Source organism: Flavobacterium sp. FG139 (assembly GCF_057809695.1).
The window spans coordinates 1-57671 of sequence record NZ_JBMDKL010000002.1; the positions used below are offsets into that span (position 1 = coordinate 1).

General features: G+C 34.5%; 42 protein-coding genes and 1 other RNA gene (1 of these 43 running past the window's edge). 23 read left to right on the forward strand and 20 right to left on the reverse strand.

What is annotated here, in order from left to right:
• A partial coding sequence (locus ACODSI_RS01485) for a T9SS type B sorting domain-containing protein (protein WP_488915070.1) occupies nt 1–4190 on the forward strand: 4190 nt, incomplete at its 5' end.
• Between the two features lie 308 nt (nt 4191–4498).
• Here ACODSI_RS01485 and ACODSI_RS01490 read toward each other — a convergent pair.
• Nucleotides 4499–5866 (reverse strand): M28 family peptidase, encoded by a 1368-nt coding sequence (locus ACODSI_RS01490; RefSeq protein WP_488915071.1) that lies wholly within the window; start codon nt 5864–5866, stop codon nt 4499–4501.
• Nucleotides 5867–5953: 87 nt separating this feature from the next.
• Here ACODSI_RS01490 and ACODSI_RS01495 point away from each other — a divergent pair, with 87 nt between their 5' ends.
• From ACODSI_RS01495 to creD, 6 genes are read left to right on the forward strand one after another with little or no spacing between them, the layout of a single operon-like run.
• Nucleotides 5954–6586: a hypothetical protein gene (locus tag ACODSI_RS01495; RefSeq protein WP_488915072.1), complete on the forward strand. Its 633-nt coding sequence runs from the start codon at nt 5954–5956 to the stop codon at nt 6584–6586.
• A 30-nt stretch (nt 6587–6616) separates the two neighbouring features.
• Entirely contained in the window at nt 6617–6913 is a 297-nt protein-coding gene (locus tag ACODSI_RS01500) for a winged helix-turn-helix domain-containing protein (protein ID WP_488915073.1), read from the forward strand.
• Between the two features lie 54 nt (nt 6914–6967).
• The gene (locus tag ACODSI_RS01505; protein ID WP_488915074.1) at nt 6968–7423 is read left to right on the forward strand and encodes a hypothetical protein; all 456 of its coding nucleotides are present in this window, start codon (nt 6968–6970) and stop codon (nt 7421–7423) included.
• A 2-nt stretch (nt 7424–7425) separates the two neighbouring features.
• Nucleotides 7426–8073 carry a DUF1361 domain-containing protein gene (locus ACODSI_RS01510; protein ID WP_488915075.1) on the forward strand — a complete coding sequence of 216 codons (648 nt, stop codon included), beginning with the start codon at nt 7426–7428 and terminating at the stop codon, nt 8071–8073.
• Between the two features lie 12 nt (nt 8074–8085).
• Nucleotides 8086–8391: a hypothetical protein gene (locus tag ACODSI_RS01515; RefSeq protein WP_488915076.1), complete on the forward strand. Its 306-nt coding sequence runs from the start codon at nt 8086–8088 to the stop codon at nt 8389–8391.
• Between the two features lie 26 nt (nt 8392–8417).
• Nucleotides 8418–9710 (forward strand): cell envelope integrity protein CreD, encoded by a 1293-nt coding sequence (gene creD / locus ACODSI_RS01520; RefSeq protein WP_488915077.1) that lies wholly within the window; start codon nt 8418–8420, stop codon nt 9708–9710.
• 160 nt (nt 9711–9870) lie between these two features.
• On the opposite strand, the gene ACODSI_RS01525 is transcribed toward creD, so the two are convergent.
• The 11 genes from ACODSI_RS01525 to ACODSI_RS01575 form a co-directional block, all read right to left on the reverse strand.
• On the reverse strand, nt 9871–11544 hold the full coding sequence (locus ACODSI_RS01525) for an MFS transporter (protein ID WP_488915078.1): 1674 nt from the start codon (nt 11542–11544) through the stop codon (nt 9871–9873).
• A 235-nt stretch (nt 11545–11779) separates the two neighbouring features.
• Nucleotides 11780–13537: a family 43 glycosylhydrolase gene (locus ACODSI_RS01530; RefSeq protein ID WP_488915079.1), complete on the reverse strand. Its 1758-nt coding sequence runs from the start codon at nt 13535–13537 to the stop codon at nt 11780–11782.
• A gap of 120 nt (nt 13538–13657) precedes the next feature.
• Nucleotides 13658–15751, reverse strand: a complete 2094-nt coding sequence (locus ACODSI_RS01535) for a glycoside hydrolase family 97 protein (protein WP_488915080.1) — start codon at nt 15749–15751, stop codon at nt 13658–13660.
• A gap of 99 nt (nt 15752–15850) precedes the next feature.
• Nucleotides 15851–18148 carry a beta-glucosidase BglX gene (gene bglX, locus ACODSI_RS01540; protein ID WP_488915081.1) on the reverse strand — a complete coding sequence of 766 codons (2298 nt, stop codon included), beginning with the start codon at nt 18146–18148 and terminating at the stop codon, nt 15851–15853.
• A gap of 15 nt (nt 18149–18163) precedes the next feature.
• Complete coding sequence (locus tag ACODSI_RS01545; protein WP_488915082.1) at nt 18164–18862, reverse strand: carboxylesterase family protein; 699 nt, start codon at nt 18860–18862, stop codon at nt 18164–18166.
• Between the two features lie 9 nt (nt 18863–18871).
• Nucleotides 18872–20257: a glucoamylase family protein gene (locus tag ACODSI_RS01550; RefSeq protein WP_488915083.1), complete on the reverse strand. Its 1386-nt coding sequence runs from the start codon at nt 20255–20257 to the stop codon at nt 18872–18874.
• Nucleotides 20258–20338: 81 nt separating this feature from the next.
• Nucleotides 20339–21244 carry a LamG-like jellyroll fold domain-containing protein gene (locus tag ACODSI_RS01555; protein ID WP_488915084.1) on the reverse strand — a complete coding sequence of 302 codons (906 nt, stop codon included), beginning with the start codon at nt 21242–21244 and terminating at the stop codon, nt 20339–20341.
• 18 nt (nt 21245–21262) lie between these two features.
• On the reverse strand, nt 21263–22717 hold the full coding sequence (locus tag ACODSI_RS01560) for a RagB/SusD family nutrient uptake outer membrane protein (protein ID WP_488915085.1): 1455 nt from the start codon (nt 22715–22717) through the stop codon (nt 21263–21265).
• 4 nt (nt 22718–22721) lie between these two features.
• Nucleotides 22722–25712 (reverse strand): SusC/RagA family TonB-linked outer membrane protein, encoded by a 2991-nt coding sequence (locus tag ACODSI_RS01565; protein WP_488915086.1) that lies wholly within the window; start codon nt 25710–25712, stop codon nt 22722–22724.
• Nucleotides 25713–25977: 265 nt separating this feature from the next.
• A complete protein-coding gene (locus ACODSI_RS01570) occupies nt 25978–28722 on the reverse strand; it encodes a helix-turn-helix and ligand-binding sensor domain-containing protein (protein ID WP_488915087.1) in 2745 nt (914 codons plus the stop codon).
• Nucleotides 28723–28793: 71 nt separating this feature from the next.
• Complete coding sequence (locus tag ACODSI_RS01575) at nt 28794–29996, reverse strand: NAD(P)-dependent oxidoreductase (protein WP_488915088.1); 1203 nt, start codon at nt 29994–29996, stop codon at nt 28794–28796.
• Between the two features lie 226 nt (nt 29997–30222).
• On the opposite strand from ACODSI_RS01575, the gene ACODSI_RS01580 reads away from it, so the two are divergent.
• From ACODSI_RS01580 to ACODSI_RS01610, 7 genes are all read left to right on the forward strand, one after another.
• Complete coding sequence (locus tag ACODSI_RS01580) at nt 30223–31422, forward strand: serine hydrolase domain-containing protein (protein WP_488915089.1); 1200 nt, start codon at nt 30223–30225, stop codon at nt 31420–31422.
• Between the two features lie 76 nt (nt 31423–31498).
• Nucleotides 31499–31897, forward strand: a transfer-messenger RNA (tmRNA) gene (gene ssrA, locus ACODSI_RS01585).
• Between the two features lie 244 nt (nt 31898–32141).
• A complete protein-coding gene (locus ACODSI_RS01590; protein ID WP_488915090.1) occupies nt 32142–33377 on the forward strand; it encodes a site-specific integrase in 1236 nt (411 codons plus the stop codon).
• 183 nt (nt 33378–33560) lie between these two features.
• The gene (locus ACODSI_RS01595) at nt 33561–34112 is read left to right on the forward strand and encodes a helix-turn-helix domain-containing protein (RefSeq protein WP_488915091.1); all 552 of its coding nucleotides are present in this window, start codon (nt 33561–33563) and stop codon (nt 34110–34112) included.
• Nucleotides 34113–34209: 97 nt separating this feature from the next.
• On the forward strand, nt 34210–34665 hold the full coding sequence (locus ACODSI_RS01600; RefSeq protein ID WP_488915092.1) for a MauE/DoxX family redox-associated membrane protein: 456 nt from the start codon (nt 34210–34212) through the stop codon (nt 34663–34665).
• A complete protein-coding gene (locus ACODSI_RS01605) occupies nt 34662–35762 on the forward strand; it encodes a tellurium resistance protein TerC (RefSeq protein ID WP_488915093.1) in 1101 nt (366 codons plus the stop codon). Before ACODSI_RS01600 ends, ACODSI_RS01605 begins: the two co-directional genes overlap by 4 nt.
• Before the next feature lie 80 nt (nt 35763–35842).
• Nucleotides 35843–36121 (forward strand): hypothetical protein, encoded by a 279-nt coding sequence (locus ACODSI_RS01610; protein ID WP_488915094.1) that lies wholly within the window; start codon nt 35843–35845, stop codon nt 36119–36121.
• 68 nt (nt 36122–36189) lie between these two features.
• Here ACODSI_RS01610 and ACODSI_RS01615 read toward each other — a convergent pair whose 3' ends face one another.
• The 3 genes from ACODSI_RS01615 to ACODSI_RS01625 all read right to left on the reverse strand — a co-directional run bounded on the left by ACODSI_RS01615 (nt 36190) and on the right by ACODSI_RS01625 (nt 43230).
• On the reverse strand, nt 36190–38652 hold the full coding sequence (locus ACODSI_RS01615; protein WP_488915095.1) for an alpha/beta hydrolase family protein: 2463 nt from the start codon (nt 38650–38652) through the stop codon (nt 36190–36192).
• Between the two features lie 89 nt (nt 38653–38741).
• A complete protein-coding gene (locus ACODSI_RS01620; protein WP_488915096.1) occupies nt 38742–40166 on the reverse strand; it encodes a RagB/SusD family nutrient uptake outer membrane protein in 1425 nt (474 codons plus the stop codon).
• Nucleotides 40167–40182: 16 nt separating this feature from the next.
• Complete coding sequence (locus ACODSI_RS01625) at nt 40183–43230, reverse strand: SusC/RagA family TonB-linked outer membrane protein (RefSeq protein ID WP_488915097.1); 3048 nt, start codon at nt 43228–43230, stop codon at nt 40183–40185.
• A gap of 574 nt (nt 43231–43804) precedes the next feature.
• Between ACODSI_RS01625 and ACODSI_RS01630 the strand changes: the two genes are divergently transcribed.
• The 4 genes from ACODSI_RS01630 (at nt 43805) to ACODSI_RS01645 (ending at nt 48216) form a co-directional block, all read left to right on the forward strand.
• Entirely contained in the window at nt 43805–44047 is a 243-nt protein-coding gene (locus ACODSI_RS01630) for a helix-turn-helix domain-containing protein (RefSeq protein WP_488915098.1), read from the forward strand.
• 516 nt (nt 44048–44563) lie between these two features.
• A complete protein-coding gene (locus tag ACODSI_RS01635; protein ID WP_488915099.1) occupies nt 44564–45769 on the forward strand; it encodes a hypothetical protein in 1206 nt (401 codons plus the stop codon).
• 1 nt (nt 45770) lies between these two features.
• Nucleotides 45771–46316 carry a hypothetical protein gene (locus ACODSI_RS01640; RefSeq protein ID WP_488915100.1) on the forward strand — a complete coding sequence of 182 codons (546 nt, stop codon included), beginning with the start codon at nt 45771–45773 and terminating at the stop codon, nt 46314–46316.
• Nucleotides 46297–48216, forward strand: a complete 1920-nt coding sequence (locus ACODSI_RS01645; protein ID WP_488915101.1) for an AAA family ATPase — start codon at nt 46297–46299, stop codon at nt 48214–48216. Before ACODSI_RS01640 ends, ACODSI_RS01645 begins: the two co-directional genes overlap by 20 nt.
• A 259-nt stretch (nt 48217–48475) precedes the next feature.
• On the opposite strand, the gene ACODSI_RS01650 is transcribed toward ACODSI_RS01645, so the two are convergent.
• Together ACODSI_RS01650 and ACODSI_RS01655 are read right to left on the reverse strand one after the other, a co-directional pair.
• A complete protein-coding gene (locus ACODSI_RS01650) occupies nt 48476–48907 on the reverse strand; it encodes a hypothetical protein (RefSeq protein WP_488915102.1) in 432 nt (143 codons plus the stop codon).
• A 29-nt stretch (nt 48908–48936) separates the two neighbouring features.
• Nucleotides 48937–49653: a DUF3800 domain-containing protein gene (locus tag ACODSI_RS01655; protein ID WP_488915103.1), complete on the reverse strand. Its 717-nt coding sequence runs from the start codon at nt 49651–49653 to the stop codon at nt 48937–48939.
• A 142-nt stretch (nt 49654–49795) separates the two neighbouring features.
• On the opposite strand from ACODSI_RS01655, the gene ACODSI_RS01660 reads away from it, so the two are divergent.
• The 3 genes from ACODSI_RS01660 to ACODSI_RS01670 are packed head-to-tail and all read left to right on the forward strand — an operon-like array spanning nt 49796 to nt 53855.
• Nucleotides 49796–50776, forward strand: a complete 981-nt coding sequence (locus ACODSI_RS01660) for a hypothetical protein (protein ID WP_488915104.1) — start codon at nt 49796–49798, stop codon at nt 50774–50776.
• Entirely contained in the window at nt 50773–52839 is a 2067-nt protein-coding gene (locus ACODSI_RS01665; RefSeq protein WP_488915105.1) for an AAA family ATPase, read from the forward strand. The genes ACODSI_RS01660 and ACODSI_RS01665 overlap by 4 nt, the downstream gene beginning before the upstream one ends.
• Before the next feature lie 8 nt (nt 52840–52847).
• Nucleotides 52848–53855, forward strand: a complete 1008-nt coding sequence (locus ACODSI_RS01670; RefSeq protein WP_488915106.1) for a hypothetical protein — start codon at nt 52848–52850, stop codon at nt 53853–53855.
• Here the strand turns inward: ACODSI_RS01670 and ACODSI_RS01675 are convergent.
• Both ACODSI_RS01675 and ACODSI_RS01680 read right to left on the reverse strand, forming a co-directional pair.
• Nucleotides 53838–54242 carry an HNH endonuclease domain-containing protein gene (locus ACODSI_RS01675; RefSeq protein ID WP_488915107.1) on the reverse strand — a complete coding sequence of 135 codons (405 nt, stop codon included), beginning with the start codon at nt 54240–54242 and terminating at the stop codon, nt 53838–53840. The two genes, ACODSI_RS01670 and ACODSI_RS01675, sit on opposite strands and share 18 nt — an antisense overlap.
• Complete coding sequence (locus ACODSI_RS01680) at nt 54209–54907, reverse strand: hypothetical protein (protein WP_488915108.1); 699 nt, start codon at nt 54905–54907, stop codon at nt 54209–54211. Before ACODSI_RS01680 ends, ACODSI_RS01675 begins: the two co-directional genes overlap by 34 nt.
• A 175-nt stretch (nt 54908–55082) precedes the next feature.
• On the opposite strand from ACODSI_RS01680, the gene ACODSI_RS01685 reads away from it, so the two are divergent.
• Entirely contained in the window at nt 55083–55274 is a 192-nt protein-coding gene (locus tag ACODSI_RS01685; protein WP_488915109.1) for a cold-shock protein, read from the forward strand.
• Between the two features lie 137 nt (nt 55275–55411).
• Here ACODSI_RS01685 and ACODSI_RS01690 read toward each other — a convergent pair whose 3' ends face one another.
• Nucleotides 55412–56890 (reverse strand): Fic family protein, encoded by a 1479-nt coding sequence (locus ACODSI_RS01690; protein ID WP_488915110.1) that lies wholly within the window; start codon nt 56888–56890, stop codon nt 55412–55414.
• 574 nt (nt 56891–57464) lie between these two features.
• On the opposite strand from ACODSI_RS01690, the gene ACODSI_RS01695 reads away from it, so the two are divergent.
• Nucleotides 57465–57671 carry the beginning of an RteC domain-containing protein gene (locus tag ACODSI_RS01695; protein ID WP_488915111.1) on the forward strand. Its footprint extends 639 nt past the window's final position, so 207 of the gene's 846 nt are visible here — the first part of the coding sequence; it begins with the start codon at nt 57465–57467; its stop codon lies off the right edge, out of view.

Genomic DNA, 57671 nt, shown 5'->3' on the forward strand with positions numbered 1-57671 from the left:
ATACCTGTTATACTTTATATGTAAGAGCAGTGTGTTCTCCAACAGACAGCAGTACTTGGACAGTTGGTGTTAACATACAAACACAAATTGCACCACCTGTTTGTGGAGGAACTTTCACAGATCCAGGAGGCGCTACAGGAAATTATGCTAATAGTACGGATTATACTGTAACTATATGCCCAACAAACGCTACAGATATTTTAACAGTAACATTTACAGATTTTAATACTGAAACTAACTGGGATGCCTTATATGTATTTGACGGTAACTCTATTGCATCTCCGCAAATTGCGAGTGCAAACGGTGCAGGAAATGTACCAGGTGGACTAGCAGGTGGATATTGGGGCACAACAATACCTGGGCCATTTACATCATCATTGCCAGGAGGTTGTTTGACTTTCAGATTTAGAAGTGATGGTTCAGTGAACAATCCTGGTTGGATTGCAAACGTTACATGTGAGCCACTTCCAACTTGTCCAAAACCAGTTCTTTTAACAGCTACAAACGTTACACAAACCTCTGCTACATTGAGTTGGACAGAAGTTGGAACTGCAACTGCATGGGAAATTTTAGTACTACCAATTGGGTCTCCTGTACCAACAGCAACTTCATTGGGTATTGCAACTACAAACCCATATATAGTTACTAATTTACCTCCAGGAACAGCTTATACTTTTTATGTTAGATCAATTTGTTCCCCAACGGATATTGGTCCATGGTCTGCAGGTGCTACTTTTGGAACATTGCCAGTAAATGATGAATGTTCAAATGCAACATTTGCTATTGTAAATCAAAATTTAAATTGTGTTCAAACAACACCAGGAACTTTAGTTGGTGCTACACAATCTTTACCTAACGTAAACTGCCCTCCAGGAGTAGCAAACGATGATGTTTGGTATACCTTTACGGCAACGGCTGCTACTCATATTATATCATTTAACAATGTTGTGCCAGCTAATACAGGTTTAAACTATGCCATTTTCCAAGGAACGAACTGTGGTAGTTTAACACAGGTTGCTTGTAATTCAGGTGCAGGTTTAACCGCAGGTGTAACTTATTATTTAAGAGTATATTCAACTTCAGCATTACCTCAATTTGCTACATTTAGTCTTTGTATAGGAACACTACCATGTACAGAAGCTCCAGCTTTTTGTACAGGTCAAACCGTAACCTATGCTAACTCAACGAATGTACCTAGTTTAGGGCAAATCGGATGTTTATTTACCTCTCCTAACCCTGCTTTCTTCTTCTTACAAGTAAACCAAGCAGGTCCATTAAGTTATTTGATTTCTCAAGTTGACAACAATGGTGTTCCAAGAGATGTAGATTATGTTGCTTGGGGTCCTTTTACAGACTTAAATACAGCATGTTCAGGTGTTCCTCAAAATCCATTAACTGGTGCTACTCCAATTCCAACACCTGCTACTGGTTGTCCTGGTACGCTTCACGCTTGTAGTTATTCTGCAGCTCCACAGGAAATTATGTGTATACCAAATGCACAACTGTGTGAGGTGTATGTAATTATGATTACAAACTTCTCGAATCAGGCTGGAACTGTAACATTTACTCAAACTAATGCTGGTGGAGGAACAACTGCTTGTTTCCCAATCAATACATTTAATTATCCATTAACAACATATTGTCAAGATGGAAGTGATCCAACTCCAATTCTTGCTCCAGGAGCATCGGCCGGTACTTACACCTCAACTCCAGGATTAGTAATTGATCCAGCAACTGGAACCGTAGATTTATCTGCAAGTTTACCAGGAGCTTATGTTGTAACAAGTAGTACAGCAACTACTGTTGGAGGAACTTGTAATACCATTCCTTTCATAACGACAACCAGAACTATCATTATTACAGCACCTGCAAATGCTACAATTGCATATCCAAGTGCTACTTATTGTAACAATATCAATACTATACAAACTGTAACAGTTACAGGAACACCAGGTGGAAGCTACTCTGCAACGCCTGCCGGTCTTTCTATAGATCCAAATACTGGAAATATGGCTCCTAGCGCTAGTATTCCTGGTGTTTACACAGTGAACTATTCTATTGCTGCATCTGGAGGTTGTCCTGCTTTCAATACTACCACTACAGTAACTATTATTCAATCTTCAGTAGCTAATACCAGCTTTACTTATCCTACACCAGTTTGTGTTGGAGGAATGTCGGGACCAACTGCATCACCAATTATCTCTGGAGGATTTACATTTAGTTCTGGGTCTGGTGCTAATCAAGTTAATGGTGTATTCACAGCAACTCCTGCTGGAGCTGTAATTGACCCTGCAACTGGTGTTATTGATTTACTGTTAAGTTTACCTGGTACTTATACTATTACCTATTCTATTGGAAACAATCCAAGTATTTGTGCTGTTGGTGGTTCTTCAACTGCTCAAATTACTATAAATCCAATACAAAATCCTATTTTTAATCCTATTTCAAGTGTTTGTCAAAATGCTACGGCTCCAGTTTTACCGAATACCGATTTAAATGGTATCACAGGAAACTGGTCACCAGCAACTGTTGATACAACTACATTAGGGACTACCACTTATACGTTTACACCAGATAATCCAACACAATGTGCTACATCTGCAACTATGGATATTTTGATAACTACACCTATCACTCCAACATTTGTTCCGATAGCTAATATTTGTCAAGGTTTAGCTGCACCAACATTACCTTTAACTTCTCAAGAGGGTGTTAATGGTACTTGGAGTCCTGCAACAATTGATACTTCTGTAATTGGAACAGCAACCTATACGTTTACTCCAAATTCAGGTCAATGTGCTGTAAATGGAAGTTTAAGTGTTACAATTGATGCACCTTCAATTGTACCTACGTTTAGCGCCATTCCAAATATTTGTCAAGATTTAACTGCACCTGCCCTTCCTACTACATCTAGTGAAGGTATAACAGGTTCATGGAGTCCATCTACAATTGACACTTCTGTAGTTGGAACAGCAACCTATACGTTTACTCCAGATCCAAATCAATGTGCTGTAAATGGAGCTTTAAGTGTTACTATTGATGCACCTTCAATTGTACCTACGTTTAGTGCCATTCCAAATATCTGTCAAAATGATACGCCTCCTACATTACCTAGTACTTCTACAAATAGTATCAATGGTTCTTGGAGTCCAGCCACTATTGATACAAGTGTAGCAGGAACTGTTACTTATACATTTACTCCTAATAGTGCGCAATGTGCAGTAAGTACAACATTAAATGTAACTATTACTCCATTAGTTCAAGCTACTTTTGTACAAATACCTGCTATTTGTCAAGGCAACACAGCTCCTGCACTTCCAAGTAATTCAACAAATGCTATTGTTGGTTCATGGAGTCCATCTACAATTGATACATCAGTTGCTGGAACAACAGTATATACATTTACCCCGAATAGTGGTCAATGTGCTACAGGAACAACAATGAGTATTACCATCAATCCTACTCCAAATGTTACTCCTCTAACACCTGTTGATGCTTGTAATAACTATACCTTACCATCATTAACTATTGGTAATTATTTTACAGGTCAAAATGGAACTGGAACTCAAATCGCAGCTGGCACAGTAATCACAACAACGACTACATTATATGTTTATGCTGAAAGTGGCACGGTACCAAATTGTACTGATCAAGAAGCATTAACTATTACAATAACTCCTTCTCCAACATTTACAATAGAAGGTGGTTGTCAAGGAAGTGTGTATGTACTTGAAGTTGTTGCTGGTAATTACAATCCAAATACAGCTAGTTATTCATGGTCTGGTCCATCGGGAAGTATTGGTTCAAATAGCCCAACGCTACAAATCCCAACAAATTTAGCAGGACAATATACTTGTACTGTTACTATACCGAGTGGAAGTGGTGGAACTTGTTCAGAGAACCTATCGTTCAATGCTAATGATGTTACTTGTACAATTCAAAGAGGAATTTCTCCAAATGGTGATGGATTGAATGATACCTTCGATTTAACCGGATTTAATGTAACTGAATTAAGCATTTATAACAGATACGGAACGAAAGTTTATTCTAAATCCAATTACATTAATGAATGGGGTGGTCTTTCTGATAATGGAAATGAGTTACCTGACGGAACCTATTATTTTGTAATTGAAAGAAGTGGCGCTGATAATAAATCAGGTTGGATTTATATCAATAGACAAAATAAATAATCTTATAATTTTATTACTAAAAAAGAGACTGAAATTCAGTCTCTTTTTTTATTTAATCCATTTTATATGATTTATGTAGAACAGAAATTAGAATTAAAACTTTAATTTCTTTAATCTTAAAATATGATACTAATGGTATTTATAATCTTTACTATAAATTAACTTTTGATTTTCTAAAATTACTTTTCAATTCTAAAACAAATACCTCAACTCTATTCTTTTATACTTCTGAACTAATTAATTTACAGGTTTTTTCTAGATAAAAAAGTAAGGTATTTTAATCCTAAAAAAAGAATTTATCTAGTACTTTATTGTAAACCGTATTTATCAAACAAATACATTAATGAAGCCATAGTAGCTGCTCCTAATTCTAATTCGCGCTTATTAACAGCCTCAAAATTGTCATTGGCTGCATGATGGTAGTCGAAATAACGTTGTGAATCGGGTTGTAACCCAACTTTAACGATTTGCTCCGATTTTAAAGGTCCGATGTCTGTACCAGAATGGCCTTTGTGAAATATATGAATCAAATAAGGTTCAAATAACTCTTTCCAACTTACAATTTTATCAAAATTTTTATCATCCGATTCAATTGAAAAACCTCTTGGTGTAAATCCACCTGAATCACTCTCTAAGGCAAAAATGTGATTTTCATTATTCTTTGTTGCTTCTTCACCATATTTGGTTCCGCCTTTCACCCCATTTTCTTCATTCATAAATAGAACAACACGAATTGTATTTTTAGGTTTATAATTGAGTTTTTTAAACAATTCCAATACTTCCATACTTTGCACACATCCTGCGCCATCGTCTTGAGAACCATCTCCTAAATCCCACGAATCTAAATGACCTCCAACAATCATAATACGTTCTGGATGTTCAGAACCTCTAATTTCACCAATTACATTATACGATAAAACATCATCAAATTGCTGACACGATTGTTTGAAATACAATTTAGCATTCGGATTTTCCTTTAATAATTTACTCAATGCTTCTGCACCATTTGTAGAAATAGCAGCCGCTGGAATTCGATTTTCTTTGGGAGTATCTCCATAATTCGTCATACCCGTATGTGGTAAATCATCCAATCTTAAATTCATAGAACGTACAATAACGCCTACTGCACCCAACTTACCTGCCTCTCTAGCACCCGAAGAACGCTGATCTACACAACTGCCATACGCATTAAAAGTCTCAATAAATTCAGGATTCATCGGACGATTAAAAAAGACTATTTTGCCTTTTACTTTATCACCTAATACCTTCAACTCGTCTAAGCTTTTTACTTCAATTACATCAGTAGTGATTCCGATCTTCGGTGTTGCAACTGACAAACCTAAAGCACAAATTGAGAATGACACTTTCTTTTTTCCTAGTTGCAGATAAGCTACTTCTTTTTCACCTCTAACCCATTTCGGAACCATCACTTCTTGCAAATAAACACGATCCAATCCTAAAGTTTCTAATTGTTGTTTGGTATACAAAACGCCTTGCTCTGCTCCTTTTGAACCAGACAAACGTTGTCCAACTTTGTTGGATAAATCGTCTAACCACGAATAACAATGACTCTCGGTCAAAGCGGTTCTGTATATCTCCTTCAACATCGTTTCATCACTGTTTTGAGACAATAATACTGTAGATTGTAATAGCAGTAAAAAGGCAACTTTCTTCATGGTAATTAATTTCTTTCAAAAATAAATTAAAAAACATTTGGTTTTACAAATATTATTTATTTACTTTGTATTTCAAAGTACTTTTATATGGAGACAAAAGATTATTTAAAAGACATTCAAGACATCAAGCAAATGATGTCTAAATCATCCCAATTTTTATCCTTAAGTGGTTTATCTGGAATATTGGCTGGAATTTATGCATTGATAGGCGCTTACATCGCAAATACCATTCTGCCTTCGTATAATAAATTAGGAGGCAGATTAGAACAAGGCGCTCTAACTTTAAACGAACAAGAAATAACAATAAAACTACTTCTAATTGCCATAGCAGTTATTGTACTATCAATAATTACGGGTTTTGTTTTAAGTTCATCGAAAGCTAAAAAACAAGGAGAGCGCCTGTGGAACGATTCATCCAAACGCCTTTTAATCAATTTTGGCATTCCATTGAATACCGGCGGAATCTTTGCTTTAATCCTTTTGCAAAAAGAATATTACGGTCTCATAGCGCCAATAACGTTACTTTTCTACGGATTGGGATGTGTGAATGCCAGTAAGCATACTTTTAGAGATGTACGGTATTTAGGATTAACGCTAATTGTAATTGGATTGTTTGCTACTTATTACACTGGTTACGGGCTCTTATTTTGGGCATTAGGTTTTGGGGTGTGTCACATTTTATATGGAAGTATTATGTATTTTAAATACGAAAGAAATTAGAGTAAATTTGTACCCAACAACAACGGCAAAATGAAAACCATCATACAAAACATCAATAAAGCTTTTGATCACCGAATTCGTTTGGGAATCATGTCGGTATTGATGGTAAATGAAAGTGCCGATTTTAATATGCTGAAGGAACTACTCGGAGTTACCGACGGCAACCTTGCCTCTCATACCAAAGCATTGGAAGCTGAAAATTACATTCAAATTGAAAAACAATTTATTGGTAAAAAACCTAATACACGCTATATCGCCACACAAGATGGAAAAAAAGCCTTTAAAGATCATATTGATGCGCTTGAAAAATTAATCTCAAAAAGTTAAACTATTTTTTTATCTATTTACTTTGAAAAACAAAGTACTTTTAAAATAATTATTATGAAAGAACTACTCATCGAAACACTCTACCGAATCATTAAAGTTCCCTATCAAATGCTATTCAAAAACAGTAAAGCTTGGAACGTATCCATTCAAGATTTACTTAAATACCCACAAGACAGTCTCGGATTTCACTACGGTTGTTTCTTGCTGAAATACAATTTCAACATTCAAGAAAGTTTGGAAGAACACGACGCCTATCATGTACTCATTGATGTCGGCATAACCGTAAAAGATGAAATAGACATGCAATTCTATTTGTTAGGCAACGGAAAAAAAAGTCCGTTTGTATTCATTGTCATCGCCACAGGCTTACTCTTCTACCCTTTTGAACTTAACAGTTTTATCAAATCTTATCAAAGAGGCAAACTAGCACATGCGTTTCATTATTTAGACTTTCAAAAAATGTTACCAATTCCACTAAAAACAATACAATCCACTTTTAATATCAAATAACTATGGAACTATTCGTCAAACTTTTCGAAAATCATAAAAAAATAAATAAAGTACTGCTACTTTTCACTGGATATTGCTTTTCATTATTACTTTTCAGAGCTAAAATAACAAATTCTATATACCTCTTTTTCTTAATTTGGAATCTGTTTTTAGCTTTAATTCCTTATGCAATAATATCCTATTTGAAAATCAATTTCATTCAAATACATTCCAAATTTAAAATTGGTATTCTGCAGTTTTGTTGGCTTTTATTCTTACCCAATTCGTTTTATATCATCACCGACTTAGTTCATGTTGTACGATCTACTGGAACTATCTTTTATTTAGATTTAATCATCATTTCTTCCTTTGCTATTGGTGGATTTGTATTGGGAATCCTCTCCATTATTGACTTTGAAAGTACATTCGAGTCCAATATTCCAAATAAAATAAAACCCTTTTTAATTCCTACTATTTGCCTTTTATGTGGCTTCGGAATCTATCTTGGAAGAATATTACGCTTCAATAGTTGGGATATAATCAGCAATCCGTTTCAATTATCTGAATCGATTTTCATCGAATTGCTAAACTGGAAAACATTAGCTTTTTCAGTTCATTTTGGAATATTCATTTATTTTTCATTGTTGTTCAAAAAATCTATTTCTAAATAAATATTCTGAATTATGACCAAAAAACAATATCAAAACGCTACCGGTATCTTCTCTACACAATTGGCTGTTGGTTCTTTTACCATTGGAACGCTTTTACTGATTTTACAAGTCTTATTACACAATGAAACAATCATTGAAATCGGAGTATACTATGTAGTTATTGCTTTCATAGTTAATCTTATCATGCTCCTTTATCTTTCCTTTCTACTGTTTACACAACTGAATCATCAAGAATATTACATCATCAAAATACTCATTCTTCTAGCGAACATTCCTATTGCCTTTGTGTATGTGAGAATCGTAGCGGAAACCTTATAACAAATTAACACTTAAATCAATACATCATGGAACATCCAGAATTCGAAACTAGACCTAGTTTCTTTCAATCAACAACTGCCAAAATGATCATGGTCGGAATGCTATCGTTATTCTTACTCATCCCATTAAGCTTCGTGCAAGACTTAATTGTAGAACGCAATCTTCGTCAGAAAGAAGTCGTTGCCGAAACGACTTCCAAATGGGGCGAAAGTGTCTACTTTTACGGACCAATCTTAAAAATTCCCTACAAAGACCCCATCACATTACAAATAGAACATGCCTATTTTTTTCCAGAAACACTCAATAATACTACAAGCACCGACATCAAAACGCCCTTACAACGAAGTATTTACAAATCGAATGTGTTTACCACCAAAATGCAATTCGACGGTACGTATGCACAACCCAATTTCAGCAAAAAAAACGTACCCAACGAAAACATATTTTGGACTAAAGCTTCTATCGTCATTCGTACCACCAATTTAAAAAGTGTCAAAGACGAAGTCAAAATCAAAATTGGCGCAACCAGCTATACGTTTGAACCCATTCGCACCAATCAAGCCAACGATACCATCGAATCGTTAGAAACAGGTTATATCGATTTTAACGCCATAAAAAACACGAACTTCAAGGTCAATATTACCTACAACGGAAGCAAACGCATTAGCATTGCTCCTATCGGAAAAGCAACCAACGCCAAAATGACTTCCAACTGGGCATCACCCAATTTTAACGGAAATTTCATCCCAAACGACAAACAAATTACCGATAAAGGGTTTGAAGCCAATTGGAAAATTTCGCACTTCAACCGACCATTTGCTCAAGAAAATTTTGAATCACTTCCCAATTTGTCTAAATACGCCTTTGCCGTCGATTTTATAACGCCAGTCGACGAATACCAACAAAACGAACGCGCTTCTAAATACGGTTTTTTAGTCATCGGACTTACCTTTCTCATCTTTTTCCTGATTCAATCCATCAGCAAAATCAGCATCCATATTTTTCAATATGTCATGATCGGAATTGCACTTATCATGTTCTACACGTTACTCATTTCGATCACCGAACACAGTAGTTTTAGCTTCGCCTACGCTATTGCAGGAACGGCTGTTGTCGTACTCATTTCGCTCTATTCCATCTCTATTTTAAAGGATAAAAAATTCCCAGCCTTTATCGGTATCGCACTTTCTGTACTCTACACCTTCATCTACGTCATCATCCAATTGGAAGATTATGCACTTTTAGTCGGTTCAATCGGTCTGTTCCTGATCCTAGCCGCCGTAATGTATTTTTCTCGCAAAATAGAATGGAATAAATAGTAGAAGCGAAAGGCTCGGGCGTTCTTGTAATCGGTATTCCCGCTATCCGCGCTGCACGGCAGCTAGCTCCTATCGGGGCTAAACAGCAAACGCTAAACACTAAAAAAAACTCCGAAAGAGACATGTCTTTCGGAGTTTTTTTTAAGGATATATACTTCAATTAGTGTCCGCCAGAAGCTTCAATCGAATCGACATCTATATTTTGTTTCTTCAAAATTCCTTTGACTACAAAGCCATAATACGCTAAGTAAGCAAAACAAATCACGGGAATAAAATACGACTGGTGAATTCCGATAATATCCGAGATTTTACCTTGTAACGGCGGAATAATGCCACCACCCAAAATCATCATCACTAAAAAAGCCGACCCTTGAGACGTATATTTTCCTAAACCTGTGATGGCTAACGAGAAAATAGCGGGCCACATGATACTACAAAACAAACCTCCACTCATAAAAGCATAAATGGCTAATGTGCCTGTTGAAAACAAACCAATAGTCATGGCAATCATTCCCATCAAACCAAAAATCAGTAACGTTCTGGACGGTTTGTCTTGTCCTAAGAAAAATCCAGCTACTTGAAAAGCAACCACTGCTGCATAGGCATACAATGGTCCAACATCTTGTCCTGAAATATGATTTACAAAAAGTACTACTCCAAATGCAACATAAGGAACAACCACCAATAATATTTTGCGAACTGAATTCGATGGATTAAAAACCGAAATCGCTCCTGCCCAACGACCAATCATCAAACTTCCCCAATACATCGAAATATAAGGTGCTAATGCAGAACCTGTAATCTTACCAAACACATCAGTTTTTAATAATTCGCCCAAATTACTCTGAATAGTAACTTCAACACCTACATAGGTAAAGATACCTAACATTCCCAAAACCAATTGCGGATACTTCATAGCTCCCCAACCTTCTGGACTTTTTTGTGCTCTAGAATTGGCAAATAACAATCCAAATACAATAACCAATAAAGTAGTTATTGTTAGTCCCAATCCCAAAAAGTCTTTTTCTTTATTATCAATAAAATGTTTGATGAAATCTGCATCCGAATAACGAGAAAAAATATAGCCAAAAATGACCACTAATATGGCTGTAATTGCAATCAGTGTTTTCATTGCTTTGCTTGCTGGCTCAAATGTAGCATCACTTTTTCCAGCAGGTAACTTTTTAGAAAAATAAAATAATGCCGCAGCTAATAAAAATAATCCACCTACAAACACATATAAAACTTCCATTTTATCTAATGAATTGGCCTTCTGAGCAAACTCTTTAATATAATCTTCATTCACACCTGCAATAACCCCAAATAATGCTGCTGAAACCACCAAAGGCCCAATGGTTGTTCCAAAAGAATTGATTCCTCCAGCCAAGTTCAATCGGTTGGAAGCAGTATGTACTTCTCCCAAAGATGCTGCAAAAGGTTGTGCCGAGGTTTGTTGCAATGAAAAACCTAAAGCCACAACAAACAAAGCCGCCAATATCAATAAATAACTTCCTTGAGTTACTGCAAAAATCATAAAAGCAGCCCCAAAAGTACTGATCAACAAACCATTGATAATTCCTTTTTTAAAACCCCATCCGTTTAAAATATCGCGATTTACCATACTACTAAAAACAAATAGTAACAAGGCTCCAATATAATAAGCGCCGTAAAAAGCAAAATCAATTAACTGACTTTGAAATTGGTCTAGGTTAAATTTGGCTTTACAAAAAGGAATAAAAACTCCATTTGAGGCGCCAATAAATCCCCAAAAGAAGAAAACAGTAATCAGCGTATACAAAGCTGAATTGTTTGATTTAGTTTGTTCTGAACTCATAATTAAATAGTTTGGTTTAAAGTTGGTTAAAAATGATATTAGCAATATCCTATTTTATCATCTAAATAGTGAGAAAGTGATAAAATTACACGGCTAAATTTTTGTTAAATATACATTTATATCATTTTGCTAGTTGTAATAACCCCATATAGTTATCAACGAAAACGTTTTCTTTGTAGCGTTTTTGTGAAATTTTCATAAAAATACAACGTTTGCGGTTGTTGATAAACAGCACTTATTCGGCTTTTATAATTTCACTACGAACGCTAATTCCATTGGAATTGAATGCTTCAATTTGAAAATAATAAGCATCCGTTCGGTCCATTCCTGTAAAGAAATATTCGTTTTTACCGTACACCATAATACTTCCATACAACTTGTTTGGCGATTTTCCGAAGTAAATCACATAGCCATCAGCATCTTGATTTTGAGACCATTTAAGCCAAGCACTTCTGCGTTCTCCGAATTTGTTTGGATCAGCTCTCAACGGAATAAAATTTTCAACCGCTTTTGGTTGTGCTCCAGCTCCTTTTCCAAACACTCTGAATCCACTTAAAGCAAATTTACCTGAAGGCATTTTAACATTTTCAATTTTTAAAAACCTTGCTTTTGCTGCTGTCGTTAACTCGATATAATCATGTGGAACATCTTTTTTGTTCTTACTTTTATCAATCAAAAGTGTCCATTTTTTTCCATCATTAGAAGCCCAAATCTTATATTGATGAAATTTATCGAATGTTTTTCCCATAAATTCGGCCTCTTGATCGGCATAATTAATTTGAATAGCATTGATAGTTGAAATCTCTCCTAAATCGGTTTGAAACCATTCACCAGTTGCTCCAGTTTTGGCCGACCAATATGTTTTAATATCTTCATCAACACCTAAATTAGCCTGATAACCTCCTAAAGTAGAAGAAACTTGAACCGGTTTGTTGTAATTCAGTAACATCCAACCCGAAAATAAACTTTCTAAATGATTGGCATCTTTTTGAGGCAACAAGGTAGGGTAATCACCATAAGCTGTGTTGCAATACAGTATGTCTTCTTTATCAAAACCTGCAGGCCAAATTCCGATACGACGTTCAAAATTATTTTTCACACCAATCGCTATTGTAGAAACATGCCAATAATTATTAAAATTATCTGTAAATGTGGCACCATGACCAGCACCTCTCGCAAATCCACCGGGTTTATAGGAAAACGGATTGTGTTTTTGATATCCAAAACCATCTAAAGGTTCGTTACTTACAAAAACGCCATCAGCATACCCACTAAATTCGGTGGCTGGCGCGCCATATTGCAAATAATATTTTCCGTTGTGTTTGGTCATCCAAGCACCTTCCATAAAAGGTTGCAAAAAAGTATTGTCGTTGTATTCGCCAAAGCGTTCCCAACCATGATCTTCGGGATGTAAGGAAATTAAAGGTTTTACATTACCATCCGATTGCATGGTTTTTAAGTCAATTTCGGTTCCCATAATTGGAAATTCATTACTCGAACCCCAATACAAAAACAACTTATTTTTTTCTTCGTCATACAAAAAACCAGGATCCCAAGCGCCTACTTTAAAATTATCTATGGCAATTTCCCATTCATCTTTAGTGGGGTTTTTACTTTTCCACAACGCAAAATTTGGTCCGTGCGTAGAACCAATGACATACATTTCATCTTTCATAACAAATACGGCTGGCGCACACAATTCGTCATAAACATCAGCATCAGGTTTTAGAAACTTTCTGGAAACAAAATTCCAATTGCTCATATCATCGCTCCACCAATAACCCCATTGATTGGTTGAAAAGAGAAAGTATTTTCCTTTAAAATTTACAATTACTGGATCGGCTGTAGCACGGTGTTTTCCTTGGGTTACAAAATTTGGAATTGGGCAATATCCATAATCAATATTGATGGGATTGCAATAAGTTTTTTGTTGGGCATTACCTTCAATTGAAAAAATCAACAACAACGAAAAGATAGAAAAATATTTTTTCATGATAGGAACGTGTTATTTTAAATAGCTACATTCAAGTTCACATTTTACCAACTCACAAAATGATGGTTAAATCATCTGTGAGTCTAGTAAAATGCTCCAAACTAAATTATATTTATACGCTTAAATTGGTTGAAAACTAATGGCCGTTCCTCCTCCATTGGCTAAAACCAATTTGATTTTAGATTTAGAAGTCACTTCCATTGTTTTTATGTCATAATTGATTGGATTATTTTTCCAATCGGCCGTTTTACCATCTTGATAAATAATGGCTTTGTATTTTTTGTTTGGCGATAAGAAATCCAATTTGATTTCGGTAGTTCTAGCATTTTCATCCGTGATTGCTCCCAAAAACCAACGTTCTCCGTTTTTCTCTTTACGAGCAACCGTTAAATAATCACCTGGTTCAGCTTCTAAATACTTCGATTCCTGCCAATCTACTGCAACATCTTTAATAAACTGAAAAGCATCTGGGTATTTCTCATAATTTTCAGGTAAATCGGCGGCCATTTGCAACGGCGAATACATAGTTAAGTACAAAGCCAATTGTTTGGCTAAAGTAGTATGAACTTGTTCCGTTTTGGATTTGTCGTAATAGCTCATTTTTATTTCAAAAATACCAGGCGTGTAATCCATAGGACCACCTAACAATCTAGTGAATGGCAATATCGTTTCGTGCATTGGTGGGTTTCCAACACTCCAAGCGTTAAACTCATTACCACGTGCAGCTTCCGCAGCGATATAATTTGGATACGTTCTTCCGTAACCTGTTGGTCGTGAACTTTCGTGTGAATTTACCATCAAGTTATAATCGGCAGCACGTTGCGCTACATAATTAAAATGATTGACCATTGCTTGTCCGTCATGAAACTCACCACGTGGGATAATTCTGCCCACATAACCTGTTTTAACAGCAGGATAACCATATTCTTTCATCAATTCAAACGAACGGTCTAAATGTCTTTCAAAATTGGCTACAGAACCTGAAGTTTCATTGTGCATAATCATTTTTATGCCTTTTGATTTGGCATAGTCATTCACTTGTTTCAAATCAAAATCGGGATAAGGCGTTGTAAAATCGAATACATTTTCTTTCCAATTTCCAAACCAATCTTCCCAACCTACATTCCAACCTTCCACTAAAACGCCATCAAAACCATTTTTGGCAGCAAAATCGATGTATCTTTTAGTGTTTTCTGTTGTAGCCCCGTGTTTGCCAGTCGGGATTAAATTCCCAGCAGCATTTTGAGCATTCTGACTACCCGCATAATCCCAAGTTGATTTTCCTACATGCATTTCCCACCAAATTCCAACGTATTTCATCGGTTTGATATACGAAACGTCTTTAATTTTACAAGGTTCATTTAGATTTAAAATCATTTTGGAGCCCACAATATCTCGAGCATCATCACTAATCATGATGGTTCTCCATGGCGAAACACATGGGGTTTGCAAATAGGCTTTATCACCAATTGCATTCGGAACTAAATTAGACGTCAATTTGAACTCACTTGGCTTAACATTCAAATGCATCACTGGATAATTTACTACTGCAGCTTCGAAGATATTAATGTAAATGCCGTCTGCCGATTTCATCATTAAAGGCGATTGTACACGAAAATTATCTTGAATGGATTTTAAAGCTATACCGTTATTTCGGTCTATTTTAGAATTGTTGATTTCAGATAATTTAGTTTCAGTATAAGGATATTCTTGACTGTCGTAATCTCCAGGAAGCCAAAATGTTTTGTGATCTCCTGTTAAGTTAAACTGCGATTTTTCATCCGAAATAATAAAATAATTGAGTTTGTCTTGCTTAGGAAAATCAAAGCGAAATGCTACACCTTCGTCAAAAACCCTGAAAACAAGATTGATCTTTCTGTTGGTTGACGTTTGCGAAAGAGCGACAGTCATTTCGTTATAATTATTTTTGATATTGGACTGTTCGCCCAAAACTGGTTGCCAAGTTTCATTAACTTTTCTCTGACCAATACTATCTATTCGGAAATTACTAGCTAGACTGGGTGCATCTTTTAACTCTATTCCCAAGCTACTTTCGTTTACAATAGGTTTGTTTTTATAACTTACTGCATACGTTGGAATTCCATCACTAGTAACTTTAAAGGTTATAGTTATATTCTTGGATGGAGATTGAACACTTTGAGCATGAACTATTGATAAGACCAATAGAAATGCAAGAGACATGATTTTCTTCATTTTTTTAAATTTTTGATAAAGATAAAATATCTAAATCAGTTTTTTAGAAAAAACCCTTTAGCAAAATCACTAAAGGGCTTCTCAAGATGCATAACCAATTTATTTAACTAACTCAAATTCTATTTTATTATCGGTATCCGAATTAGCTCCGATAAACGCTTGAAATCTACCTGGTTCAGCAACAAACTTTAAATCAGAATTGTAGAATTTTAAATCTTCTACCCCAATTGTAAAAATTACCGTTTTGGTTTCTCCTTTTTTTAATTCAATTTTTTGGAATCCCTTTAATTCTTTAACAGGACGTGTAACTGAACCAACTAAATCTCTTGTATATAATTGAACCACTTCTTTTCCATCAAACTTCCCTGTATTGGTAACCTCAACAGCAACTTTTAATGTGCCGTTTGCCGTTAATTTATCTGATGAAGCAGTTACTTTTCCATAAGTAAATGTGGTATAACTCAATCCGAATCCGAATGGAAACAAAGGTTCGTTGCGTTCGTCAATATAATTAGAACGGAATTTTTCAAACTTTCCTTCTTTGTTAGATAAAGGTCTTCCGGTATTTTTATGACTGTAGAAAATTGGAATTTGCCCTACACTTCTTGGGAATGTTGTTGTCAATTTACCCGAAGGATTTACATCGCCAAACAACACGTCGGCTATAGCGAGACCGGCTTCTGAACCTGCAAACCACACATTTAGTATAGCTGGAACCGTTTTATTTTCATCAACAATCACTAACGGACGTCCATCAAACAAGACTAAAACAACTGGTTTTCCGGTTTTCAATAATTCGTTTAGCAAATCTTTTTGTGCTTGCGGAATGTCGAGATTGGTTCTGCTCGTACATTCGCCACTCATTTCTGAAGATTCTCCAAGTGCCGCTACAATCACGTCTGATTGATTGGCAATTTTTAAGGCTTCTGCAATTAATTCTTCTTTAGTTCTGTTGTCCCGGTGCAATGTTTTACCAAACATAGTAGCATTTTCTTCAAAAGTAGCATCGTAATCTAGATTAGAACCTTTAGCATACAGCACTTTAGTATTAGTTCCAGCAACTTCTTGAATTCCAGCTAAAAGTGAAATTGAATTTTCTTGTTTGGTTGCGACACTCCACGTCCCTGCCATATTTTCTTTTGCATCTGCTAAAGGTCCGATTACTGCTATAGTACCTGACTTTTTCAAAGGCAACATTTGATTTTCATTTTTTAACAAAACCAAAGATTGAGAAGCTATATTTCGGGCAATTGCTCTATTTTCTTTATTGAATATATCAACTTTTTGACGGTTTTCATCCAAGTATTTATAGGGATTATCAAACAATCCTAAATCGTATTTGGCATTTAAAATCAATCGGCATGCGTTGTCAATCTCTCTTTGAGTGACTTTACCTTCTGCTAATGATTTTTTAAGTGTTGTTAAGAAACCCTCTCCCACCATATCCATTTCAACACCAGCGTTCAATGCCAATTGCGAACAATTTTGCAAATCCCCCATACCGTGTTCTATCATTTCATTGATACCTGTAAAATCGGTCACTACAAAACCTTTGAAACCCCATTGCTTACGAAGTACATCAGTTAACAACCATTTGTTTCCGGTTGCTGGAATTCCGTCAATTTCGTTAAAAGAAACCATTACCGAACCAGCCCCAGCATCTACTGCAGCTTTATAGGGTGGAAAATATTCATTATACATTCTGATTTTGCTCATATCTACTGTATTGTAATCACGGCCAGCTTCAGGTGCGCCATATAAGGCGAAATGTTTAACACACGACATAATGTTGTCATTTTTGTACGTTCCATCGCCTTGATAGCCTTTCACCATAGCTTTGGCTATTTGACTACCTAGATAAGCGTCTTCCCCAGAACCTTCGGCAATTCTTCCCCAACGAGCATCTTTACAAATGTCGACCATCGGAGAAAACGTCCAGTTGATTCCGTCGGCACTAGCTTCTTTGGCAGCAACTTGAGCACTTTTCTCAATTAAATTCATATCCCAAGTACATGATAATCCTAATGGAATTGGAAACGTAGTTTCGTATCCGTGAATTACGTCCATTCCAAAAATCAAAGGAATTTTCAATCGGCTATTTTCTACGGCTATTTTTTGAACATCTTTAATTTTTTGGAGCGATTTAATGTTGAATAAACCACCTACTTTACCTTCACGTATTTTTTGTGCGATGTTAGAACTTTTGGCTTGACCGGTTGTAAAATCATCGGAACCAGGTAAGTTTAACTGACCTAGTTTCTCATCTAACGTCATTTTTGCCATTAACTCGGTAACAAATTTTTCTTTAGAAGTAACCGTTTTTGTGCTTTTCTTTTGTGCAGAGACAATTAAGCTACTTGAAAATGCAACTATATATAGGGCTTTATTGAATTTCATTTTATGATATTTAGTTTATTTGTGCTGTGCCAATAGCCATTTGTAAAACTCAGGATTGGAATAGGTTGAATCCCAACTGTTGTGATTGTCGTTTGAAAAAATGGTTAATTGTGCTGTAGGATTTATTTTAATTAGTTTTTGGTATATTTCTATGGATTGATTTGGGTCGACTACATCATCTAATGCACCATGATAAATATGAATGGGCATGTTTTTTAGTTTTTCTATTTCAAATTGAAAAAGGCGATCTACTGGTCCGCACACAGGTGCAACTGCAGCAAAAAGTTCAGGATGTTCTTCAGCTAATTTCCAAGTTCCCCAACCGCCCATGCTCAACCCTGTTAGGTAAATTCTAGTTTTATCGACATTGTATTTAGACGAAATATCTAAAATTAATTGATAAACGGTATTAGTATCCCACCACACGTTCTCAAGACATTGTGGTGCTAGAATCGCAACCGGTTGATTAATTAGACTTTGATAGGTAAACGGACTGTGATTTTTTACAATCTCCAAATCAGTTCCTCTTTCGCCTGAACCATGAAGAAATACAATTAATGGAAATTTTTCTTTCTGATTGGTTGGTAATTGCAAGACATATTGCATTTCAAATTTCACTTTAATTTCTTTTGCAAAATTGGCTTTTACCTCTTGAGCATAAGAATTTGATGACAAAAAGAGTATAAAAGGAATGATTAAAACTATCTTTTTCATGATATCTTTTTAAAATCCATGTTGTGTTGACGAAAAGCCTAAAGCTTGTAATCCTGTTTTTACTTCTGGAGCTTGCATGAATAAATTCCATATAAGCCCTGTTCTATAATTTTCAACCATAGGTGCAATTGTTCCTTGATCTATAGCTAAATAGCGAGGTGTAACCCAATTGTATTGTGGCGAAAATGCATCATAAGGTCCCGCAATTCCAACATAAGTGCTTCGTTTTTCATCGTATAAATAATGAAGAAATTTCATCGACTCTGTTGGTGTATAAGGAAATGATGATAACGCAGCGGTTGGTGAAATGACACCCAAATCGTTATTAGGTTGGTGAGCCGAATAACCCGTTGTACCATCCGTATTTCTAGAATAACTAGCTGTTAATCCCCAACATTTTTCAGAGTACCCTGCAAATTGATGCGGATTTGCAATACAATATTGATTGATGATTTTAGAATGATTTTGCGTTAATGACCAGTAATTTGCATACTGGTCGGAAAGCCCTCTTGGATCTAAACCAAGGTAAGAATAGTGCGACCAAAATAGAGGACCAACATTACCAGTAGCCCCATTATAATTAAAAATTACAGGAATACCGTATTGTGAACTCCCATTTACTATACTTCCGTTTCTCGCCCATGCTTCATGATAAGCGGCCGGAGGAATAGAATGTGTTGGCGAAGACATTCCTAAAACGTAAGCAATTAAACATTCGTTGTACCCTTCTAATTTGAAATTCATTTGCCAACCATAATTAGGAGACCAATGCCAATACATTGCATTTTCTCCTTTAGTATACCAATCAAACTCTACACCTTTCCACAAATTATCGGCTTGAGTTGCTAAGGCTTGTTCGGTGGCATTTCCATTTTTAAAATACTCTCTTACGGTTAATAAACCTTGACATAAAAATGAAGTTTCCACTATATCACCACCATTGTCCATAGTGCCAAACGGAATTACATGACCTGTATTTCCATCAATCCAATGCGACCATGCTCCGTGAAATCGATCAGCATTTTGTAAAAAAGTTAACGCTGTAGTAAGTCTAGAAACTGCTTCTCCTCTTGGAACAAAACCTCGTTCTACACCTACAACAATACTCATCAAACCAAATCCAGAACCGCCAGTGGTAACAATATTGGATTCAAAACTTGGATTATCGGTATGATAACGTTCTCTAGCCAACTTTGAATTAGTTTCAGCATAATCCCAAAAATATTTTAGCGCATCTTTTTGAACCATGTCTAACGCTTCAGCATCCGTTAAAGGTGTTATTGGAGTTGTTGGATTAGTCGGTAAAGGAGTTCCTCCTGAACCATCTGTATTTGAAGATGAAGAGCAAGAGTTTAGCAGACTTGAAAAAAAGAATAAATAAATAAGACCCTTCATTATCATGTAATTAAAATTAATTTATAAAAAAATACACACCCGAAGTACCAACAAATCGGGTGTGTATAAACAAAATAAAACCTACCTATTATCTTTCTCTAGCAAATACAATGAACGTACATCATTATCTGAAAGAGCTGTATTATACATTCTAAATTCATCCATCAATCCAGTGTAATTTAACATCCATCCATCAGGAGCACTCCAAGGAGCACCTAAATGTTGTTGGTATCCACCGATAATAAATTTAGAAACATCCGAATTTGCTAAATCACCATATCCTACACCTCCTGAAGCAGGATCGTTAGTATATCGTTTTGCTAATGAATCTGGTATAGCAATTTTCTGGCCATCAACATAAATACTATAAGTTGAAGTTGTTGCATTGTAAGTCCAAACTAAATGTTTCCATGTGCCAAACATCCCGTTTAAAAGGTTTGAACCATCATGTACAATCCATTGACCAGACCAAGGAATACTTGGTGTAACATCTTTTTGAAGGTGATTTTTCAACAACATGGTATTAGCTGGACCAGTTCCTTCAATTAAACTAAAAATATTACCCCAAAAATCGGTAGTTTTTGGCAACATAAATAAAGATTGTGCTCCACCAGTATGAGGATTGGTTTTAATCCAGGTAGAAACCGTAATACTTTTTAAAGAAACTAAAGAATTAGCTACATTGTTATAGGCAATAAAAGAACTTGCAGAGCCTTGATATGCATTTCCTTTAACTCCAGCTGCATACGTTACATTGGTGCCTACACCATTGGTAATTCCGCTTTTAGAATCATCAATAGTGTTTTCAAAACTACATTTTACCAATAAGTTGTCCGGAGCGATTTCATCTGAATTTTCATAGCCACCAATAGACTCATAAGGAATTGGACTGTTTTCTTTATCAATGCTATCTTTGGTACAACTCACAAAAAACTGTGAAGCTATTACAGAAGCAAATAAGAAAATAAATTTATTACTATTTTTCATATTTAAGTTTTTTAAGAATTAATATCCAGGATTTTGATTTGATAATCCGTTAGCTTGATTGATGAATTTTTGAGGTAATGGGAAAACTTCATGTTTACCAACCACAAATGTTTTACCATCTGCCGCCAAAGCTGCTTGTGCCTGACCAGTTCTTACTAAATCAAAGAATCTATCATGCTCAAAAGCTAATTCTACTCTGCGTTCTTTCCAAATAGCAACTCTAACATCCGATTGTGATAAAGCAGTTGTACCACCTAAACCAGCTCTATTTCTTACTTGATTCAATAATGGAATTGCCGCAGATGTTTGTCCTAATTCATTAAGAGCCTCAGCTTTCATTAACAATACTTCTGCATATCTTAAATATTTAATATTAGTGTCGGTCTCCCAAGCATCAGTATAAGCGGAAGAATAACATTTGTAATTGTATCTTGGATTTTCAACCGTTGTTGGAACCACTCTTCCATCGTATAAAGTGGTTCCTGCAAAAATGATGGTTGCATCTTTTCTTACATCACCTGGCTCGTAGGCATTAACTAAACTCAAAGTAGGTGTATTGAAGCCCCAACCCCATCCTCCAGCGCCACGAGCACCTTGAGAAACTGAATATCCTTGAACTCCTTTTGCAGGAGTAGAACCAACACCTTGAATTTCAAAAATTGATTCATTATCGTTTTCACCTGCTAATTGGAACATAGTAGCATAGTTTGGAGAAAGTGAATACCCTGAAACTAAATTACAATTATCTATAACTTGTTGCCATTTTTGTTGGTATAATGAAACTTTAGCTAATAAAGCATAGGCAGCACCTTGAGAAGCTCTTCCTTTTTCTGAAGAAGGATAAGCCGCTTTGTTTGGTAAAGCTGCAATTGCATCATTCAAATCTTGTTCAATAAAAGCGTATACTTCTGCTTTAGATTTACGAGTTAATTGCATTACTCTATCTTCTTCTGAAGAGGGATTTGGAATATGATCTACAATTGGAACCCCACCATAACATTTAACCAAAGTAAAATACATAAAAGCTCTTAAAAATTTGGCTTCACCTATTAATCTTGCTTTCAAATTAGCATCTGCCTGATCTAATTGCGGAATGTAATACAAGGCTTGATTACAACGATTTATTCCATCGTAATTCGCTTCAAAGACTTCACCTACAGACAAACTGGAAGCATTGTAAGTTAAGGCATCCATCAAGTCTTTATCAGTTCCTGTATCACCAGGTGAAGAACCTTTATCGGCGTCGTCTGAGGCAATACTAGACATACCATTCCAAGAAAAGGAAGTCATATTCCAATCTAAAAACTTGTTGTATACTGAAGTTACAAAACTCTTTGCTCCTTCATCATTATTGAATAGGGCTAAATCTGCCGTAGAAATATTTTCAGTTTGATTTACATCCAAAAAATCATTGGAACAACCTGAAAAAAAGTAAACCGACAAAACAGTCACTGATATTAATATCTTTTTCATAATTTTAAAATTTTAAGTTAACACCAAATACAAATGATTTTAATGATGGATAGGCGTCTAATTCAACACCTTGGCTTCCATATGGATTTCCGTCACCATTTAATTCAGGTGTAAATCCAGAGAATTTTTTAACAATAAACGGGTTAATTGCGTTAAAGTAAATCCTAGCAGCTGTTATAACACTATTTTTTACTGGTATTTTATACCCTAAAGTAATGTTATTAACCCTCAAGAAATCACCAGATTCAAGATAATAAGTTGAAGCAACTGGAACTTGATTAAATGCTCCTGGATTTGTAGAACTAGTGTTGTTTAAGGTCCAGAAATTGGTAGCAACACCATCTTCAATATTTTCACCTGAAAAACGTTGCGCTTTTTTTCCGTTATAAACTTTACTTCCAATAGTTCCGTAAGTATCAACCGATAAATCAAAATTTTGATAATTAACTCCCAATGAAATTCCATAAGTTGAGTTTGGTAAAATAGAACCAACATATTTTCTATCTGCTTCTACTAAAGAACCCTGAGTAGCAGTTGTACCATCAGCTTTGTAATACAACATAGCGCCTGTTGCGCTATCTACACCAGCATATTCATACAAGTAAAAACTTCCTAAAGGTTGACCAATTGAACTATTGTCTAACAATTTTGTGTATTGACCATTACCTAAACCACCACCTTGCAATGGAGCTAAGGTTCCGTTTTTCAAACTCTCTAATCTATTTTTATTTGTTGAGAAATTTCCACCAATAAAATAGCTTAGTTTATCAGTGATTTTATCATCCCAACGCAAAGCAATCTCGTAACCTTTGTTAGAAACCTCGCCCACATGTGCAGGAGAACTATTACTAACTCCAGAAGTGATATAAGGTCTAGTATCTAGGATTAAGTTATTGGTGTTTTTGTTATACACATCAAATGTCCCTTTAAGCTTTCTATTCAACAATTCGAAATCTAAGCCAGCAGAAGTCTCTTGAGTTACCTCCCAAGATAAACTTGGATCAACTTGTGAATTGACTGTTGTTCCCGTATATAAGATAGAGCCACCTAAATAAGTATTCAATCCAGAAGTAAAAGATTGTCTGTTTAAAGGAACATTTTGATTTCCTAATTTACCCCAGCCTCCTCTCAATTTCAATAAGTTGATTCCTTTAACATTAGCCATGAAATCTTCTTTTGAAATAATCCATCCAATACCAAACGATGGGAATGTTCCCCAGCGATAATCTTTAGCAAATTGCGAAGAGCCATCTCTTCTGATGGTACCAGTTAACAAGTATTTATTCATTAATTTGTATTGAAATCTACCAAAATATGAATTCAATCTTCTTTCGTTAGAAAGCGAGTTAGTTAAACTAGTTACATTAGAGGCATAATCAACTCCACTTAACGACCAATAATTTGAATTAGAATTCACATTTTTTAGCGAAAAGGCAGTATTATCTCTACTTCCAATCGTTGAAGCTTCTATACCCGCCATCAATTCTACATCGTGAATATTATTAAAAACTTTATTGTAAGTAAAATAGTTTGATAAATTCCAATTGAAATAATCTACTTTTCCTTTAGTCAACAAATTCTGATTGGATGTTGCTGGATAATTTGCTTCTACACGTGTTGGGTCGGCTGCCAACCAAATAGCTTTGGTATCTTCGAAGTTATAGTTTTTCCATGAATAATATTCACCGTTAAATTGCGAAGTAAATTTCAAACCTTTTACAATTTCATAATCCAATTTCAAACCACCTTGCATCAAAATACTTTTTTGTTGTTCGTCAAAAAAGTTCAATTGAGCAACTGGATTTCCAACATTGTTAAAAGAAGAACCTGTAGGAGAAGCAAATCCATTATCCCCTACAAAAGAAACTCCGTATTGTCCGCTTGGAAAATAAACTGGCACAATTGGAGATTGTTTGTAAGCATTTGTAAAAGCAGAGAATGGTTTTGGAGTTGAATGAGTATATCCTAAACTAAAATTTTGATTTATTTTTAATTTTTTTGATATTGTATATTCATTGTTATTTCTAAAAGTCAAACGACTGTAATCCAATCCTTTTAATACCGCTTTTTCATCATAATATCCTAAACTAAAGAAGTATTTTACACTTTCTGAAGCTCCAGAAATTGAGATATTGTTTTGAGAATAATTCCCTGTTCTGGTAATTTCTTTAAACCAATCTGTGTTAATAGGTTGATCTTGAGAAAAAGTAGTTGAAGATAAAGCAGCATTAGTATAATAAGAATACTTGTTACTACCTGCCATTTTCACCACACTTAATGGAGATCTGAACCCCATAAACGATTCATATTCTACATTCAATTTGTTTCCTTTTCCTTTTTTGGTTGTAATAATAATTACACCATTAGCCGCTCTATTACCATAGATTGCTAAAGAAGAAGCATCTTTTAAAATTTCATAAGAGGTAATATCATTTGCATTGATGTTATTTATGTTTTCGGTTGGCATACCATCAACAACAAATAAAGGGCTTCTTCCTCCTAACGCTGTACCTAAACCTCTGATAACAACTGTTGGAGTGCTTCCTGGTGAATCAGACGAAACCACCTGAACTCCAGCCGCTTTACCTTGAATAGCTTGTGATGCGTTTAGAACTTTGGTTTTAGTAACATCATCTGCATTTAAAGAAGTAATAGATGTGGTATTATCTATTTTTTTTCTAGTTCCGTAACCAATAACCACTACTTCGGTAAGTGTATTGGACTCTTCGGTTAACACGATGTTCATTGTTGAACTCGCTTTTACAATCTTAGTTGCAAATCCTATCATTGATACCTTTAGGTCATCACCAGGATTGGCTTTTAATTTAAACGCACCATCAATGTCTGTAACTGAACTTGTGCTTAAGGTGGTGTTAACAATGTTAGCTCCAATGAGAGCCGCACCTTTTTCATCAACAACTTTCCCACTTATGGATTGGGAAAAAATGAGTGTTGGAAAAAATAGAAGTAATAAAACTACAACGATATTTTTCATAAGTTTTGTTTGGATAAGTTAATATTGAAACAAATGTACCAATTACAACGTTATAGTGATTACATTTAATCTACTACAAAACCACATCAAATTTTATTTTTATTTTTATAAAAATTTGATTTTCAAGTTTTTAAAATGTTAATTAAATCAAAAAAACCTATCAACATAAAAGACCAATGATGTAGTAGTGATGAAGCTTAAAAAAATAGTATTTTATGAAAATTTGAATCGTAAAAAAATGAATTTTTAAAAAAGAACAACCTTATTATATGTTATTCATAAAATTGGAAAGATTAGTTTCTTGATTAATTTCCAGTTTCTTACGTAATCGGTAGCAATGTAATTCGACACCACGGAAAGAAATATTCATTAACGGAGCTATTTCTTTAGACGATAAGCTCATTTTTAGGTAAATGCATAGTTTGATATCCTTTGAAGATAGTTTAGGATATTTTGAGGAAAGTCTTTTTATAAAATCTTCATGGCTTTTAAATAAATTATTTTCAAAAGTTTCCCACTCTTTTTTATTGATAGAATTAAGCTTTATGGTTTTCTTAATGTTGCTTTTCAAATTAGCTATATCATTTTCTTTTTCTAATAATTTTTGGATACTTTCTATCATTTCAGATTGTTTGGCAATTGACAACGATTTTCCAGCAACTTCAGAAGCCTTTGTTTGAACTTGAATTTCTAAAATATGCTTCTCATATTCTTGAATTTTTAATTTGTTTTCGGCATCCAATTCAAGTTGAAGAATCGCTTTTTGATGTTTTAATTCTTCATCTTTCAATTTTAGTTTTTCTGTATACCGAATTTTATTCCACCGGTAATACAAAAAGAAAATTCCAGAAATCAAAACAATATAAAGAAAAATTACTCCAATTGAAAAATACCAAGGCCGCGCTACATAAAAACTATAATTAGCTATTTCCGTAAACTCATTACCATTATGAAAGTATACTTTTATTTCTTGATCACCACTATTTAAGTTATTAAGTACAATATTGCCTTTATTTATAGTGATAAAATCACTACTTCTATTCAATTTATAAAAAAGATTGGGCCTATTAAATCCGTAATAAGGAGCGATAACATTTAATTCAATAGATTGATTGTGTTTTATATTAGAATCTTTATTAATGACATTTCCTTCATAAAAGCCTTCTATAATTATATTTTGCTTTTTTACATTGGATTCTTTCTGAATAAAAGTTAAAAATCCGTCATCTAAATTGATTATTAGCTTATCATCTTGTTTAAAGACTTTGGTATCTTGGTTGATAACTTTTCCTCGATAATATTTTTCAGGAATTAAATCCCATACAAATCTATTATCTATCTGACTTACAACATAAAACAAACCTTCCTTTAAGATTAAAAAACTATTCTCATCAACAGGTATAACCTCTGTTATATTTTTGAACGATTTATTAAAAATTGGATTGATCTCTAACTTATTTGAAATTGCATTAAAATTGTACCAATTATTGTGAATGAAAAACAAAATTTCATTTTTAAAACTAAACAATTTAACGTCATAATCATTTAGTATTCCATTGCTTTTGGTAACATTTTCAATACTTAAAACATCATAATTAGGAGTAAATTTTATTCGGTATAAACTCTTGTAATTATCAACAGCCCATAATTCGTCTTTTCTATTCTGTGCAATGTTTTTAATGGGTTTGGTAAATCCTTTAATGTATTTATAATCCTTAAAATTGGAGCCTTTATACATCACTATTCCAGAATAGTTTGCCTGAAAATAAATATCACCAAAGTTACTTTTCAATAATTTCCAACCACCACAAACGGGATTCACTTTAAACAATTTCAAATTGTCTAGTAAAAAAGTACCGTCATTATGACCAATCAAAAATTTTGATTCAATTGGACTAATGTCCCAAACATGACCTTGCGTACCTTGAATTAAATCTAATTTTTTATTCTTATAGTTGAAAACACCATGATTAGAACCCAATAAAAAGCCATCTCCAGAAGGCGCTACAGTATAAACAGAACCCAGAACACCAGTATTATCGGAAAAAATTGAGTAGGGTGAATTGATTTCAATATGGGAAATACCATTGTCTAATCCGAGCCATAAATCATTTTCTTTATCAAAACCGATAGACAAAACCGAATTGTTCAACAAGGAATTATTTCGATTTACATTCACAAACGAATTATCATTTAAATTAATTATATAAAGACCTCTTGATGCAGTTCCTATTGCCAATTTTTCATCATTTATGAACCGAGCAGCAATAATTAATTCGGACTTAAAATGATCATTCAAAGAATTGTTCCAAGATGATAAAATACCATTATTATCTACAAAAACTCCATTTTTCTTTGTAAAAATATAGGTCTTCCCTTTATTTATATCTATCGAATGTATAATGTTATTTTCTAATAAATTCCAATTTTCAATTTTATAAAACTTATTTTTTTCAAATAAATAAACCCCTTTATTAACCGATGCAACATACAATTTATCACCAATTGGAAAACAATAGGAAATTAAAAATGGAATTCTAATCTTTTGGATTTTATTTTGGTTGTAGATAAAAAGTTCGTTGAAAGATTGAAAATAAATTTTACCATTAAACTTAAAAATCTTCCAAATTTCTTCGTTTATTGATTCGCCTACAAATAGATTTTTCCCTTTTGATATAGAAAAATAAACCATCTTACCTTCTATTCTTTTCCAATAACCAAATTCGTTATAGGAACCCGAATATACTCTGTCTTCATCAGCATAAACAGAGCGTATTATTGTTTTATTGGGAAGTAAATATTTTTCCCATTTTACGCCATTATACCGTAAAAAATTGTGATTATTTGCAAAATAGATGGCATTGTCTTTTCCCTGGCAATTACTCCAGACTTGATTATCTCCTGTATAATCCGATTTGGTAAAATTTTCTACAAATGGAAGCAATTCTTGAGCATTAACGCCAAGTCTTAAAAACAAAAATAGAATTATATGGAAGATTCTTTTTTTCACGATTTTATTTTAAACCATCCCAAATATATAGCTTTTTCAAAAAAAAATCCCGATTCTCATCGGGACATGCATTATTTTCCGTCTACATAATCTTGTAGGTATTTGAATCGCTCAGTGAGTTTCCCATTTTCGGTCATTTTGGCTCGTTGTAAAATGCCGTCTTTATCTCCATTAAAAAAAGCTGGAATCACATGTTCCATAAACATTTCACCAAAACCTTCGCTGGCATCTTTTGGGAGTTCACAAGGTAAATTATCAACCGACATGACCATTATTGAACCCGGATGCGTATGCGGAACTTCTTTATTTTCACTTGGTAAATAGCCAAAAAATGGATCCGCAATCGTAGAGGCTTTTAACGTACAAGCAATTGGGCCATCAACATCACAAGAAATATCTGCTACTACTTTTAGTTTGCAATCGGCTGCCTTAAGCATGTCTTGCGTTAGGATATCTGGCGCGCCATTTCCGTGAAAATGTCCTGCCATATAAATGTCGGATACTTTTGTAAAACGCTCAAAGTCGGAAGTATATTCCTGTGGATTTTTGTAAAAATCGTTGTTGTTTATTACTTTTCCATCAAATCGTTTGTTGTAATCTAAAACGTCAATTTGAGTATAAACAGGCTCACTGTACACTTTATTTAAAAAATCAATAGCGCTTACTTGTTTGATTTTCATTCCGTCCAAAATTTCTTTGGCTCCCATTCCTACTTTTCCATGACCGGTTAACACAATTTTGATATTGGGAAGGGTTTGTCTTTTCAAACGAGCAATTAAGTCGTCTTTACTTTTTAAAGTTTCTGCTTTAGGTAAATTAAACAAATCGTATTTGATACCAAAACCTCTAAAGCCATTGTAAGCCCCAACAATTCCGGCATATCTTCCAAAACCAATTAGACGTTTGTTATTGGCATCCACAATTGTTTCGTGATCGTACAATTCGATATTTTTCTCCAAAATTGCTACCAACAACTTTCTGTTGTAGGGTTGAAATTTAATCGTATGAGAAAAAAAGAAATACTTCTTATTTGGAATTAAGGCATCCACAGGCACTTCTTTTACACCAAAAAGCACATCGCAATCGGTCATATCAGTAGCAACTGCTATTCCTAGATTACTGTATTCTTCATCCGTGAAAATTCTAATGTCTGACGATTCTACTTTTACTTTTGCCTCTGGGTGTTCTGTTTGTAAGCGAACCAATTCTTTCGGTGTGAAAACTACTCTTCTATCAGGTGGATTTTTACGCTCTTTAATTATTCCAAATTTCATTTTTGGTGTACTTGTTTGTTTGTGGCGCAAAAATACCATTAACGAAATCGTTTTCAAAACTTTTTTCAAAATAAAAAAAAGTGTCTTTTATTATTCTAATTACTGATGCACAAGCCATTGAAATAGCAGGGTTGCTAAATTGTGAAAAACATGTTGATACCTTTATAAAAAACACCTATTTAGACACACTCGTTTACTTATATTTGCTTTCCAATTTTTGAATTTAATGAAACTAAAACCAACCTTATATACCCTTTTTCTGATTAGTTTGTGCAGTTGCTTTTTTGTGGGATGTACCAAGGAAAAGAAAACCATTGCAGAAGTGGTTAAGATTAATAAAAACGGACTACCAATTCTACAGCCTTTGCAAGAAGAAATGCCAAAACTAACAGTGGGCTACATCAATGAAAAGCATCGTAAAATAGAGGAATTTTTTAATAAAGTATGGACAAAAAATGATAATGTAAGTTTTTTAGTCGCTCAAAACGGTCAAATCATTTATGAAAATTATGTAGGTTTTGCCAATAAAAATAAAGGAGTAGACATTACCAAAGATACGCCTTTGCATATCGCCTCTGTAAGCAAAGTACTTACTGCAACAGCTGTTTTAATGTTGGTTGATGCAGGCAAAATAAAATTAGAGCAAAAAGTGACCGAATTTTTACCCGACTTTCCTTATCCCGAAGTTACGGTACAAATGCTTTTGAATCATAGAAGCGGTATGAAAAACTATGCCTATTTTACTTACAATACAGGCGTTTGGGATACCAAAAAAGAACTAACCAACGCCGATATTGTTACAATAATGAAAGAACATCAAGTTCCATTAGAATCAAAAACCGACACACGCTTTGGCTATTGCAACACCAACTATGCAATGTTAGCTTTAATTATTGAAAAAGTAACCCATTTGAAATATCCTGAAGCGATGCAAGAGATGATATTTAAACCTTTGGGAATGACGCATACTTTTGTGTATGAAACTGAAAAACATAAAGGAAAAGTTTCCTTATCTTACAAAGGCAATATGGATTTGGCCGTTGAATATTTGGATGGTGTTTATGGCGACAAAAATATCTATTCTACACCAAGAGATTTGCTAAAATTTGATGTAGCACGCTACTCACCTTCGTTTTTAAACCCTGAATTACTCAAAAAAATGTATCAAGGTTATAGTTACGAACGTAAAGGAAAACGCAACTATGGCTTAGGTATTCGTATGTTAGAATTTGAAAAAGGAGAACCTTTTTATTACCATAATGGATGGTGGCATGGTAATACCTCTTGTTTTATTAACATGAGAAAAGAAAAAGTAACCATGTTTGTCATTTCCAATAAATATACTCACAAGACCTACCAAACTAAAAAACTAGCACCTTTGTTTGGCGATTATCCCTTCAAAACCATTGACGAAAAAGAAGAATAAAAAGTAGGTTGGATTACCACATATTTGTAAGTATATTTGCAATCTCGATTTTTGCTAAATCAGGAAAAACACCATTGGGGTCGACTGGTTTTGACAGCAAGTGGAATTGGACAGTAAGCACGTCGAGCATTGTACTTTTTGCTCGTAAATCCAAAGGTACACAACTATAAACGGCGAAGGAAACTACGCTCTTGCTGCATAATCTGAATCATAGTAAGATTGGCCACGCTCCTACCAGGTAGGAAAGCAGGATTCACCTCGAAAGCTTTGGTTTGTGGCGGTCGATACAGGTGAATCGTAAATACGAACCTAAGAACAGTGACGCTTCGGGGCTGTTACGAAAATTTTAGAAGATAAGCATTTTGTGGCTGTTTCTGGCCTTGCAAAATGACGAAAATTCAATCAGAAAATAAGCGTGTAGAAAGCTCTTTGATTGCTTGTTTGGACCCGAGTTCGATTCTCGGCGACTCCACTAAAAACAATTCAAAATCAAGTAAAAGCCTGTAAATCTTATGATTTACAGGCTTTTCCATTTTGATCTATATTCAAATTATTCATTAAATCTCAATTCATTAGTGCTAAAATCGGGTACCCAAAAATAAATAAATAGGGTACCCGAATTTTAAACTAGCCCAATGATACCAAGCAGTTCATTAAATGAACATCTTGACATTAATTGAAAAAATAAATAATTTGTATAACTTAAAAGGTCACCAAAAATGAAACACAAAATCTCCACTCTTTTTTATGCGAAAAATTCCAAAGCTTCAAAAAATGGTCTAATACCAATTTATCAAAGAATAACTATCAACGGCATTAGAATTGAATTAAGCACTTCTCGATTTGTTGAAAAAACAAAATGGAACACATCTGCTGGTAAAATTAAAGGCACTTCAGAGGAAGCTAGGACAATTAATAGTTATCTTGATATTCTTAAATCAAAAATTTACGAAACTGAAAATTGGATGGTTAACAATAATCAAGTAATTAATGCACAAACATTTAAAAACAAACTGTTGGGTATTGATGAAAATCAAAGAACATTGATTCAAATTTTTGAAGATCACAATAAAAAAATGAAAGAATTAGTGGGTAAAGAATTCTCAGTAAACACTTATAAAAAATATGAAACTACATTAAGTCATACTAAAGAGTTTTTAAAAAGCCAATATTCATTAAATGACATAGCTATAAAAAAAGTGGATATTCTTTTTTTAAACAATTTTGACTACTATTTGAGAAATACAAAAAACTGTAATAATAACTCAACTATTAAATATATCAGAAATTTTGGAAAAATCATTAAACAATCTTACGCCAATGGATGGATTGAGAGAGATCCGTTTCTAAGTTATAGAGGAAAAGTAAAAGAAGTAGAGAGAGAATTTTTAAGTCAATTTGAAATTGAAAGTTTATTAAATAAAGAACTTAGAATAAAAAGATTAGAACTTGTTCGAGATATGTTTCTATTCAGTTGTTTTACTGGACTTGCTTACATCGACGTATTTAATCTTACTAAATCAAATATTGGTATTGGTATTGATGGAGAAAAATGGATTTTTACACATAGACAAAAAACAGAAAGTGCTTCAAAAATACCAATCCTTCCTACAACACAAAGGTTAATAGATAAATACGAAAATCATAAACAATGTTTAAATGAAAACCGTTTACTTCCTATTTTGTCCAATCAAAAAATGAATGCGTATCTTAAAGAACTCGCTGATATATGTGAGATTGAAAAAGAATTGACATTTCATATTGCACGACACACATTTGCTACAACTATAACTCTTTCCAATGGAGTTCCAATAGAAACTGTAAGCAAAATGCTAGGCCATAAAAGTCTAAGAACTACACAACATTACGCCAAAGTACTTGATAGAAAAGTAAGCGATGATATGGCAATTCTAAAACAAAAATTTTCAAACCAATTTATCTCCAAAAGTTCCTAACATCATCTATACTCTGAAAAGGCATTACATCAATATGTTATGCCTTTTTATTTTAATACCTTAAAAATTAAAGTATTCAATTCCCGAATCACACACTATTCTGCTTGATTCGGGAATTCATTTTATATAGCTTTGTCCCCACTTCTCGTATTCCTTCCGATACTTTCCCACTTATATATACCAATGGACAAGCCACAAAACCATCAACAGATAAAATCCATTTACCGTATGCTGTTAGAAACCGCTAATGGCAACCTAACTTATCGGATAGACATAGAAGGACTAGATGCGCAATTTGATGAACTGGCAAACCTACTCAACCACGTAGCCGAGAAATTACAAGAAATTGGATATGTAAGCCCTTTCAAGAATAGTAAAATGGATTTAGGGGAATCGAACGATACAACGGTCATTATGGTTCAAAAGGCAATCGATTACATTCAAAATCATTTAGAAGAACCGCTACCTTCTTCCAAAAGACTTTCTAAAATGTTTGGCACTAACGAATTTACTTTAAAAGAAAACTTTCGAAAGCTACTAAAAACCAGTATTTACCAATTCTATAATGAGGAAAGACTTAAAAAGTCCCATACATTAATAGAAAAAACTACTATTCCGCTTAAAGAAATTGCATTACTAAGCGGCTTTACCAACTATACCAACTTCTACAAAGCATTCAAAAAGAAATTCAATTATGCTCCAAGCGAACTCAACCGCAAGGATAATGATCTATAACAATATTCCGTTTTTTATGTGCAAATATTCCCAAATTGAAATACCATAAAAAATTCATTTATAGAATTTTACAACATCAAACTAAAACAGTTACCACATGAAACCTACTTTAAAAACCATAAACTTTATCGTAAATACCATTTGCTGTCTGTATGCCCTACTTTTTACATATGCAGCTACAAGTAAACTATTAGACTTTACGACATTCCGAGTGCAATTGGGACAATCTCCTTTACTCAATGCCTTCGCAGATTGGATTTCAATAAGTGTTCCCGGAATCGAGATTATAATTGCTTTTGTATTGCTCATTCCAAAATACCGCCTCATAGGGCTATATGCCTCTTATCTACTCATGGCAATGTTTACCATGTACATCTACATCATACTAAATTACAGTGCTTTTGTACCCTGTTCTTGTGGTGGTATACTCCAAAAAATGACATGGAATGAGCATCTCTTTTTTAATATTGTTTTTATTCTGTTAGCAATTATAGCCATCCTAATTTGTCCTGGTAGTGCCAAGTCATGTAACACTCAAATCGAAAAATTATGAAACTAAAGTCAAAAATACTGCTCCTTTCCTCCCTAACCCTATTCGGGTGTTTGGCAATTATAGCTTTATACAATCTTTCCGAAAATATAACCCATTACCACAATAACTTCACCCGAAGATACCCACAACATGCTGCGCAGGAAATCTACAACACCGACTTAAAATTCAACTCCTACTACTTCGCCGGGCAAAACAAGGGCATCATATACCTTGGCAATTATACCGCACCTTTACAGGTTATGGCTTTAGATACAACACTACAAACAAGAAAAGTGTTTCATATTGTTTTAAACCAACAACAATTACCCATTCAATCGCCTCAAATTAGAGTATTAGAATCTAATTTTTATGTATTCGAAGGCACGGTACCATATATATACAAAGGAAGCATTAACGATTGGAAAGCAAACTTACGAGTACACAGCGGACGCTTCTTTTCGCAGTTGGAACCTATTGATTCAGTAAATCTGGCCATTCGTTACATGCAACCCAAAACAGGTCAAAGCATTATAGGCAAAATTAACCTATCAGATACCACGCAAATAAAATACAATGCCGCATTACTTCAAAAACAGTTTGATGGTATATTCGATACCGATGGTAATTTATTGGTTAATCACAAGAGCAACAAAATAATTTACACCTACTTGTACCGCAATCAATTTATAGTAGCAAAACCAAACCTCAACCTACTTTATAGAGGCAATACCATCGATACCATTAGCAAAGCACAAATCCAATTAGTACAATTGAAAGACGGCAAAGGAAAAACATTTGCAAAACCCCCATTAATCGTAAACAAAACAAGTGCAGTAGATAACGAGTTACTGTATGTTAACTCAGTACTTCCTGGTCAATTCGAGACAGAAGAGTTGTGGAAAACAGCCAGTATTATTGATGTGTACAACCTAAACGACAAATCCTACCGCTCCAGTTTTCCCATTTATAATATCGGTAACAAAAAAATGAGGAGCATGTTAGTTTCTGGCAAATTACTCTATGCACTAATCGGAGACAAAATGGTCTGCTACAAATTACAAGAACACCTCACCCAAACACGTTCCGCCAAAGAATATTCAAAAACAAAAGAAAAATGACAACATATCGGGCCCGATGTCAGGGATAAGATCGAAAACCTGTAAAATAGAGTAGATCATAACGATTAAATTTTTTGATTATGAAAACAAGTTTTTTCAAAAGACTAATGATGCCATTGGCTATCATGGTTTTAGGTATTGCTACCGCTTTTACTACTACTTCCATGAGTAGCACAAAAGCTTTAGCAAACGTACAAGGGTACAGATTTGTATCACAAGCCGACCCTTGTCACGTTGACATTATGTGTAGTAATGTCACAAGCGCAACCATTTGTACGTCAGGCAGCAATCAGCTTTGGGGTAAAGTAACTCCAAATGCAGTAACGTGTCCATTGACATTGTACAAAATTCCGAACTAACCGTTCTCGGATTGTTTTAAAAAGCAATGCAGCTCTTTTGGAGCTGCATTGTCTTTTTTTATAAAAAATTATTGAGCCTCAAACCAATTCGGCTTTGCTGACCCTTTCAAATAATAATCAAACCACTCCGTAAATCGTCTAGTCAGATCAATTTGATGGTCACGACCTAAAATAGCATGGTTTTCATTTGGATAAAGAACCATTACATGCTTCTTTTGCAAACGACGTAAGGCCAAATAAAACTCCATAGTCTGATACGGATTAACTTGTGTATCGGCCATTCCAGTATACGAAAATAAGGGAGTGGTTATATTGGCAGCACCACTCACAGGTGAATTTCGGTAATAGCCTTCATAATCCTCAAATAACGATTTACCCATCCGAAACTGCTGGTATTCATACCGCCAACTATTACAATTCTTTTCGTTTTGGTTTTCCGACAAATAACTGCTTTGCATATCGGTTATCGCTGAACCAGCAATAGCGGCAGCAAATACATTGGTTTGCGTAATAATAAAATCCGTTTGATAGCCTCCAAAAGAATGTCCCATCAACCCAAGTTTACTTTTATCTATAGAAGCAACAGCTATTGCTGTATTAGTAGCAGCTAAAACACAATCTGTTGCAGACAATCCCGGATTACCAATTTCATAAACAATGTCGGGATACAAAACAAAGTAGCCTTGACTGGTGAAATAAGTCGGATTTATAGAGGCGCCATTCAAAAGCGATGGATTGGTATAAGTGTGCAATTGTGCAGTCTGTTTTTGATAAATATAAACTATCATCGGATATTGTAACTTTGAGTTATAATCAAACGGATAACAAAGTACACCTTTCAAAGCAATACCTTTAGAGTTAGTGTAGTTAATAAGTTCAGAATGTCCCCAAGAAAACTGATAATGATGATTATTACTTTGAAATAAAGTTTTAACATTTTTACCATTCACATATACCAAAGAAGGTGGTTCATTAAAATCCTCACGTAACAATACATAGGCATTACTATATTTTGCCTTTTGCAATCCACTAGTTAACTTATACTCATAAACAATTGGTTTAACCTCCTCGTTATGTTCTAAAACCGAGTACCCCGACCAACTATTGTCTTCAGTTTTAACCTGTAACAGCAAATCAGACCCAATTTCGGTGTTTTGGCCAACCGCTCTATAAATTTGTTGGTGTTCTCTGCCTTTGGTCAATCGTTTAGCTGAACTTCCATCGATACTAAACTTCCAAATATCAAAAGCATCATAAAGCAATACCGAGGTAGAATTGTCCCTCCACCCAACACAACCAATTCCTGTCGGGTCTTCGGGCTGGTCAAAATGGTCGTCATAGAAAGTAACGCTGCTGTTTTTAGTAATGTTAGTATGTGTCTTTTCAGATATTGAATAAACCCACCAATGTTTATCTCTAAAATACAAAATATACTTCCCATTCGGTGAAAACGAAATCTGACCACCAATACCAGACTGTCCTCTGAAAAAGATTTTTTTTTCTCCAGTCACTAAATCTTTCAAATAATAATCCCGATCGGCTATCTGTTTCCATGTTGGTTTGATATCGTGATACAGCAAAGCAAAACGTCCATCTGCGCTCAACGCTGCCGTAGATTGCGTTTCGTCATCAACCCTAAAGAACGTCCCCATATCAGGAATCCAACCTGCAAATTGAGACATTGTTCCTGCAATTTGTCTATAGGAATACAAATCAGCATCTATAGCATTCCACACCTGCACATCCGAAGTAACAGCAGATTGCAAAACTTCCTTCTTTGGCTGTATTCTAAAAAACACCCTATCACCATCATCCGAAATTTTAAGATTCCCTACATAACTAGCATCCAAAATCCTATCCCTGGGCCAGTCCAATGCAGTAGTAGTATCATACTCAAAAAGCTGTTGTTCGGGTAATTTAAAGTATAAAACTCGATTACTCGTAAAGGCTTCCGAATCTATGGCTTTACCAACAAAGGCTACCGATTCACCATTCGCTTGCCAAGTCAAATTCTCAAAACAGGTTCCTTGACGACTAGTAATTATTCGTTTCTCAACCGTTTTTTCAAATGAAAGAAACCCAATTTTCCCTTCTTCCCCATCCAAAACACTATACGCCAAAACATCTCCTTTAGGATTCATAGCATACGAACTAACAGCAGCGATACTGGCTGTAATTGCTCCTTTCAAATTCAAAACTAGCAACGATGTATCAGTAGTATACAGTATAATAGATTGAGCATCTTCAGAAACTACAAATTCCTGCACAGCATCAAACTCCTTCTCCTCACCTGTAGTCAAGTCAGTAAGCCTAAACCTTTGCGCAGGTAGCATACAACCAAAATGTCCTTCTCCTATAAACTGCCCACCAGTCCCTTTGGCAAAAGCAAATGTCTTGCTGTTCTTGGTACTATTAACAAACAAAGTCTCTTGCCCCGATTCATACTGCAACGCATAACTCACCCAGTGGCCATAGTCAGAAATCTTCTCAGCATGGAGCGTACTCCACAAATGGTAATCCGCCTCTGTCAAAGGTTTACCTTTTCGGGTCTGCCCGCTAAGCGAACAGACCGTCAAAAGCAAACTAACCCAAAAAATAGATATAAAAAAACTAACGCGCATCAGTAACCTGGGTTTTGTGGCAACAACTGCGGATTCAAGGTCAACTCGGTTTCCGGTATTGGAAACAATACATCATGAACATCCCATCCTGGCTTCACACCAAACAAAACAGGTTGAATCACACCAAACCGCTTCAAATCAAAAAAACGATGCCCAAACTCAGTAAACAGCTCCACTCTGCTTTCCTGCAAAACAGCAGCAAGCAAATCGCTTTGCGTAGTGGCCGAAGTATCAGCAAGCCCTGCCAAATGCCGCACTACATTCAGATCATCTTTTGCCCCAATCAAATCACCCGAATGCGCGCGAGCTTCAGCACGTATCAAATAGATTTCACCCAAACGCAAAACAATCGAATACTCACTAGAGTTTCCTGCTACAGCTTGTTTATACTTAAACGGATGATACCAAGTAGTTGTACCATCAGTAATACCTTCCGTCCAATGAACTTTTCGTTGGTCTCCTGCTTCAAACGAAGCCATAAAGCTATTGGTCAATGCCGATAAGGGCGGCGGTCCCATAGTAAAGTTAAACGTGGTACCCTCCAAAGTATTGCCATCACTAAACCCCGAAGCCAATTGCCAAATAGTAGCACTACTTCCTTTCAAAAACGTAGCATCCAAGTTGGTTTCATTAGCATACAATCCTGTTTGGTTAAGCACCGCCGATGCCTCATTAGAGGCTTCATCCCACAATCCGGCATACAAATTCACACGAGCCAACAAGGCATGAGCAGCATATTTATTCGGTCGGGTGCGATCAGTGGTCAAGTAGTCTTGGGGCAAAAAGGCTATGGCTTGGTCTAAATCAGCTTTAACTTGTGCATAAACAGCAGCAACAGGCAAACGCACCGCTACTCGGTTTTGTTCATAATCAGTAGTGGTAATATAAGGCACATCGCCATAAACATTCGCCAGGTAAAAATGCAGCAACGCTCTAACAAACAAAGCTTCTCCGGTCAACTGTGTTCGGTCAGCAGCCGGTAGCGATACCGAACCTGCCACACCTTCTAACACAGCATTAGCCGAATAGATTTGATTATAAGTCGTGTTCCACAAATCCTTAACGGTAGCATTAGAAGCCACAAGACTGTTATTATAAAACGCAACGGTACTATTCTGGGGCGTTCCGTAAAAATCCAATTCATCGGTATAATTTCCCAACAAATGCGAAAGCCCTGTGGCAGAACCACTCAACAAGCCCGCATCCCTTATTTTCGAATAAACATCCGTCATAGCAGCATTAGCAGTCGCTTTATCTTCAAACACTGCTGTAGCCGTTAACTGTGAGTTCGGCAAATCAACAGCTACAAAATTGTCACAGGCATTCATCACAAGGGCTAACAAAAGCATCCATACAATCCCAAAACCAAGGCGCCATACAGCATTCTTGGCATTCCACATATATAAATTAGTATATTTTTTCATCATACTTTTTTTTAAATTAAAAACTAAACTGCACTCCAGCAGTCAATACTCTAAGAGGTGGCAAGTAACCAGCCGACAAAAACTCAGGGTCCGCACCGTCATAGTGCGTAAAAGTCAATACATTCTGTCCCTCAAAAAACACCTTACATTGCAGGTCTTTTAGTGGGAGGTCATAAGAAAGGGAAATGTTTTTCAATCGCACATACGAAGCATCACTAACAGCACCATCACTTTCAAAATAACGGTAGTACCCATCCACAGCAGCGCTATTAGCACCATCCGTATAAATCATAGTAGGTGCAACATCACCCGGCAGTTGCCAGTGGTTCAATACGCCAGTAGGTTGGTTATTCTGTGACCCGGGCAATCCAAAATAAACCGAAGCATTATAATTCATTTGCTTCACAAACTGAAACAGAAAATCCAATTGCCAACACTTGTATTTCAAAGTGTTTTGCACACCACCATAATACTTCGGGTTAAAATCCCGCACCGTTTGCTTATCGGCACTAGTAAGCTGTCCGTCACCGTTCACATCTTCAAAAGTGTAAACACCAGTCTGCGGGTCTACACCTGTAAAATGATACACTTTCTGAATATTCAACGGTTGCCCAATAACCAATTGATTGGCATAAGTAGAACCCGCCAAATCAGGAAACGACAACAATTTATTTCTGGCAACGGTAAGATTAATATTCGTGATCCAACTAAAGTTTTTCGATTGCACATTGGCAGTGCGCAACGTAAACTCCCATCCTCTATTCTGCACCGTGGCATCCAAGTTGGCCAGTAGCGAACTAAATCCAGTCGTGCCTGGCAACGGTATTCCAGTCAACTGGTTCGAAGAACGGTTATCATAAAATCCTACTGTGGCAAACACGCGGTCTTTTAGGAAACCTGTTTCTAAAGCCATTTCAAACTTCTTATTGGTCTCCCATCCAAAGGCTGGGTTAAACAACCGTGTCGGTTGCATCCCTACCACACCACCATAGTTCACACCCGACGAAGCATAAGTATCCAAATACTGATAATCACCTATCTGGTCATTACCGGTAATCCCATAACTCATGCGCAATTTTCCAAAGCTCAAAACAGCAGCATCCTTCAGCCATTTTTCTTTCGAAAACAACCAAGCAGCACCCACAGCTCCAAAAGTGGCAAACTGCTTTCCGGGTCCAAAACGGCTCGACCCATCCCTACGCCCAGTAAGATTCACAATGTACTTATCATGTAAATTATAATTCACCCTACCAAAAAAAGCTTGGTAGTTATATTGGGTTGCATCACTCACCAAAGTATATACTGCAGAGGCCGAAGCCAAATTATAAATCAAACTATTACTAGAGAATCCCGCCGCATACTGCACCAACTGATTCCCTTTTTGAGACTGAAAAGTACTACCCACCAACACATCTAGTTTGCCTGTTCCTATAGTTTTATTCCAGTTCAATTGCGGTTCGGCTATCCAAGATTTTCTATTGGCGGTGCCGGCAATGAGGGCCGAATATTCAGGTCCCAATCCATAAGCTGGGTTAAACATAGTAGAAGGATTCGTAGTGGTTTCCGTACCATTCAAAGCCGTATACCCAAAACTCGATTTCAATTGGAGTCGTTTCGTCAGTTGATACGACAACAACACATTCGCAATAAGATCATTCGTTACCGCTTTATATTTGCCTTCCAAATTCCGCAAGGGGTTATTAAACGTATTGTTCTCCCAGTTCAAACTACCATCCGCAGTATACAGCGCTGGCGAATTCGGAGCCATATTCACCGCCTCCCGAATAAAACTAATGCGAGGTTGATTGTTATCCTGCACCGTATACCCTACCGATACCGTACTGGTAAACTTCTTGTCTTCCGACTGATGATTCACGTTCAAATGTACATTACCTTTCTTATAATTAAAATCACCCAGAAACACCGTCGTTTGTTTACTATAATTGCTACTCAATAAAAACTGAGTTCCACCCGAACCACCCGATAGTGAACCTTGCACAGTGTTAATGGAGGCTGTACCACCAAACAATGCCGCCTGCCAATCGGTATAACGGTTTCGGTCCCAAGTGCCGTTCACATCATAAGCAGAACTTGGCAAAGGTGAAATCCCATCATTAGCATACGCCTCCTCACGCATGGCAAGATACTCTGGCGTGTTCATCAATTTCATAAAACGAGTTACCCTTCCCACTCCTTGCGAAACAGTTCCAGTAAACTTCGTCTTTCCTGCCTTGCCTTTTTTGGTTGTAATCAGCACCACGCCATTAGCACCACGGCTACCATAAATAGCGGTAGCATCGGCATCTTTAAGCACTTCTATACTCTCTATTTGGTCCGGATTAATACTGTTCAAGGGGCTGGGCTGTGTGGGCAATACCGCCGAAGCCATCCCCGACCCTATCGGGTCAGACGAATACGGCACCCCATCAATAAGATACAACGGGCTATTGCCATTACTGCGCAAACTATTCTGCCCACGTATTTGTATCTCAAACCCACCTCCGGGAGTACCTGTAGTTTGGATAATATTCACACCAGCCATACGACCTTGCATGGCAGCCAGCACATTAGTTACAGGCTGATTTTCAATATCCTTCGAAGTGATTTTAGCAATACTACCCGTGCGTTCCTTGTCCTTAACTTTGTAGTATCCTGCATTAATAGTCACTTCCTGTAAGCTAGTGGCATCAGCTTTCATAAGCACATCTAGTATAAAAGTAGTATTTTGGGTACGAGCTGTAACCACTGCCCGCTCTTGAGAAGCATAACCCACGTAGCTAAATACAAGTATATCGCCTTCATTAGCAGTAATATCATACTTGCCTTCTGCATTTGAAATAGTAGAGCGTGCTTGCCCTTTTATAGTAATAGTAACACCAGGTAATGCACCAGATGAATCAGTAATAGTACCATGAATTGTAAGTGTTTGTTGTTTAAAATTTGCTGTTGTCCCGAGTTTTGCCTGCCCTGAGCTTGTCGAAGGGTCGAAGTATCGAAGGGTCGAGGGACTTACTTTATGACTTTCGACTTTCGACTTTACGACTGTACCAGCCGAAAAAGCCATCTGAAAACAAAAGCAGACTATAATAGCACACCTGTCCTTGTACAATGAAAAATTATTCATAATATTGGTTAGTTAAATGAAACATTAGTTTTGTTTGTCTACCGGTCCTCTGTTCAACCGCCAAGAAGAGTCAGAGGGCCTTTTTTGTATGTCATTGCGAGCGTAGCGTGGCAATCTCGCGTTCATTTAGTGGGGTTTCATCATAGGCACACAGTTTTAAGGTTAATAAATAACTGCGATGCTTGCTGTAAGCAATGCTATGAATCGGTAAGTGAGTAAAAAAAGAGGCGCGGAACTCAGCTTAAACGTTTCAGAGGTACTGGTATACCTTACACACGAATAAGTGAGCCCACGCCCTGGAGCGTGAGCATTGGCACTTATCATCTCGTGTGTTAAAAATTACCAGTTTTCTGAAACGAGATTCAAAGCGAATGCTTCAATATTGTATTTGAAGAATCGCAAATATAAAAATGATAACACTAATTATTATCAATCATGCATCAAATATACAATTTATTTTACAAATTGTCAAATTTGACAATTATTTTTCTAAAATTCAACTGAATTTCACATTGTGAAAGAACTTAGAAAAAAATACTATTTAAAGTTTGGAGAAAATCTACAAATTCTTCTAGATAGACATAAAAAAGATGTTATGACAGTAGCGTCTATTGGAAAAATTGAACCAAAACAAGTTTATAGAGTTTTAAACGGAGAACATGGAGCTTCAATGGGTACTATAATTTCAATAGCAAAAGGACTAGATATAGAACCTAAGGAGTTGTTCGATTTCAATTTTGATTTAGATAAAGAATAATTACCAGAAGAGTTTAAACTCAGATAACACTATTGAAAGATGCTGAAAGGCATCTTTTTTTATTCCTAAACTGCATTAAAATATTCCCAAATTGAATAGTCAAACAATTACTCATTCAATATTTTGTGTTCCTTAAAAGTCAAAATATGAAATGGTATGAAATTCTAATAACAATCCTTGTAATAATTATTGGTGCTTATATCCGTGGTAAGATTTATGAGTATAAAAAAGACAGAAATCACAACGATAGTTGGAGAAATAGAAAGAAGTAAGATGCTGAAAGACATCTTTTTTGTCTATAAACGAGTATGCTTAATTTCCCTAATTAAATAGAAAAACAATTTACTCTGAGTGTTATTTTGAACTTTATTTTTAACGGTTTGAGATATAGAAAGATGTCAAGTGATTATTGATGTTATTATCTATTATTTAGAAAGCATACAATTTTTTATATATTTTTCATAAATATGTTCATTTGATATTTTTTTTATTAGATTTGAACAGTAAACTTACGCAATGATTGATAGAGAAGCATCAGCATTAATTGAAGCACTAAGGTTGCAAAAACTTAGAGCTATAGAGTATCTATTAATAAACATAAATGCTAATTCTGAAAAGAATGTTGCTGTTGCAATTGAACTTTATGAAGATGTTTATCAAAAGAATGAAGAAGTTGAGATTTTTGAACAAAACAAAAATTATGATCCTAAGAGTAAATTCACCCTTAATAGTGATGAAATATTAAAATCGTTTTGCAGTTTTATTGATATTTGGACATACAATGAATTTTCTCCTGATATTAAATTTTGCTTTTTAAGTACTAACACCATCGGCAAGGAAGGTTCAAGTGCTAGAATTAAAAAACTGGATATAACATTACCCGAAGAATTATTAATAGAAGAGTTAGCATCATCTGATGAAGAGAGAATCAAAAAAGTTGCACAAATAGTTAAAGATTTAGTGTTTGACTATTATGAAGAAAACTATCCTAATGAAAAGTCAACAATCGCTTTTTTAAAAAAATTAACTTTAAATGAATGGATAAAATTTTTAAATCAAATTACTTGGTTATTTGGTTTTCCAGATATCAATCTGGTTGAAAAATCAGTGGTTGAAAAAATAAAAGATTGTAATTACTATAGTAGCGTTGACAATGAGAATCATGAAGAAACGATAAAAGCCAAATTGTTAGAATTAATAGAAAAAAAATCTATTCAGAAAGACCGCCTTTTTAAACTTGTTCAAAAAGCTGATGTCCAACTGAGTTTTCAAAATGCAATCTATTCTAGTAAAACTCTGCAAATTGATGATGTACATAAATTATGGGATACTATTGAAAAACCAACAGATTTCAGAAACCTGAATGATAAAATTTTACAGGTGTGTCCAGAATTTAGCCAGGAGAGATTAAAACAATTAAATCGTCAAGCAGCTATAGCAAAGGTTTTCGAAAGCAATCATAAGACTTCATCTCAATATCTTGCACTAAAATACAGAGTTTTTAATTTTTGTGAGACAGAATTATTTGAAAGGACTGAAAATAAATCAAAAACTATTTTTTATCAAGAAGAAATAGAGACCATTATCAAAGAAATATCTTCCAATTGTATAAAGGAATTTGAAGATCTAAAAAAAGATTTCACTTATGGGGTTGAGAGAAATAGTGTAATTACAGAACTATTTATCGAGTTTATTGATAGCTGTTATTTGGCATTTGATTAAAATGGAAGAAAACGAATTAGCAAAAAAGAGAATGATGTTTATTAAAAGTGAGGATTACAATTTTCTGACTTATAATATATTTATTATTCTAAATGGTCTTGATTGTGTCTTAGGAAAAAGTAGTTTAAGAGACCACCGAAAAATTTCATTTCTAATAGATTTTATTTCTAATGGTAAATTGATTGACATTATTGAAAAGCAAATTAAAAATCCATCATCAAAGATTAATGAAGTAGATAGGGAATTATTAAGTCAGTCCTTTACTGATTCTTTACTAAGAATTAGAACTATAAATCAACTTGTATTTACCTTAGCAAATGAAGATTTTATAGCAATTACAGACAAAAAATTAGACAAACTGAGTATTTGTTTGAATAAACAATGCATACAAAAAGAATTTTTAAAAGGTGAAATATTTAAAATCGAACGGAATAATATTAATAGATTAAAATCTATTGTACAACGAATATCAATTCTTGACATTTCCACAATGCTTGCAAATTTGTATTATAACAATGGAATCCACGATGAGCAACTTATTAGTTAAACAAGTTAAATATTTTGGTGAGCGATACTCATACTCATCCCCAATTCTAGCGTCAGGGATTAATATTCTTGAAGGAGAAAATGGTACTGGAAAAACAACATTTTCAAGTTTACTATATTTTGGATTAGGCGGAAATGTAAAATGGTTTAGAGATGATACTAGTGAAAAACACGTAGAAATAACTGGAGACAAATCAAACTATGTTGAAGTAACTATAATCATAAATAACCAACCTTATATTTTAACACGCTATATTTATAAATTCGAAGTAAATGTTGTTAGTCCAACCGATGTAATAACTTTACCAATTAATAGGAGCGCCAATAATGCATTTACTTTTTCTGATTGGCTCTTAGGGAAATTAAATATCAAAGTTGTAGAGATTTATCAAGGTACTGAATTCTACAAGTTAAATTTTCTTGATTTATTTAGGTTGATGTACCACGACCAGATAACTCCAGTAGATAAAATTTACAAAAGACCTGATAATGAAAATTATATTTCAGATTCAAGTATAATTCGCAAAGCAATTTTTGAGATTCTTACAGGTAATTCATTTGACGAGTATTATAACTCAATAGCCAATTATAGAAAGGCTTTGGATGAACAAAGCACAATGAAATCACTTATTCAAAATTTCGAATATTTAAACGTTGATACAAGTACTCTTTTCGAAGGAAAGAACTCATATAACTTAAATTTAGATTTGAGAGAGTTTCTCTCTCAAATTGAAAAACTTGAAAATTACCGAGAGTCTATTAATGACAATGTTACATCGATAAAAACTAGTACAGAAATATTAAGTCAAAAAAGACAAAAATTTTCCGAATATGAAGAAAAAGTTTTTGGATATAAAAAAGAAAAATCTAATATTGTCTTAGAGTATTCTATGGTAAAAAGAGTTCGTGAAAATGTAGTTTTAGAAGTTACTCATTTGAAAAAGATAATTATAACAAATGAAAATCTTAATTTATTTTCACCCGACACTTGTCCTATTTGCCTGAAAAAATCTGACAGAGAGCCTGAAAAATGTATTTGTGGTAATACAGTGTCTGATGAACAATATCAAAAGTTCTTCTACACTAAAGAAGAATATTTCAATATTCTCAAAAGTAAACAAAAGAATATAGAAACTTTAGACATAGCCTTAAAAGGTTATGAAGATGATATCAAATATTTAAGCAACAAAATTTCTGCTTATGAAATGAAATTAGAGGAAATGAGGAGCGAAATTAGTCAATTAACTAAAGGTAGAAGAGTAATTAAAAATATAGAATTAAAAGAAGTTAACGACAAAATATTAGAATTAGAAAAGGCTATATCACACATTAGACAACAAATAAAAATTGAATTAAAAAGAGAAGAGTTAGAATCCAAAAGAACATCGCTGGGCACAAAAGTTGAAGATACTAAAAGAATTATGGAACAGAAAAAAATAGAATCAAGTAAAAGTATGGATGATATCGTAAAATCATTTAATACTAAATACTTATCTCTGATGATCAAAGCTCTTTTTGATTGTTCTTCGGCAAGAATCTCAAGTGATGATTATATGCCTATTATTAACGGAGGAACATATAAAGAGGCGAGTTCAAATGTTAGTAAAAGATTAATGTACTATCTAACTTTATTCCATTTGTCTATAGTTGATAAAATCAAGTTCCCTAAATTTTTATTAATTGATACTCCTGAAAACATGGGTATTGATAACGATAATTTTATATCAGCAATGCTCTTAATTAACGAATTAGGGAATGAAAACCATACAATTGAGGAAGGGCAAATAATTCTAACTACAGGTTTAAACAAATATCCATCTCTATTTAAAAAACATATTTTTCAAACTATAGATAAGAGAAATAAATTACTCGTAAGAAATATATTTGATGTAGGAGCATAGTCACTAGATTCAATTACTTTAAATACATGAAAGATTAGATAACCTTATAGTAGATAGTGTCTTTGTTTTTACAAGTCATAAATTGAGGAAATAATATATTTAAATAAGTATTAGATACTTTAGGAAGTTGTTAAGGAAGTTGTAATATATACAAAAAAGTTGCATATTATGTTATACTTGTATATCTTTGTTGTGTTCTTAGCCTTGGGCTCAGGAATCTAAAAAGGTCTTAAACGTTGAACCCGAATCAACGTTTTTTTTATGCCTTGCCAAAAAAGGCCTCTGTTTTCTCAAAATCTGGACCATCCAAAACTTTTTGTATATCCTCGTCATCCCCCATTTCGAAGGCGGTTATTAGTTTTGCTTTAAGTAAACCTGTAAATCGAATTACGACTATATAATTCCCTTTAACCATAGCTACCCGTCTATCATCGCACACAGTTTTGGTATAATTGTCCCAACCTTTTTTCAATACGGCATCAGAATCCTGAAGTACCTCTTTGATCCAGTAAATTTTTTCCAATCTGTTATAGGAAAGAATTGATTTGTCCTTTTCTATATTGTCCGCACTTTCATAAAAAGCATGGTCAAACATATCTTCATAAAATTTTACAGTAACGGCATCAAAGGTTATGATTTCCTGATCGCAGTATTCTTCCTTCCAAATTTGGCGAAGCTCGGCTTCTGTCATGTTATATGACTTAATTTTTTTATAAGCCATTACCAACCGCCTTGAAGATTAATCTTAAACACATTAAATTTTTCTTCCCATTTTCCCGTATGGGCAATCTCCTTTTTTAAATGGGTATCCTCTATGTAAGTTATTAGTCCTAATTTGGCTTCGCTAGTAATTTCACCATTAACTTTCGCTGCAACAAGTCCAGTTATAAAATCAGCCATTTGAATCCCCAAAGACTGATGTGAGGGCAAAGCCTGTATTTGCGTTATAATTGATGTTAAATTGGCATTATCTAATTTTGTGTCCAGGGTTTTGATTCTCCCTTTATCACGGTTGACTTTAAGGTCTACAAAAATTTCATAATTATTAAAGTCTAAAATCCAATGGTGCAACAATTGATAGTAAAATTTATAAAAGCCCAATTCGGCATCGGCATTATTGAATTTGACATGGTCAACCTTAATAGCTTCTACCAAAAGAACCCTTGACCGAAGGTTTTCGGTACTAAAAAAATAGTCAATAAAATCCTTATATAATTCAAAATAAGCAGGCGATATTTTCCCCCATTTCAATTCGCCATATACCTTATGATTTTTCTTAATAGCATTAACAGATTTCTTGAACTCATCCCTATATGCTGCGGGCATCCAAATACCTCCTATTGCCATAAATTTATGGGCTGTTTTTTCTGAAAGGGCTTCTAGCCCGCTTTCATCACAATATATCTCAAAATCCATTGAAAGTGCTTTAAAAGTCAAAGGTATTAAATTAAAACAAAGTATGATGTACAATTTAATTAGTAGGAAATAATTTAATACATTTACCACACAAGCCACATTTAAGTCAATAGAATTTGAATCAAAAAAACAAATAAACAAGTTTACTAATCAACCTGCATTTATGATTTATCTCAATCCTGATACTCAAAAAATAAAAGATGCCGTTGTAATGCATTATAATGAATTGTTAGGGGTTGTCCAAGTTAGGCGCAACAATTGTGGCAATGCAGTAATAATAGCTTTTTTAAATGATAGTAATCTGAAAATTATTTTAACAGGGAGTCCAAAAAAATTAATACAAATTCAAATGCTATTTTTTAGAAAAGTGATTCCTGGTTTTTCATATAATGAATGGTTGTCGTTTTTTAAAACTAAAAAGAAGCGAACTAAGAATGCTGCAGACTTGACACTAATCAATAAATATCAAAATATTTACAACATCACAAAGACTATTTTTGATTATGAAAATTACTTTTCTAAAAAGGATGTTGTTTACTATTCCGCATATGACTTGGCGGATAATCTAAATATAAACACCTGTATCTATTGCAATAGACTGTATACCAAAACAGTCATAAAGCCTGCAAAAATTATTCGGCCGGAATTTGATCACTGGTTTGCTAAAAATCGATATCCATTATTGGCAATTTCTTTTTTTAACTTAATCCCTAGTTGCCATGTATGTAACAGCAGTATAAAAGGAACTACAGAAATGAATCTCAAAACCCATATTCACCCATATGTTGATAGCAATGCTGGATTTTCATTTAGTTACTACAATAAAAAGACGGATTCTTATGGATTCAAAATTATAGCTGCATCAAAATCTAAGGGAGAAAATACTGCTAATGCGTTCAAAATAGCAGAAATCTACAAGATGCATGAGGATGAAATAGAGGACTTAAGGAAAATTAAAGATGCCTATTCCGAAAAATACCTGGAGATACTTGCCGGCCAATACAAAGGGCTAACAATTTCTGATGATGAAATTTATCGTCTTGCCTTTGGCACCTACAATGATGAAACATTATTTGAAAGAAGACCTCTGAGCAAAATGAAACGAGATATATTAATTGAATTGGGAATACTAAAAATATCATGAATTTTAAAATAATTGCAATTAAGCCCCTCGAAAAATGTGATGGTGAGTATGTAAAAGTACTTGAAAAGAATATGCTATATTACTTTTACACCAATTATCGCATTGATTCAGATGATATAAATGAAACAATTACAATGATTGATGCTGAAAAGTATCCTGATGATCTGTATGAAATAAAATCTAATAACCCTGAGCAAAAATTAAGAATCAATATCTCTGCAATTGTTGGTAAAAACGGTTCTGGTAAAAGCTCAATAATTGATTTGCTATTCCGGGCAATTAACAATATTGCCTTTAATTTTAAAACCGGTTCTGTAAAAAGCCATAAAAGAATAACCGCAGATTTAAGGCTGATAAAAGGTATACACCTTGAATTTTATTTTTTTACAGACCACTTCTATAAGATTACAGTTGATAATGAAGATTTTGAAGTATATAAATTCAAAAAAACTGCAAATGGTTATAGTAGAATTAATGTAAATTTAAAAAAGCGATTTAAACTGAGTGAGCTATTTTATACCGAAGCGGTTAATTATTCCCACTATGCCTACAATAGTAGAGAGTTTGGTTTTTATCAAAACGAGAGTTATGTAGACTGGCTTAAGGAACTATTTCACAAAAATGATTCCTATCAAACGCCATTAGTTTTAAATCCTATGAGAACTGATGGTAACTTTGACATAAACAGGGAAAATGACTTAGTAAAACAGCGGCTTCTAGCCAACTTATTACGCATCGATAAAAGTGGTAATAAGGAATTTAGAAGATTTGGAGAAAATCTTGAAGCATACAGGTTGGAATTTCAACTTAAACCAAGAAAAAACAAAGTAGTATATTATGAGAGAAGACCAAGAGGTCCGGGTTTTGAAAAAAAAGAAATTTATCTGAAGAAATATACTCCCCAGCAAAAGGATTTTATAGTTAAACTTATGCTGAGGCGATTGGTATCGGCTAAAAATTTAGAGTTAAAGAGTTCAAATCGATATAATTTTTTATTGCAAAAACAATACAGTTATACTAGAAATTATATTTTATATAAAATAATCAGCATAGCGGCAAAGTATGATGAGTATTTTATTTATAAAGATATTTTTTATGAGAGTTTAGACGAAAAGAAAATAAAGAAATTCAGAAACTTTGTTAAAGTTCTAAAAGAAGATCACAGTCATGTCACTTTCAAGCTTCGTCAAGTACTTAATTACTTAAAAAATATAGCTCATCAGCAAGATTACCTTGACTATTCAAACCGAAAGGATAGAAATTTGATTGCGCCGATGGCTAAGAAAATTAACGATTTAAGAGCAGAAAATCAATCTTTACTAGAACTGATTCCGCCTCCTATTTTTAGTATTGATATTATCTTAAAACCTATAAATCAGACTTCATTCATAGATATAAAATTTAGTTCCTTAAGTTCAGGTGAAAAACAGCAGACTTATTTAGTTAGTTCTCTTTTATATCATCTTTATAATCTCGATTCTGTTAGTAAATACAAAGTAAGATATCAGAATATAAACATTGTACTTGAAGAGATAGAATTATATTTTCATCCAGAGCTACAAAAAGAATTTATTAAGTATTTTTTAGACAGTATTGAACGAATAGAATTAAGTTTTATTAAATCCATAAACATAATTTTTATTACCCATTCACCATTTATTTTGTCCGATATACCGGCTACCAATGTAATGTTTCTAAATGTTCAAAATGGCATTGCGGTACAAAAAATGGATAAGAAAAATACTTTTGGTGCCAATATTCACGAATTGCTGGGAGATAGTTTTTTTATGGAAAAAGGCTATACAGGAAGTTTTGCTCATAAAGTAATTGAAGAAACCATTGATTGGTTAAATAGAAATAAAATTAAAAGAGAGAGTTCATTTGAAACGACAAAAGTTAAATATGAAAAAATCATCAAACTTATTGATGAACCTATCTTAAGATTAAAGTTAGGTGAAATGTATGCTGAAATTAGCACTAAGGGAGACTTTTATGGTAAGCTGTTAGACGAACAAATTGATTTGCTGTCAAAAAAAAGAGCAGAGCATAGAAATCAAAAATAATCATACCTATGGAACACTTTCATTTTATATCTGATTTAGGTAAAACCACTCTACCAACAAAAGAACAAATCGAAAAACGAAAAAAAGAAACGGGAGAAGAAATAATCTTTGTTCTTGATAGTTCGGTATGCATTGACATTAGAAATTTGATTAAATGGAAAAAGGACGCAACGGCCGATAAAAACAAAATCTTTAGCTTAATTGAATACGCCCAAAAAAATAATATACAATGGTTTCCACTTTTCGCTCTAATAGAGTCATGTTACGACCGCCAAACTTTAGAAATAAAAGAAGACGAACTATTTGATTTTAATAATAAAATCGATTTCGCTTTTTATTATCCATTAAAAGAGCTTAAAAAATTCAATTACATCTTTGAACGAGATTTTGTTGCTTATAGAGGGAAATTAAATAGAACTGACACTTCAAAAATAATTATTGACGAAATGATTAATTTGTATTATGCTGCTTTATTAAAAATTGCTCTTATAAGTAAAAAAGGACTTAGTGCTAAAGTGGCTGAAGAAAACATAGAAGAATTTATAGATTGGATGATAAATGATTTAGATATTATGCTCGGAGTGGAATATACTCTTGCTTTACAAATTTTTGGCGGTAACGGCAAATTTCAGTCAATGATTAAATTAGGAGGGATTAAAGAAAAAGTAATGAAAGCTGCATGGTCAACTGCATGGGATTTGCTTCATGCCAGAATGAGCTGTAATAATGATCAGATGTCTTTTCTGGTAAACCACAAAGTATATCCAATATTTGTAACTAAAGATGCAACACTGTTTGAATTGCTTTCACCTGAAATTAAATATTATGTCAAAGATGGAAAATCAAAGTTTAGTGTTACTGAAAAGAACAGTTATCCGCCTCATTACACAGACGAATTTATGCAGCATTTAAATGAAAAAATTTTTAACTTGAGTACGAATAGAATCGGAAATGAACGTATCGTGGATGCGGATAAAATAAAAAATATAGTTCGCGATTTAGAAGATAGGTTGTAGATAAACAAACCCATTGTTATGAGCAATAGTCACCAACGGCTGTATACTTTCTTTGTACCTAGTATAGTCAAAGCTAATCGAACTATTTAAATCCGGGTAAATAGTCAAATACTCTTCAATCAATTTACTTTTGGGGCTGTAATGCTGTATGATTTCAAAAGCTGTTTTTTGTAGCTTAAAAAAGCTGTCAAAATGGGTTTCCATATTGGGTAGCTTATCACTCTTGGTGGAGTTAAAACTAGTATCAATCGGCACCAAATTCCATATCAAATCATGCGATACAAAGGCGTGCGGTATAAAATGGTCTAAGGCATATTTGTCAAGGGTCAAAGCGGTATTGGTAAAAATACAATCTACAGTCCCAAGCTCCTTAAAACGATATCCCAATAATTCTTGCGTTGGTTAGTGAGCGAGCCTCTAAAAGGTGGTCGTATCAACTTATTGGCAATATCAGGCACATTCGGGTTGCGGGTTTGCAAAAACAAAGTTAGGTTCCAATAAATAAAATCTTTCAGTATTTTGGCATTGGCCTGTAAATAGGCAACCCAATTCGGGTTAATAACAATGTGATCATCATAAAGCGCATACAAACAATCATTTTCAAAAACTTTAGAGGAACTATAAATACGTTTTCTATAGGCAACATCATGCTCACCTCCCACTTTAGGAAACCACGGAGATAAAAACCAATGAGGCACATTCTTATTAAAATGATGCAACGTTTGTTGCGTTGTCTTCAGTTCAGAGTTTTCTAAAATAGATAACAATAGCGGTTTCTTAGTGTCTATGGTCAATCGTTCCTGCTCCAAAATAGTATGTACGGCTTGTTGTATCAAGTCCTGCTTCCCAAACGACACATGAAAATAATTCACAGTATACCAAGCATTGCCTATCATTCGGGCAAACAAATGCCGCTTCGGCAAAGTAGTATGACCTTCCTCTACCAGTTCAATAATAGATAGCAACCAATAAAACTTATAAGTCGCTGAGGTATTCCCAAACGAAGCCGCTAGTTGAGATACAGGAAGTTGGTCAGCATTTGGTAGATTCATAATACAGCGTTAATTGTGGTAGGGCTAATATCGTGAAAAAGTTTTAGTGTTCAAGTGTATATTGAAAAACCATAGCTTTTTTTAAAATAAAATAGCGCATTACTTTAAAAAATTTATAGTAAACTCCTGAAAATCAATAATAAAGACTACCTTCGCAACTTAATAATTTATTTTTATGAACGAAGGAACCATTAAATTTTTCAATGAAGCCAAAGGCTTCGGATTCATTACGCCAAGCAATGGCGGAGCAGACTTATTTGTACATGTAACAGGCCTAAATGGCCAAGTGCGTGAAAACGACAAAGTGTCTTATGAAGTATCGAACGGTCAAAAAGGACCAAACGCAACCAATGTAAACGTTATCTAAGAAATATAGTTACTAGTGTTTATCAAAAGCCAATCCTAAGGATTGGCTTTTTTTGGTTCTCTTATTAAGTACTTCCATAGCTAAAGGTCAATTTATGATTGTGTAGTGTTACGCAATTAAAATAGATACCAAGTTAACTACTCAACTATTTTTAATCTTGCTTCATCATGTTCTTTAAAAGCATTGCTAGCTTCCAATATAGCTTCTAAACCATCCATACTTTCTGCATTCAGTGTAGCACTAAATTCTTGTGCCCTTTGCAGCATTCTTATATATACCGTGGGGTCATTTTTCCGGGTCAAAATCCGTAAAGCACCTAAATAATCATCACGGTAAACCGTCGGGATTATAATACGGGTTTCACCAGCATTGACCAGTTCCGCATTCATCATAACTCGGGCAATTCTTCCATTACCATCCAGAAACGGATGTATTTCACTTATGATAAACATCATATAAGCTGCTCTGGCAAAAGGGTCTGTCAAAGCTTGATAAAAGTTGAATGCTTCTATCAAAGTACCTCTTACCAAATCAAAAGGAACAAAATGGGTATTACCCGCTCTGTTGTTTTTATCCTTAAACTCTCCGGGCTTCTTTGAGGTCCGGGCAGATAATAATATTTTATGTCGGTATTGAATAATGTGTAGTAAATCATCCGGCGTTGCTGGAATTATACTTATTTCTTTTATATCCCGTACTATATTATAGGTGCCCAGTATGTCATGAGAATCTTCATCACGGTCTGGCATAGGTGTTTCCGTCGCAATAATTTGTTTAGCTTCATCCAGTTCAAATATGGTTCCTTCGATATAATTGGAAAAATACGCTTCAAAAAAAGCAAAATTTCGGAATGCCGCTTTACTCAGATTTTGATCCGGTCTACTAACAAACTCTTGTTGCTTCAAAGCAATAAATAATATTTCAAAAAGGCGCAATCTGTTTTCATCAAATGGTCTGCCAAATACTCTTGCAATAGCTGATGAAGAACTTAATATTTTTGATGGTTTTGTAGATAATAAAGCACCTATGAGCTTATCTAGTTTTATGAATTCAGCTTGCATTCCTAAAGATTCAGACAATACCCTCGCTTTATCTCTTATGGCATTGAGTCCGTCTTCACCATTTACCTTTATTACTTGTTCTAGTTTATCCTCTAGCTCTGGTAAAGTTATTGTTTTTGAATCAGGGCCTGGTTGCCGTGATACCTGAAGGTTTTCAAGGAACGCCCGCTCTTTTTGCGAAACAAATAATTCTCCATTAAAAGAATTATCTCCTTCAACTGGCGGCGGTCCTTCCATAAAGCGCAAGGTTAAACCAGGTAGCTCTATTTTTTTGGTGTAGGTATACGTAATAAAAAGATGTCCGCTCAAAGTTGGCTTAAATTCCAATGCCGACCTATGGCTCAATAAGGCACCCGGATAAAGCGTCCCTAATATTTTAGGGTAATGTTTCCGGATAATAACTTCCGGACTATCTTCCAGATTTGAAGTATAAATTCTCGGAGCTATTTTCCGGATACTGCCCGTTCGCTCCAATTTAGATAATTGCTTACTAACTGATGAATCACTCGAAGAAAATAGTATTTCTGGTAGCTTATTTTGTAAAATATTTTCCATTATAATTACTTTGCAACACAAATTTAGAAAATATTTTCCATTATAAATGTATTTTTAGAAAATATTTTCCATTATAAAACAAAGACAACATCAAAAATATTCCACTATAAACCATAAACAATCATAAAAAGGAAAATATTTTCCATTATAAATACATTTATAGAAAATATTTTCCATTATAAAGCTTTTCTGCGTATTCGGTAGCTAAGTTCTAATCCTTATTACTGCTGTGCTCTTTCAAAAACCGTTCAACTTCTCTTAGTATATGCTCATCGGCTAACCTGTGCGCTTCAAGAAATCGCTTATGATCAAGCTTTAGTTCCCCAAAAAAGAGAAAAACAAGCAGAAAAAATAATAGTACTGATGGAAGTAGCGCAATCATTTTTAAAGATTTAAATTATTACCGCTTTTTTTCAGTGATTATAAAGTTTAAATACCTCATTATTGAAAAAATACACTATTCAATTCGGGAAAATATAGTATTCAATTCGGGAATCCAACACCAAACCACTTGCACCCACCACCCCACTCCAATAGATTTGCCTTCTGTCAAATAACATCCAACGCGTTGCAAATGAAACTATTTTCCGAATCCCTGTTAACTGAGTTAGAAAGCCACTTAGAAGCTGTTCATTCTAAAACAGCTAATCCTATTCAATATGCAGAACAAGCAATAAAAATACTGATACCGGCATTTGAAAAACTCAAAACAGAATTTCTAAAATACCAATTTGAAAATAAAGCCGAAGAAATCAATTTCTTTCGAGAAAGCAAACCGCAA

What these genes read in the sequence shown, in the direction of transcription:
- ACODSI_RS01535 (WP_488915080.1), bottom strand. Translation starts at nt 15,751, where the DNA reads ATGAAGAAAATCATGTCTCTTGCATTTCTATTGGTCTTATCAATAGTT.
- ACODSI_RS01530 (WP_488915079.1), bottom strand. Translation starts at nt 13,537, where the DNA reads ATGAAAAAATATTTTTCTATCTTTTCGTTGTTGTTGATTTTTTCAATT.
- ACODSI_RS01680 (WP_488915108.1), bottom strand. Translation starts at nt 54,907, where the DNA reads ATGAATCTACCAAATGCTGACCAACTTCCTGTATCTCAACTAGCGGCT.
- ACODSI_RS01575 (WP_488915088.1), bottom strand. Translation starts at nt 29,996, where the DNA reads ATGAAATTTGGAATAATTAAAGAGCGTAAAAATCCACCTGATAGAAGA.
- ACODSI_RS01605 (WP_488915093.1), top strand. Translation starts at nt 34,662, where the DNA reads ATGAAACTAAAGTCAAAAATACTGCTCCTTTCCTCCCTAACCCTATTC.
- ACODSI_RS01640 (WP_488915100.1), top strand. Translation starts at nt 45,771, where the DNA reads ATGGAAGAAAACGAATTAGCAAAAAAGAGAATGATGTTTATTAAAAGT.
- ACODSI_RS01595 (WP_488915091.1), top strand. Translation starts at nt 33,561, where the DNA reads ATGGACAAGCCACAAAACCATCAACAGATAAAATCCATTTACCGTATG.
- ACODSI_RS01550 (WP_488915083.1), bottom strand. Translation starts at nt 20,257, where the DNA reads ATGAAGGGTCTTATTTATTTATTCTTTTTTTCAAGTCTGCTAAACTCT.
- ACODSI_RS01635 (WP_488915099.1), top strand. Translation starts at nt 44,564, where the DNA reads ATGATTGATAGAGAAGCATCAGCATTAATTGAAGCACTAAGGTTGCAA.
- ACODSI_RS01510 (WP_488915075.1), top strand. Translation starts at nt 7,426, where the DNA reads ATGGAACTATTCGTCAAACTTTTCGAAAATCATAAAAAAATAAATAAA.
- ACODSI_RS01590 (WP_488915090.1), top strand. Translation starts at nt 32,142, where the DNA reads ATGAAACACAAAATCTCCACTCTTTTTTATGCGAAAAATTCCAAAGCT.
- ACODSI_RS01665 (WP_488915105.1), top strand. Translation starts at nt 50,773, where the DNA reads ATGAATTTTAAAATAATTGCAATTAAGCCCCTCGAAAAATGTGATGGT.
- ACODSI_RS01555 (WP_488915084.1), bottom strand. Translation starts at nt 21,244, where the DNA reads ATGAAAAATAGTAATAAATTTATTTTCTTATTTGCTTCTGTAATAGCT.
- ACODSI_RS01685 (WP_488915109.1), top strand. Translation starts at nt 55,083, where the DNA reads ATGAACGAAGGAACCATTAAATTTTTCAATGAAGCCAAAGGCTTCGGA.
- ACODSI_RS01565 (WP_488915086.1), bottom strand. Translation starts at nt 25,712, where the DNA reads ATGAAAAATATCGTTGTAGTTTTATTACTTCTATTTTTTCCAACACTC.
- ACODSI_RS01500 (WP_488915073.1), top strand. Translation starts at nt 6,617, where the DNA reads ATGAAAACCATCATACAAAACATCAATAAAGCTTTTGATCACCGAATT.
- ACODSI_RS01580 (WP_488915089.1), top strand. Translation starts at nt 30,223, where the DNA reads ATGAAACTAAAACCAACCTTATATACCCTTTTTCTGATTAGTTTGTGC.
- ACODSI_RS01505 (WP_488915074.1), top strand. Translation starts at nt 6,968, where the DNA reads ATGAAAGAACTACTCATCGAAACACTCTACCGAATCATTAAAGTTCCC.
- ACODSI_RS01560 (WP_488915085.1), bottom strand. Translation starts at nt 22,717, where the DNA reads ATGAAAAAGATATTAATATCAGTGACTGTTTTGTCGGTTTACTTTTTT.
- ACODSI_RS01660 (WP_488915104.1), top strand. Translation starts at nt 49,796, where the DNA reads ATGATTTATCTCAATCCTGATACTCAAAAAATAAAAGATGCCGTTGTA.
- creD (WP_488915077.1), top strand. Translation starts at nt 8,418, where the DNA reads ATGGAACATCCAGAATTCGAAACTAGACCTAGTTTCTTTCAATCAACA.
- ACODSI_RS01525 (WP_488915078.1), bottom strand. Translation starts at nt 11,544, where the DNA reads ATGAGTTCAGAACAAACTAAATCAAACAATTCAGCTTTGTATACGCTG.
- ACODSI_RS01515 (WP_488915076.1), top strand. Translation starts at nt 8,086, where the DNA reads ATGACCAAAAAACAATATCAAAACGCTACCGGTATCTTCTCTACACAA.
- ACODSI_RS01620 (WP_488915096.1), bottom strand. Translation starts at nt 40,166, where the DNA reads ATGAAAAAATATACTAATTTATATATGTGGAATGCCAAGAATGCTGTA.
- ACODSI_RS01670 (WP_488915106.1), top strand. Translation starts at nt 52,848, where the DNA reads ATGGAACACTTTCATTTTATATCTGATTTAGGTAAAACCACTCTACCA.
- ACODSI_RS01650 (WP_488915102.1), bottom strand. Translation starts at nt 48,907, where the DNA reads ATGACAGAAGCCGAGCTTCGCCAAATTTGGAAGGAAGAATACTGCGAT.
- bglX (WP_488915081.1), bottom strand. Translation starts at nt 18,148, where the DNA reads ATGAAATTCAATAAAGCCCTATATATAGTTGCATTTTCAAGTAGCTTA.
- ACODSI_RS01610 (WP_488915094.1), top strand. Translation starts at nt 35,843, where the DNA reads ATGAAAACAAGTTTTTTCAAAAGACTAATGATGCCATTGGCTATCATG.
- ACODSI_RS01690 (WP_488915110.1), bottom strand. Translation starts at nt 56,890, where the DNA reads ATGGAAAATATTTTACAAAATAAGCTACCAGAAATACTATTTTCTTCG.
- ACODSI_RS01625 (WP_488915097.1), bottom strand. Translation starts at nt 43,230, where the DNA reads ATGGCTTTTTCGGCTGGTACAGTCGTAAAGTCGAAAGTCGAAAGTCAT.
- ACODSI_RS01600 (WP_488915092.1), top strand. Translation starts at nt 34,210, where the DNA reads ATGAAACCTACTTTAAAAACCATAAACTTTATCGTAAATACCATTTGC.
- ACODSI_RS01545 (WP_488915082.1), bottom strand. Translation starts at nt 18,862, where the DNA reads ATGAAAAAGATAGTTTTAATCATTCCTTTTATACTCTTTTTGTCATCA.
- ACODSI_RS01645 (WP_488915101.1), top strand. Translation starts at nt 46,297, where the DNA reads ATGAGCAACTTATTAGTTAAACAAGTTAAATATTTTGGTGAGCGATAC.
- ACODSI_RS01495 (WP_488915072.1), top strand. Translation starts at nt 5,954, where the DNA reads ATGGAGACAAAAGATTATTTAAAAGACATTCAAGACATCAAGCAAATG.
- ACODSI_RS01490 (WP_488915071.1), bottom strand. Translation starts at nt 5,866, where the DNA reads ATGAAGAAAGTTGCCTTTTTACTGCTATTACAATCTACAGTATTATTG.